Source organism: Streptomyces sp. NPDC058240 (genome assembly GCF_042882135.1).
Classification (GTDB): domain Bacteria; phylum Actinomycetota; class Actinomycetes; order Streptomycetales; family Streptomycetaceae; genus Streptomyces.
Window position 1 is genome coordinate 54,932 of sequence record NZ_JBHVWT010000021.1, and the last position, 53,420, is coordinate 108,351.

At 70.5% G+C, this 53,420-nt stretch carries 44 protein-coding genes and 2 pseudogenes; 21 read left to right on the forward strand and 25 right to left on the reverse strand.

The window, feature by feature from the left end; genetic code table 11:
* Positions 1-352 precede the first annotated feature (352 nt).
* Positions 353-1,222, forward strand: coding sequence for an LLM class F420-dependent oxidoreductase (locus tag ACFVX4_RS27350; RefSeq protein ID WP_389981755.1), 870 nt, complete (start codon positions 353-355; stop codon positions 1,220-1,222).
* Positions 1,223-1,307: 85 nt separating this feature from the next.
* Here the strand turns inward: ACFVX4_RS27350 and ACFVX4_RS27355 are convergent, their stop codons facing one another.
* Positions 1,308-1,811, reverse strand: a complete 504-nt coding sequence (locus ACFVX4_RS27355) for a DinB family protein (protein WP_389981757.1) — start codon at positions 1,809-1,811, stop codon at positions 1,308-1,310.
* Positions 1,812-2,032: 221 nt separating this feature from the next.
* On the opposite strand from ACFVX4_RS27355, the gene ACFVX4_RS27360 reads away from it, so the two are divergent.
* The 3 genes from ACFVX4_RS27360 (at position 2,033) to ACFVX4_RS27370 (ending at position 6,025) form a co-directional block, all read left to right on the forward strand.
* Positions 2,033-2,626, forward strand: coding sequence for a hypothetical protein (locus tag ACFVX4_RS27360; RefSeq protein ID WP_266414932.1), 594 nt, complete (start codon positions 2,033-2,035; stop codon positions 2,624-2,626).
* 297 nt (positions 2,627-2,923) lie between these two features.
* Positions 2,924-5,245, forward strand: a complete 2,322-nt coding sequence (locus tag ACFVX4_RS27365; protein WP_389981759.1) for a Tox-REase-5 domain-containing protein — start codon at positions 2,924-2,926, stop codon at positions 5,243-5,245.
* Between the two features lie 51 nt (positions 5,246-5,296).
* Entirely contained in the window at positions 5,297-6,025 is a 729-nt protein-coding gene (locus ACFVX4_RS27370; RefSeq protein ID WP_389981761.1) for an Imm52 family immunity protein, read from the forward strand.
* Between the two features lie 63 nt (positions 6,026-6,088).
* Here the strand turns inward: ACFVX4_RS27370 and ACFVX4_RS27375 are convergent, their stop codons facing one another.
* The 5 genes from ACFVX4_RS27375 to ACFVX4_RS27395 form a co-directional block, all read right to left on the reverse strand.
* Positions 6,089-6,538, reverse strand: coding sequence for a DUF3592 domain-containing protein (locus ACFVX4_RS27375; protein WP_389981763.1), 450 nt, complete (start codon positions 6,536-6,538; stop codon positions 6,089-6,091).
* Positions 6,539-6,558: 20 nt separating this feature from the next.
* Positions 6,559-7,140 carry a hypothetical protein gene (locus ACFVX4_RS27380; protein ID WP_389981765.1) on the reverse strand — a complete coding sequence of 194 codons (582 nt, stop codon included), beginning with the start codon at positions 7,138-7,140 and terminating at the stop codon, positions 6,559-6,561.
* 46 nt (positions 7,141-7,186) lie between these two features.
* A complete protein-coding gene (locus ACFVX4_RS27385) occupies positions 7,187-9,187 on the reverse strand; it encodes a hypothetical protein (RefSeq protein ID WP_389981767.1) in 2,001 nt (666 codons plus the stop codon).
* A gap of 197 nt (positions 9,188-9,384) precedes the next feature.
* On the reverse strand, positions 9,385-10,815 hold the full coding sequence (locus ACFVX4_RS27390) for an APC family permease (RefSeq protein WP_389981769.1): 1,431 nt from the start codon (positions 10,813-10,815) through the stop codon (positions 9,385-9,387).
* Positions 10,812-11,960: a Zn-dependent alcohol dehydrogenase gene (locus tag ACFVX4_RS27395; RefSeq protein ID WP_389981771.1), complete on the reverse strand. Its 1,149-nt coding sequence runs from the start codon at positions 11,958-11,960 to the stop codon at positions 10,812-10,814. The genes ACFVX4_RS27390 and ACFVX4_RS27395 overlap by 4 nt, the downstream gene beginning before the upstream one ends.
* Before the next feature lie 208 nt (positions 11,961-12,168).
* Here ACFVX4_RS27395 and ACFVX4_RS27400 point away from each other — a divergent pair, with 208 nt between their 5' ends.
* The gene (locus tag ACFVX4_RS27400; RefSeq protein ID WP_389981773.1) at positions 12,169-12,753 is read left to right on the forward strand and encodes a helix-turn-helix domain-containing protein; all 585 of its coding nucleotides are present in this window, start codon (positions 12,169-12,171) and stop codon (positions 12,751-12,753) included.
* 54 nt (positions 12,754-12,807) lie between these two features.
* Here ACFVX4_RS27400 and ACFVX4_RS27405 read toward each other — a convergent pair whose 3' ends face one another.
* Entirely contained in the window at positions 12,808-13,863 is a 1,056-nt protein-coding gene (locus ACFVX4_RS27405) for an Lrp/AsnC family transcriptional regulator (RefSeq protein ID WP_389981775.1), read from the reverse strand.
* An 85-nt stretch (positions 13,864-13,948) separates the two neighbouring features.
* Here ACFVX4_RS27405 and ACFVX4_RS27410 point away from each other — a divergent pair, with 85 nt between their 5' ends.
* Genes ACFVX4_RS27410 through ACFVX4_RS27420 form a run of 3 tightly spaced genes read left to right on the forward strand, consistent with a single transcriptional unit; the run spans position 13,949 to position 18,200 of the window.
* Positions 13,949-15,211, forward strand: a complete 1,263-nt coding sequence (locus ACFVX4_RS27410) for an MFS transporter (RefSeq protein ID WP_389981777.1) — start codon at positions 13,949-13,951, stop codon at positions 15,209-15,211.
* A complete protein-coding gene (locus ACFVX4_RS27415) occupies positions 15,208-16,497 on the forward strand; it encodes an amidohydrolase (RefSeq protein ID WP_389981779.1) in 1,290 nt (429 codons plus the stop codon). Before ACFVX4_RS27410 ends, ACFVX4_RS27415 begins: the two co-directional genes overlap by 4 nt.
* Positions 16,498-16,532: 35 nt before the next feature.
* Positions 16,533-18,200 carry an amidohydrolase gene (locus tag ACFVX4_RS27420; protein WP_389981781.1) on the forward strand — a complete coding sequence of 556 codons (1,668 nt, stop codon included), beginning with the start codon at positions 16,533-16,535 and terminating at the stop codon, positions 18,198-18,200.
* A 61-nt stretch (positions 18,201-18,261) separates the two neighbouring features.
* Here the strand turns inward: ACFVX4_RS27420 and ACFVX4_RS27425 are convergent, their stop codons facing one another.
* Positions 18,262-18,651, reverse strand: coding sequence for a DUF192 domain-containing protein (locus ACFVX4_RS27425; protein WP_389981783.1), 390 nt, complete (start codon positions 18,649-18,651; stop codon positions 18,262-18,264).
* A 97-nt stretch (positions 18,652-18,748) separates the two neighbouring features.
* On the opposite strand from ACFVX4_RS27425, the gene ACFVX4_RS27430 reads away from it, so the two are divergent.
* On the forward strand, positions 18,749-19,570 hold the full coding sequence (locus tag ACFVX4_RS27430; RefSeq protein WP_389981785.1) for a prepilin peptidase: 822 nt from the start codon (positions 18,749-18,751) through the stop codon (positions 19,568-19,570).
* 74 nt (positions 19,571-19,644) lie between these two features.
* Here ACFVX4_RS27430 and ACFVX4_RS27435 read toward each other — a convergent pair whose 3' ends face one another.
* Positions 19,645-19,998 carry a beta/gamma crystallin domain-containing protein gene (locus ACFVX4_RS27435; RefSeq protein WP_389981787.1) on the reverse strand — a complete coding sequence of 118 codons (354 nt, stop codon included), beginning with the start codon at positions 19,996-19,998 and terminating at the stop codon, positions 19,645-19,647.
* 453 nt (positions 19,999-20,451) lie between these two features.
* Here ACFVX4_RS27435 and ACFVX4_RS27440 point away from each other — a divergent pair, with 453 nt between their 5' ends.
* Together ACFVX4_RS27440 and ACFVX4_RS27445 are read left to right on the forward strand one after the other, a co-directional pair.
* Positions 20,452-21,258: a class I SAM-dependent methyltransferase gene (locus ACFVX4_RS27440; RefSeq protein WP_389981789.1), complete on the forward strand. Its 807-nt coding sequence runs from the start codon at positions 20,452-20,454 to the stop codon at positions 21,256-21,258.
* A gap of 232 nt (positions 21,259-21,490) precedes the next feature.
* Positions 21,491-21,949, forward strand: coding sequence for a hypothetical protein (locus ACFVX4_RS27445; protein ID WP_385338438.1), 459 nt, complete (start codon positions 21,491-21,493; stop codon positions 21,947-21,949).
* Positions 21,950-21,990: 41 nt separating this feature from the next.
* Here the strand turns inward: ACFVX4_RS27445 and ACFVX4_RS27450 are convergent, their stop codons facing one another.
* Positions 21,991-23,142 carry a winged helix DNA-binding domain-containing protein gene (locus ACFVX4_RS27450; RefSeq protein WP_389981791.1) on the reverse strand — a complete coding sequence of 384 codons (1,152 nt, stop codon included), beginning with the start codon at positions 23,140-23,142 and terminating at the stop codon, positions 21,991-21,993.
* Between the two features lie 275 nt (positions 23,143-23,417).
* Positions 23,418-24,458 (reverse strand): L-glyceraldehyde 3-phosphate reductase, encoded by a 1,041-nt coding sequence (mgrA, locus tag ACFVX4_RS27455; RefSeq protein WP_389981793.1) that lies wholly within the window; start codon positions 24,456-24,458, stop codon positions 23,418-23,420.
* Between the two features lie 199 nt (positions 24,459-24,657).
* Here mgrA and ACFVX4_RS27460 point away from each other — a divergent pair, with 199 nt between their 5' ends.
* The 4 genes from ACFVX4_RS27460 to ACFVX4_RS27475 all read left to right on the forward strand — a co-directional run bounded on the left by ACFVX4_RS27460 (position 24,658) and on the right by ACFVX4_RS27475 (position 29,824).
* Positions 24,658-25,419 carry an isoprenyl transferase gene (locus tag ACFVX4_RS27460; protein WP_266425462.1) on the forward strand — a complete coding sequence of 254 codons (762 nt, stop codon included), beginning with the start codon at positions 24,658-24,660 and terminating at the stop codon, positions 25,417-25,419.
* A gap of 400 nt (positions 25,420-25,819) precedes the next feature.
* Positions 25,820-27,142 carry a PhoH family protein gene (locus ACFVX4_RS27465; protein WP_389981795.1) on the forward strand — a complete coding sequence of 441 codons (1,323 nt, stop codon included), beginning with the start codon at positions 25,820-25,822 and terminating at the stop codon, positions 27,140-27,142.
* A 389-nt stretch (positions 27,143-27,531) separates the two neighbouring features.
* Positions 27,532-28,245 (forward strand): transglycosylase SLT domain-containing protein, encoded by a 714-nt coding sequence (locus ACFVX4_RS27470; RefSeq protein ID WP_389981797.1) that lies wholly within the window; start codon positions 27,532-27,534, stop codon positions 28,243-28,245.
* Between the two features lie 127 nt (positions 28,246-28,372).
* Positions 28,373-29,824, forward strand: coding sequence for an AI-2E family transporter (locus tag ACFVX4_RS27475; protein ID WP_389981799.1), 1,452 nt, complete (start codon positions 28,373-28,375; stop codon positions 29,822-29,824).
* A gap of 88 nt (positions 29,825-29,912) precedes the next feature.
* Here ACFVX4_RS27475 and ACFVX4_RS27480 read toward each other — a convergent pair whose 3' ends face one another.
* Positions 29,913-30,446 (reverse strand): alkyl hydroperoxide reductase, encoded by a 534-nt coding sequence (locus ACFVX4_RS27480; RefSeq protein WP_072483998.1) that lies wholly within the window; start codon positions 30,444-30,446, stop codon positions 29,913-29,915.
* A gap of 12 nt (positions 30,447-30,458) precedes the next feature.
* Positions 30,459-31,013, reverse strand: coding sequence for a peroxiredoxin (locus ACFVX4_RS27485; RefSeq protein WP_003966619.1), 555 nt, complete (start codon positions 31,011-31,013; stop codon positions 30,459-30,461).
* Positions 31,014-31,144: 131 nt separating this feature from the next.
* Here ACFVX4_RS27485 and ACFVX4_RS27490 point away from each other — a divergent pair, with 131 nt between their 5' ends.
* Positions 31,145-32,113: a hydrogen peroxide-inducible genes activator gene (locus ACFVX4_RS27490; protein ID WP_389981801.1), complete on the forward strand. Its 969-nt coding sequence runs from the start codon at positions 31,145-31,147 to the stop codon at positions 32,111-32,113.
* 46 nt (positions 32,114-32,159) lie between these two features.
* Here ACFVX4_RS27490 and ACFVX4_RS27495 read toward each other — a convergent pair whose 3' ends face one another.
* The 5 genes from ACFVX4_RS27495 to ACFVX4_RS27515 form a co-directional block, all read right to left on the reverse strand.
* Positions 32,160-34,559, reverse strand: coding sequence for an ABC transporter permease (locus ACFVX4_RS27495; RefSeq protein ID WP_389981803.1), 2,400 nt, complete (start codon positions 34,557-34,559; stop codon positions 32,160-32,162).
* Positions 34,556-35,242, reverse strand: coding sequence for an ABC transporter ATP-binding protein (locus ACFVX4_RS27500; protein WP_389981805.1), 687 nt, complete (start codon positions 35,240-35,242; stop codon positions 34,556-34,558). The genes ACFVX4_RS27495 and ACFVX4_RS27500 overlap by 4 nt, the downstream gene beginning before the upstream one ends.
* Complete coding sequence (locus ACFVX4_RS27505) at positions 35,239-35,763, reverse strand: PadR family transcriptional regulator (protein WP_266414866.1); 525 nt, start codon at positions 35,761-35,763, stop codon at positions 35,239-35,241. The genes ACFVX4_RS27500 and ACFVX4_RS27505 overlap by 4 nt, the downstream gene beginning before the upstream one ends.
* A gap of 67 nt (positions 35,764-35,830) precedes the next feature.
* The gene (locus ACFVX4_RS27510; RefSeq protein WP_072483993.1) at positions 35,831-36,076 is read right to left on the reverse strand and encodes a hypothetical protein; all 246 of its coding nucleotides are present in this window, start codon (positions 36,074-36,076) and stop codon (positions 35,831-35,833) included.
* Positions 36,073-37,044, reverse strand: coding sequence for an SPFH domain-containing protein (locus tag ACFVX4_RS27515; protein ID WP_389981808.1), 972 nt, complete (start codon positions 37,042-37,044; stop codon positions 36,073-36,075). Before ACFVX4_RS27515 ends, ACFVX4_RS27510 begins: the two co-directional genes overlap by 4 nt.
* A 222-nt stretch (positions 37,045-37,266) precedes the next feature.
* Here ACFVX4_RS27515 and ACFVX4_RS27520 point away from each other — a divergent pair, with 222 nt between their 5' ends.
* A complete protein-coding gene (locus tag ACFVX4_RS27520; protein WP_389981809.1) occupies positions 37,267-39,504 on the forward strand; it encodes a transglycosylase domain-containing protein in 2,238 nt (745 codons plus the stop codon).
* Between the two features lie 85 nt (positions 39,505-39,589).
* Here ACFVX4_RS27520 and ACFVX4_RS27525 read toward each other — a convergent pair whose 3' ends face one another.
* From ACFVX4_RS27525 to ACFVX4_RS27540, 4 genes are all read right to left on the reverse strand, one after another.
* A complete protein-coding gene (locus ACFVX4_RS27525; RefSeq protein ID WP_389981811.1) occupies positions 39,590-41,059 on the reverse strand; it encodes a catalase in 1,470 nt (489 codons plus the stop codon).
* 146 nt (positions 41,060-41,205) lie between these two features.
* Positions 41,206-43,134 carry a SpoIIE family protein phosphatase gene (locus ACFVX4_RS27530; RefSeq protein WP_389981813.1) on the reverse strand — a complete coding sequence of 643 codons (1,929 nt, stop codon included), beginning with the start codon at positions 43,132-43,134 and terminating at the stop codon, positions 41,206-41,208.
* Between the two features lie 371 nt (positions 43,135-43,505).
* Complete coding sequence (locus ACFVX4_RS27535) at positions 43,506-44,204, reverse strand: DUF402 domain-containing protein (protein WP_389981814.1); 699 nt, start codon at positions 44,202-44,204, stop codon at positions 43,506-43,508.
* A 183-nt stretch (positions 44,205-44,387) separates the two neighbouring features.
* Positions 44,388-45,812: a class II fumarate hydratase gene (locus ACFVX4_RS27540; RefSeq protein WP_389981816.1), complete on the reverse strand. Its 1,425-nt coding sequence runs from the start codon at positions 45,810-45,812 to the stop codon at positions 44,388-44,390.
* A gap of 106 nt (positions 45,813-45,918) precedes the next feature.
* On the opposite strand from ACFVX4_RS27540, the gene ACFVX4_RS27545 reads away from it, so the two are divergent.
* The gene (locus ACFVX4_RS27545) at positions 45,919-47,448 is read left to right on the forward strand and encodes a ricin-type beta-trefoil lectin domain protein (protein ID WP_389981818.1); all 1,530 of its coding nucleotides are present in this window, start codon (positions 45,919-45,921) and stop codon (positions 47,446-47,448) included.
* Positions 47,449-47,523: 75 nt separating this feature from the next.
* Here the strand turns inward: ACFVX4_RS27545 and ACFVX4_RS27550 are convergent, their stop codons facing one another.
* The gene (locus ACFVX4_RS27550) at positions 47,524-48,825 is read right to left on the reverse strand and encodes a M18 family aminopeptidase (protein ID WP_389981820.1); all 1,302 of its coding nucleotides are present in this window, start codon (positions 48,823-48,825) and stop codon (positions 47,524-47,526) included.
* Positions 48,826-49,164: 339 nt separating this feature from the next.
* A pseudogene (locus ACFVX4_RS27555) lies at positions 49,165-49,722 on the reverse strand (MFS transporter); the annotation flags it as partial.
* 14 nt (positions 49,723-49,736) lie between these two features.
* Here ACFVX4_RS27555 and ACFVX4_RS27560 point away from each other — a divergent pair.
* Positions 49,737-49,895, forward strand: a pseudogene (locus ACFVX4_RS27560) (LuxR C-terminal-related transcriptional regulator); the annotation flags it as partial.
* A gap of 94 nt (positions 49,896-49,989) precedes the next feature.
* Here the strand turns inward: ACFVX4_RS27560 and ACFVX4_RS27565 are convergent.
* Positions 49,990-51,657, reverse strand: coding sequence for a fumarate hydratase (locus tag ACFVX4_RS27565; RefSeq protein ID WP_389981822.1), 1,668 nt, complete (start codon positions 51,655-51,657; stop codon positions 49,990-49,992).
* A 193-nt stretch (positions 51,658-51,850) separates the two neighbouring features.
* Between ACFVX4_RS27565 and ACFVX4_RS27570 the strand changes: the two genes are divergently transcribed.
* On the forward strand, positions 51,851-52,513 hold the full coding sequence (locus ACFVX4_RS27570; RefSeq protein ID WP_389981824.1) for a DUF1707 domain-containing protein: 663 nt from the start codon (positions 51,851-51,853) through the stop codon (positions 52,511-52,513).
* 255 nt (positions 52,514-52,768) lie between these two features.
* Positions 52,769-53,152: a WhiB family transcriptional regulator gene (locus tag ACFVX4_RS27575; RefSeq protein WP_389981826.1), complete on the forward strand. Its 384-nt coding sequence runs from the start codon at positions 52,769-52,771 to the stop codon at positions 53,150-53,152.
* Positions 53,153-53,420: the final 268 nt, after the last annotated feature.

Genomic DNA, 53,420 nt, shown 5'->3' on the forward strand with positions numbered 1-53,420 from the left:
GGGGCCGGTGCCGAGGCCGGTGGAAGGTGCGGGCACGGGAGACTCCTGGAGCGCGAGAGAAGCGGGAGAGGGTCGAGAGAGGCGAGGAAGAAGTGGGACGAGAGAGAGGCGAGGAAGAAGTGGGAGGGGAGCGGGAGGAGCGACGGTTGGTCCCTACTTCGCCCGCATCGATCGACACGGGGATGAATGGGGCGTGATCGCGCGGGGAGCTCTGCGCGAAGAGACGGTCCGCCCACCCGGCCGTGGAACACGTCTTTTCGGCACCTCGTCCGACATGCCGATGACCGGCACCTCGCGTAGCGTGACAGCCGACTACGCAAGGTGGTCGAGCGCGTCGGGCGGGAGGCGGGACATGAAGCTCGGTCTGCACTACTGGAACTACTCGACACCGGCCGACCCCGCGCTCATCGCGCCCACGCTCGCGGAGTCGGTGCGGATCGCCGAGCAGGCGGAGATCGCGTCCTTCACCGTGATGGACCACTACTTCCAGATGGAGACCGGGCAGAGCGTCGCCGACGAACCGATGCTGGAGGGCTACACCACGCTCGGCTACGTGGCCGCGGTGAGCCAGCGGATGACGCTCGGCCTGATGGTCACGGGCGTCATGTACCGGCACCCCGGACTCCTGGCGAAGATCGTCACCAGCCTCGATGTGCTTTCGGGCGGCAGAGCCAGGCTGGGCATCGGCGCCTCCTGGTACGAGCGGGAGCAGTACGGGCTCGGAGTGCCGGTGGTCCCGGTCGCCGAGCGGTTCGAACGGCTGGAGGAGGCGATCCGGATCTGCCTCCAGATGTGGAGCGACGACAACGGACCGTTCCGGGGCAGGCACTACCAACTGGCCGAGACGCTGTGCGTGCCCGAGCCGATCGGCGGGCACCCGCCGATCATGATCGGCGGCGGGGGCGAGCAGAAGACCCTGCTCCTGGTCGCCCGCTATGCGGACGCCTGCAATCTGTTCGCCACCGACCAGGAAGAAGTGGCCCACAAGCTCGACGTGCTGCGCGCGCACTGCGACGCGGAGGACCGTGACTACGACGCCATCACCAAGACCGTGATGTACAACGGCCCGGTGCTGGCCAGGCCGGACGCGTTTCTCGCGGAAGCGGAGGCGTACGCGGGCCTGGGCATCAGCGAGATCCAGCTGCTGCCCGACCGGCACCCGGTCAGCTTCACCCACCAGGTCGCCGAGCGCATCGCACCCGCCGTCGCCGCGATCGGATAGCCGACGGGTGCGCTGCGCGCCGCACGGTCCTACGCGCCTGCACGCCTACGCGCCTGCACGCACGCCTGCAGGCACGCCTGCGCGCCTACACGCCGGTGGTGCCGTCGACGATCTCCCGGATCAGGTCGAGGTGGCCGTTGTGCCGGGCGGTCTCCTCGATCAGATGGAGGACGATCCAGCGCAGGTCGGGGTGCGTACCGTCGCCCCGCGGGCGCTCGGCCGAGGTGTCCAGGTCGTGGGAGGCGACCAACTCGCGGTAGCGGGAGGTCCGTTCCTCGTACAGCGACAGCACATCGGTGAGCGGCATGTCCACCGCGATGCGCATCTCGCGGTCGGGGTCCTCGTCGGTCCACGGTCCTTCGTCCTCACCGCCGAGGAACACCACCTCGAACCAGTGGTACTCGACCCAGCTGAGGTGGTTGATCAGCCCGGCGATCGTCATCAGGGGGGAGCCGGGCAGCGGGGCCCGGCGGGCATCGTCCGGCGAGATGCCCTCGCACTTCGCGCGTGCGGTGTCGCGGACGTAGTCGAGGAAGGTGGCCAGCTGGGTGCGCTCGTCCCATGCGGGAGGCGAATCGGTGCGTGTCATCGGCGTACACGATCCGCGTCGGACCGCCTCCTGTCCATCGCATTGTCCAATGGGGCCCGCCCTGGGTCCCTGGGCCCACGCCCCGGCGATCGGGCCTCATTAGGCTCGTGCACGACCAACTGCGAGCCACCTGACCGGCGCCCGGCACGGGCGCTTGCCCGGCATGCCCGCACGCACCTGGAACTGCACGCTCCACCTGTCCTTCATGGGGTGATGTGTCGATGAGTGACGGTTTCTTCTACTCGTACCACCTCGGCTGGAGCCGCCCGGACTCCGAGTCGCTCTTCAGCGATCTCGACGCGGCGGGACTGCGGCTCAGCCACCCGATCACGAGGCGGGTCACGCTCCTCGGACCGGGGCCCGGCCCGCGCGGCACCCCGTCGTGGGTGACCAGGGAGCAGCTCGTACTCCTGGCCGGACTGCAGCGGCTCGACAGCGTCGACTTCCTGTTGTGGGTGAACAGCGGAACCGACGTTCCCGCACGCATCCGCCGGATGCGGGACGGCGTCGTCGCGTTGGAATTCGGCTTCGGCCGGCTGACCCGGGACGAGCAGGAAGTGGCCGCGAGGGCGATCAGGGAGGCGATAGGGCGGGCCTCCGTGCTCTGCATCGGCTTCGTCGTCGACCGCGAGGGCGCCTCCGTGGCAACGGACTGGAGCGGTGTCGTCATCAACGGCACGACGTACTTCGACAGTTGGCCGGACACCCTGGCCGTGCGGCACGAGATCGCCGCGATGCAGCCGCAGTTGGCGGGGGTGGCCTCGTACGACCAGTCGCCCTGGATGCTGTTCGGGAGCGAGGTTCCCGTCCGGTAGCGGCGGGGGCGGCCTGTCGGTTCCGCCGCTCCACTCGGCTCGGCTCGGCTCCGCTCGGCTCGGCTCCGTGACTTTCGTCGGAATCGGCAACTTTGAGCCTTGCATTGGGTCCTGAGGCCCATGCCCCGAAGGGTGCCGGTGTGGTCGGATGCGTGGAGTGGCTGAACTGTGGCCGTACACCGGCAAGCTGGGGGACTCGTCGTGTCTGGCATAGGCAGATTTGCGGTTTCGGGTGGTGCCGGCGGGGGTGTCGCCGGTGGGGGTGTCGCCGTGGGCCGGCAGGGGGGCAGGCAGTCCTTGCCGCGTCCGTTGCAGGCGGTGCTGATCCTCGTACGGCTGCTCTTCGCGGCAGCCGTCGTGGGCGGCATCGGTGTGCTGACGGTGGCATCGGCGGTCAACGAGGTCGACGGCCAGCTGTTCGGGCTGCTGCTGTACGCGGCGCTGCCGAGCGTGTTCGCGTTCGTCCTCTCGCTGTATGTGCGTACCGGCGGCATCTGGATCTGGCGCGGCCTGCTGGCCGTACACGTCTGGCTCACCTTCGGCGCGCTGGCGACCCTCGGCGGGGACGGCGGCGGGCGCGGTGTCACCCAGCTGGTGATGCCGGTCGCCGTCATCGTCCTGCTGTTCCGGTCGAGCGCGCGCGAATGGTTCGAGCTGCCCCTCGAACAGCGGTTGCCGCACCGGCGGTTCAGCATCGCGCGCATGATCAAGTGGCGCCGGGACGACGCCGGTCAGACCGCGATGGAATACCTCGGCATGATCCTGGTGGTCGTGGCCCTCATCGGTGGACTGGTCGTCACGGGGATCGCCGCCCAGCTGACCGGTGGGATGCAGGACGCGATCTGCCGGCTCACCGGGAGCGCCTGCCCCGCGCCCGGCAGCAACGTGGAGGCGGGACACGGCAAGGACACCGGAGGGTCGGCCGCGTCCGGTGGTACGGACTCGGGCGGATCGGTGGCTACGGGCGGTACGGACTCCGGGGGTTCGGGCCCGGCAGGTTCCGGTTCCGGTTCCGGTTCCGGTTCCGGCGGGTCGGACACGGCCGGGGGCTCCAACGCGGCCGGTGGGACCGACACGGCCGGCGGAACCGGCACATCAGGCAGCTCGGAGTCCGGTTCGGGATCCGGCTCGGGATCCGGCTCGGGCGGTTCCGGAAGCTCCGGCGGAGGTGACACCGCCACCCAGGTCGACGACGGCGGCGACGACGTGGACAGCTCCGGGGAGCCGAACGGCGGCGACGGCCAGGACGACGGCGGCGGTGGCGACGAGAAGCCCGGCGAGAGCTGCACCTCGGGCGTCGGCGCCTTCTTCTCCTGCGCCGCGCACCAGACCGGCGGCTTCTTCAAGGGCCTGGTCGGCGACGGGCTGTGGGGCGACATCACCGGCACGATCGGCACGATCTTCCACCCCATCAAGGCGTGGGACGGCCTGAAGGACTACGGCAAGAGCCTCGGCGACAAGTGGAGCCAGGACTCCAAGGGTGCCGGGGACAAGTGGTCCAAGGGCGACTACCTCGGCGCGGTCTGGGACTGGACCAAGGCGTCCGGCGGTACCGGCGGCAAGGTCCTCGACGACATGTTCATCGGCGACGAAGTCCGGGACATGTGGAAGAACGGCAACGAGGGCCAGGCGATCGGCACCGGCCTCTGGAACATCGGCTCGCTGTTCATCCCGGGTTACGGCGAGGGCAAGCTCGTCGGCAAGTTCGGAAAGCTGGGCAAGTTCGGGAAACTCGGCAAGCTGGGCGAAGTCGCCGAGAAGGCCGGAGAGGCCGCGTCCAAGGCGAAGAAGGCCGCCAAGGCGGGCGATGTCACGGCCGCGGAGAAGGCCGCGAAGGAAGCGCAGCAGCACGCCGACGACGCCGCCGAGCAGGCCGGTCTCAAGGGCTGCACCGTCGGGATGGGCGGTCGCGTCCGGGTCCCGTACGGCAGCGGCGCGGGCGTCGGACTGTCCGGCTCGGGCACCGGCCTCGTCGCAGCCCCGCCCGTCTCCGTACCCGTCGGCTTCCTCATGGGGAAGTGCGACGAGGTCGACCCGGAGAAGAAGGCCGCCGCCGACGAGGCGCAGAGGCTGGCCGACGAGGCGAAGAAGGCCGCGGACGCGGCCAAGCGCCGGAAGGCCCTGGAAGCCGCCCAGGATCAGCCGAAGCCGGCCTGGTACAAGGACCTCAAGGACCCGCCGGCCGGGGCCAAGGACGGCGGCGCGGGCAACTGGCAGGAGATCAAGCCCGGCGTCTGGAACTACCCGACCGAGATGGGTGCCCGCTACCAGGAGCAGATCTCCAAGGTGGGCCGCGGGAAGGAGTACCGGGTTCCGCTGGACAAGCTCACGGGGAAGCCGGTCGACTTCGACGGCTGGGACGCCTCGCGGGGCACGTACCTGGAGGCGAAGTACGGGTACAAGGGCAAGGACTACTACAACGCCGACACCGGGACGCTCACGTCGAAGGTCGCCGACCGGTGGGCGGACCAGGCGCGCCGGCAGGTCGACGCGGCACGCGGCAAACCGGTCGAGTGGCATCTCTCCGATCCGGACGTCGCCGAAGCGGCGCGAGAAATGTTCGAGGACCGGGGCATCCCGGTTAAGGTGATCAACACCCCGGGTGATGTGACCGGCTGAGTGCCGGACGGGGTGGCGAACCGAGGCCTGAGGCCCGAGGGAGAACGTGTCGTGCTGAACGTCGTGGTCAACGGCTTCTGGGGCCTTCGCGGGGAATCCGTGCCGGGCGTCGCCGAACGCTGGTCCGGCACGCTCACCGCGCTCAAGGACATCGACGGCCCGACGTTCGACGTGTGGCACGAGGCCGGTGACGACCTCCCGTCCGATCCCGTGCTGGAGCCCTCGGTCCCCGCACTGGCGGAGTACATCGAGCGGAAGAACACGGGCCCCGACCTCGACGTGGTGGGCTACACGGCGTCGCTGTGGGCGCAGAACCCTGCTGCGGCGCGTGTGTCCATGGCGATTCACGCGGGCAGTACCTCGCACTACGCGGTGAACTCCGTCTCGCTCGCCTTCCGGTCGCGCGAGGTGGACGAAACCGCGGAGGTGATCCGGTGCGCTCCGGAGATCCTGCGCCTCCTCGCGGAGAACTGGGAGATCGACGCCGGGCAGGTGTACGACAGGCCCCAGTACCGGGCCGTGGCCGAGCGGTTCGACCTGGCGAACAGCGACCCCCGCTGCGGCCGTGCGGTCTTCCTCTCCGCCGGCCGTGCCGCCCTCGCCCCCGAGGGGCTGCCCGGAACGTACGCCCGCACCGCACACGGCGGGCTGGTCATCGACCTCACCCGTGCCGGTACGGAATCCCCGGACATCGAGACGATCATCGGGGCGAACACGAGGCTGCGGGAGGCCGGGGCGCTGGAGAAGCTCCCGGTGCCGTTCGACCGGGACCGCTTCTGACCCCTGCGGGCCGCGCACCCCCCGGGGGAGGCGCACTGTGCACTCCCCGGGGAGGCACACGCCTCAGAGCCAGCCCCGCATCGCCGCGAACCCCAGCAGCAGCCCCACCGCGAACACCCCGAGCCCGAGCGCGAACACCGCGGGCATCACCGCCGGACCCCACGCCCCGGGCCCGGCCACCGTGGCGTTCTTCGCCGGGTCCGCCGGGTCGTAACTGACCCGGACCGGCGCCCCGACCTCGAAGCCGAACGGGCCCGGGGCATGGTCGGTGAACTCGATGTCGCGGCCGTCCCGGGTGCGGAACGAGAAGACGTACTCGGTGGCGTAACTCCGTTCCATGCCCGGCCCCCGGTCGACCGTCCGGCGGTCCGCGCACCGCCCCTCGGCGCGTTCGCCGTGCCGTACCAGCCGCAGCACCCGGTTCAGACGCAGCGCGGAACGGATCGCGAACGCGCCGAGGAGCAGGCCGAACAGCAGCAGGAACGTGGCCGTGCCGCCGGGCAGGATCTGCATGGACGCGCGCTCCCGATCCGCTACTTGACCGTGATCGAATCGACGAAGGCGTCGAGATCCTTCGGGCTCAGCGAGCCCTTCACCGCATTGATCCGGACCGCGAACGGCACATCCTTCGAATCGACACCCGCCACCACGACCCCCGTCATCCGGGTGCCCTGCGCCGGGGTCCGCTCCTCGCCGTTCGACGTGAACTCGTAGTCGATCCGGCGTGCGTCACGGGCGCTCTCCGCGCCCGCGAGCCGCACCTCCTCGGTCCCCTTGCGGGTTGCCCCGATACCGATGCCCGCGCCCGCCGCGGACGCCGCCTCGGCGGCGCTGTCCACGCCTGTGGCGAAGTCGAGCTGCACGGAGACCATGCCCGTGCGCAGCCCGCCCTCCTCCTTGAGCGCGACGGCCGCGTTGGCCTTGGCCCGGTCGGCCGCGGGCTGTTCCTTGTAGCCCTTGTCCCCGGGGTAGCCGACGGAGAGGCTCTTGGTGTCGAGCTTGCTCCAGCCCTCCGGCAGCGCGGCGGTCTCCCCGCCGCAGCCGGTGAGCAGGGCGAGGCCGATGGAGGCGGCAGCGGTCGCGCCGATCGCCCGGTACATCTTCTTCGTCGTCATCGCCTATCGCCTCTTCGTCGTGCGTGGTCGGTGCTTCCCATACGGGCTACTTCGCGCAGTAGCTGTACGGGAGGTACGAGCGCTTGTCGCCCTGCGGAGCCCCGAGGAACTGCGCGTCCGTCAGTGTCTCCTTCTTGTGCTCGTCGGAGATGGAGAATCCCAGACTCATCCCGAGCGAGACCTCGAAGCCGAACTCCTGGGCGTCCGTCTGACCGTTGTAGTTCATCTTGCTGGACAGGCCGTCCTGGTACATCAGCTGGTCGAAGGGGTCGGTCCCGGTGGGCTTCTCCTGCAGGGAGTGGTCGCCGAACATGTACTCGAACGGGGCGGTGTTGTTGCCGGAGCCGTCCAGCCACTGCTCGGCGATGGCCCGCTTGTCCTCGGTGGCCTTGTCGGTGTCCTTGCCGAAGACGATCGAGTTCGTCTTGACCTCGATGGCGGTGTCGCCGGAGGAGTCGGAGCCGCTGACCTTGCCGCCGCGCTTGTCGCCGTCCTTCTTGCCGTTGTCGCCGCTGATGTCGCCCTTGTCGGTCGTCGAGCCGTTCTCGACGGTCTGGGTCATGTCGATGCGGACGATCTTCCCGGTCTTCTGGTCACGGGTGACGGTGACCGCCCCGGTCCGGCTGTCCTTCGCGGAGGCCGTGCCGCCCAGCGGACCGGCCGAACCGCCGACCTTGCCCTCCAGGTCGAGCTTGGCGGTGTACGTGTACGACTCGTTGCCGTTGACGTCGTCCTTGGTGATGGTCACCTCGGGGGAGAACTTCGCCTTGCCGCCGAGCTTCGCGCCGAGCTTGGCCTCGTCGCCCGCGCTGATGGAGAGTCCGCCGTCCGCGTAGGCGTTGAGACCGACGGTCGAGTAGGAGATCTTCTTGTCCCCGATCTTGCTCTCGACGTCCTTCTTCTTGTCGGCCCACTTCATCCCGGAGTACCAGCCGCCGCCGTAGCCGCCGCTGTACTTGGTGGAGGTCTCCCACATCTTCATTTCCTCGATGTCGTCCCGCATCTTCTTGGCGTCCTCCTCGCTCTTGAAGACCCAGGTGTCACCGTTGGTGATCTTGATGCCGCCGCCGACGTCCACATCGGCCTTGCCCAGCTTGCCGAGTTTGACGCCGGGGGTGCTGGCGGTGGCACCGGCCGAGGCGGCGTCCGTGAACGTCATGTAGACCAGCTTGTCGTTCTCGTCGACCTTGCCGTCCCCGTTCACGTCCGTCTTGGCCTGGCTGACCTTCTGCTGGAAGCCGTACTCGTTGCCCCACTCGAACCAGCCGATCTTGACCTTGTCGCCGACGGTGTCGGAGACGCTGGAGACCTGGCACATCTTGGGCTCGTAGTCGGCGTCCGTCTTCGGCTTCGCGGTGGTTTCCCCGCCGCCGGTGGAGCAGCCGCCACCGCCGCCGCCCATCGAGCTGATCGCGCAGCGGATGCGTTCGCCGATCTGCCCGCCGACACCCGCCATGGCCATCGCGCCGATCAGCGTGACCACGAGGACGACCACCCCGAGGTACTCCATGGCGGTGGCGCCGCCGTCCCGCCAGGAGTACGGGCGGTACGGGGCGGGCTCCGGCTCGTCCGCGCGGTCGTCCAGCAGCCGGTCGACGGCCAGCCCCGCCGCCGCGCCGGTCGCCAGCGCGACCATCGGCATCAACGTGCCCTCGACGTCCACGAGATGCCAGGACACGGCGAGCCCGTAGACGAGCGCGGCCACCGGGACGGTGAGCGAGGCGAGGAGCGTCAGCAGGCGGGACTCGCGGTGCTCGTCGGGCAGGACGCGGGCGGAGGCCAGGACCGTGAGGACGGTCGTGATGACGTTGGGGACGTGCAGCAGGGCCAGCCGCCAGCCGAAGCTGGTCAGCCGCTCGTCGGTGGCCAGCAGCTCGACGAGTCCGCGCGAGACCAGATAACCGGCGGCGATGTAGACCAGGGCGCCGGCGGCCCAGCTGCGGGTCAGGGCGAAGAACACGCCACCGCTCGCGCCGGAACCACCACCCCCCCTCCCCGGCGGTATGTGGCCCGCGCCTCCGCTTCCCCAGCCCCCGCCACCAGTCACGGTTCTTCCTCTCCGACGCCCACTTGCCATGCCTGTGCCCGCAGTTATGCATGCGGGTGTGGACGTGAGCGTACGGATGTACGAGCCGGGTGACCTGGGCCCTTGGCCCCAAAGTCGGGCCCAACGGGCGATGCCCCGCCCCACCGCGAGGAGCGGCGGGGCGGGGCATCGGGGGAGGGGAGAGGGGTGCGGCCGGGTCAGTCCAGGTCGTCCGCGAACGTTCCCGCGCGCTCGGCGACCTCCGGTCTGCGGACCCGCAGCACGGCGAAGCCGACGATGCCGACGACCAGCGCGCCGACGAACACGTACGGCAGCACGTTCAGCGGCCAGGCCGGAGCGGGCCACAGGTTGCGGTAGAAGACGTAGACCATCGCGGCGGCGCCGATCAGCCCCAGGCCCCAGGTGATCAGCAGGCCGCGGGCCCCGATCCGCCGTACGAACAGCGGCGCGGCCAGACACACCAGGGTGTAGCTGAGCATGTAACCGAAGACGCCGATGGTGTCGATGTACGTCGTCGCGTTCAGCGGTTCGGTCCCGGCGCCGACCACGAGCACCGCGGGGAGGGCGACGAACGGGGCGACGGTCCAGATGGCCGCGGACGGGGTCCGGTGGCGGGGGTGGGCGACGCCGAGCCGGGCCGGCATCACACCCTCCTTCGCCATGCCGAACAGCAGCCGGGCGGCGACGGTGATGCAGGCCATCACCACGGCCACGAACGATGCCGCGAAGCCCGCGTGCAGGAAGAACTTGAGGAAGCCGAGGCCGGACAGCTCGGCCAGTTCGTCCATCGGGTCGGTGCTCCTCGCCAGGGCGTCCGCCCCGCCGAACCCGGCGACCTGCGCGTAGGTGGCGAACATGTACAGCACACCGGCCAGCACCGCACTGCCCATCACCGAGCGGGGAATCGCCTTGTACGGGTCGGTGGCCTCGGCGCCCAGTGAAGCGGCGCCCTCGAACCCGACGAAGCCGAGCACACCCAGCACCACGGCGAAGACGACACCGTCGAGGGTGGAGCCGCTGAGGCTCAGCTGCTCGGTGTCGATGATGTTCCCGCTCTTGAAGAAGGCCGGGACCAGCACGACGACGATGAGGACGATCGACACGACCTCCAGCACGGAGGCGACCCGCGCCGCGGTCCGCACACTGGCGATCGTCAGCCGGATCGCGACGGCGGCCAGCAGCACATCGAGCAGGATCTGGCCGGGGATGCCGGTGAAGAGCCCGATGCCGATCTGGTCGAGGGCGCGCGCCGTGTAGTAACCGGCACCGGCGAGCGAGCCCGAGCCGATGCACACCGCACCGATGAGCAGCGCCCAGCCGGTCACGAACGAGCCGGGCGCCCCGAGCGAGAGCCGGGAGAAGGCGTACAGCGAACCGACCCCGGCGCGCCTGCGGGCGAAGACGCAGATGCAGTACGCGATGGCGAGCACGGCGGCCATGGCCAGGAAGAAGGAGAACCAGGCGCCGTTGCCCGCGGACGCCGCCATGCTGGCGGGGGCGAAGGCGATGACGGCGCTGGGCGCGACGTTCGCGACGCTCTGCGCGCCGACCTCGAACGTGGAGACGGAGCGGTGGGCCAGGCCGTCGGCCGGCTTTCCGGCGGTGGTCTGCTTTCCGGCGGTGCTCATGTCCGGTCCTCCATCATCAGCAGCTGACGCAGGGCGTGGCCGGCGGCGAGGTCGGCCAGTGCGTCGCCCGCCTCGTCCAGCGGACGCCGTGCCGAGATCATCGATTCCACGTCGAGCTCGCCCGACACCACGAGGTCCACCAGGGCCGGGATGTCCCGGCCGGCGTCGACCGAGCCGTAGTTGGAGCCGAGGATGCGCTGGTCGGCCTCGGCGAGCGCGAGCGGGTCGAAGCGCGCGGTGCGGCCGGTCGGCGGGAGGCCGACGATGACGGCGGCGCCGCCCTGGCCGAGCGCCGCGATGGACTGCTCGGTGGTCTCGATCTTGCCGATGGCGTCGAACACGTAGTCCAGGCCTTCGGGGACCAGGGCACGCAGGGCCTCGACGACATCGCCGTCACGGGCGTCGACCGCGTCCGTCGCGCCGAGCCGGCGGGCCAGCTCCAGCTTCTCCGGGACGACGTCGACGGCGACGATGCGGCCGGCCCGCGCCAGCCTGGCACCCTGCACGCAGGACAGTCCCACGCCGCCGCAGCCGATCACGGCGACGGTGGCCCCGGCCTCGACGCCCGCCGTGTTGCGGACCGCGCCGACACCGGTGGCGATGGCGCAGCCGACCAGGGCGATGACGTCGAGGGGCGCGTCCTCGCGCACCTTGATCGCGCCGGAGGCGGGGACCACGACGCGCTCGGCGAACGAGGAGACGCCCAGGTAGTGGTGGGCCTTCTCGCCGTCGATGGAGAGCCGGCTGGTGCCGTCGTACAGCACCCCGCCGGGCGCCACGACCTCCGCGACCAGGCTGCACGCGGCCGGGCGCCCGGAGACGCAGAAGCGGCAGGTGCCGCAGGACGGGACCCAGGACAGGACGACATGGTCGCCGACCGCCAGGCCGGTGACGCCCGCGCCGAGCGCGGTGACCACGCCGGAGCCCTCGTGCCCCATCACGACCGGGGTGGGGTGGTCCCACTCGCCGCGGATGACATGGAGGTCGGAGTGGCAGACACCGGCCGCCGCCACGGCGACCTCGACCTCGCCGGGGCCGGGCGGGGCCAGGGTGATGTCGGTGACGGTCACCTCCTGGCCCGGGGAGCGGAAGACGACGCCGCGCACGGTGCGCGCGGTGCTCTCTTGGAAGGACGGGGAGCTCATCGGCTTACTCCTCGGGTGGTGCGGCACGGTCGGGGAAGGGCGGCACGATCGGCGACGGGCGGCACAGCGGCCTGCCGGAGCGTCTTGTTTAGTGCCATTAAACTTTCGTCAAGTTTTACAGCACTAAACTCGATGGGTAAAGACCCTTCTGACCTGCGTCTCCCCCCGGCCACCGACCGTGACGTCTCCGACAGGTAGCGTGTCCGCCATGCCCGAAGCCCCTGACAGCCACATGTCCACGATCGGTCCGCGACTGCGTGAGCTCCGCCTGGCACAGGGGCTGACACTCGCTCAGGTCGCCGAGGCGGCAGGTGTGACCAAGGGGTTCGTCAGCCTGGCCGAGCGCGGCAAGACCTCGGTCTCCGTCCCGACCCTGATCCGCATCTGCGAGGCCCTGGGCACCGGCATCGCCACGCTCTTCGACTATCCGGACCAGGACGTCGTCAAGGGCGGCCTGGGCGCCAAGCTGGAGATGGGCGGGCACGGCATCGAGGAGTTCCTCCTCACGCCCGCCGAGGAACGGCACGTCCAGGTCATGCGGACGATCCTGCGGCCCGGCGGCGGCTCCGGCGGCGCGTACAGCCTGGAGGCCGAGACCGTCTTCGCCTACCTGGTCCGCGGCACGCTGCGGCTCAGCGTGGACGGCGAGCCCAGGTTCCTGGAGGCCGGCGACTCGACGACGTTCTCCGCACGGGCCGCGCACGCCTGGGACAACCCCGGCGAGGACGAGGCCGAGGTCCTCTGGTCGATCGCGCCCGCCCTGCCGCTCTCCCGCACCAAGCTCCGGCCCTAGGCCCTGTCGTCAAACTGCCGTCTGCCGTGGGCGCGAGCATGTGTGTGAACCCGATCAGGGCCGGGGCAGATCCAGCGGAATGCGACGGGTCGCGCGGCCCTGGGTGTCCAGGAGCCAGCCCATGCGCTTGGGGGAATGCAGCGCCACCGTGCGGTCCTTGACCTCCAGCATCGGGAAGCGTTCCGCCAGCAGCATCTCGAACGGGCCGATGGCGTTCAGACCATGGAGCCAGACGATGACCAGGAGGTTGTGCGGTCCGCTGACCGAGACGCACATACGGACCTGCTCCATGCGGGCCAGCGTGTTTCCGGTGTGTTCGAGGTGGGCGTGCGGGACGGCGGCCCGGTAGATCACCATGGTCGACAGACCGGCCAGGGGGTGGGCGATGTCGCAGCGGAAATTGAGGTCGCCGTGGTGGATCAGGCGCTGGAGCCGGCGCCGGGCGGCGTGCTCGCTCATCCCCGTCGCGGCGCCGAGCTCGGTGTAACCGAGCCGCCCGTTGGCGCCGAGGGCGGTCATCAACGCCTGATCCTCGGGGGACGGCCGGTCGTGCATGTCCGTGCTGTACGTGGCCTGCCGTGCGGGACGCGGAGCCGGGAGCGTGGCACGCCCCGCCGGTTCCATGGCCCGGAGCCGCCAGTCGCCGCCTTCGCCGTAGAGCGTGATCCCGAGCCGGGTACGGGTGGAGCGCAGCCCCGGCAGGCCGCCGATGGTGCGGTGGACCGACCGGCCGAGCGTGGGCAGGTCGGTGGCGACGACGGACACGAAGAGATCGAAGTCCCCGGCCGTCTCGTCGATGCTGAAGACCCAGGGCAGTTCGGCCAGGGCGGCACTGACCGTTTCGAGGGAGCTGGGCCGGCAACGCACCTCGACATAGGCGACCGTGGCCGATTTCGGTGCGTCGTAGGCGGTGATCCACGCCAGCCGGTTGGCGCGCAGACGCTCCCAGCGGCGGGCCGCGGTCGTCGCGTCCACGCCGAGCGCCCCGCCGATGCGGGTCCACGGTGCACGGGGCGCGGCCTGGAGCGCGTCGACGAGGGCGAGATCCAGTTCGGAGAACCGTGTGTCGGAATCCGGCGCATCCGGTGATCCGACGACGCTTTCCTGCATTTTCGGTCCTCCCTCGCGCACAGGCCGGATCGTAAGGGCACTTCCCGGCCGACACCCAGTATCGGCCACTGTAGAGAGGAGTGCCGTGCCTGCTCTGCGCCCGCGAATCCCGCGCCCCGAGACCGCGAACCGCACGGTCAGGACGACGGTGGTGCTGCTGTTCGCCGCCTGGCTGGTCGACTACACCGACCGGCTCGTGATCAACCTCGTACTGCCGTCCATCGGTGAGGACTTCGACCTCAACCGGGGACAGCAGGGCCTGATCGTCTCCGCCTTCTTCCTCGCCTACGCGGCCTGCCAGATCCCCGGCGGCATGCTCGCCGACCGCTTCGGCGGCAAGCGGGTCACCTGCTGGGCCCTGCTGGTCTGGTCCCTGTTCACGGCACTGACCGGCCTCGCGTGGTCCTTCGCCGCCCTGCTCGTGCTGCGCTTCGCCTTCGGAGCGGCCGAAGGGATCTTTCCGTCCGCCGGGACGAAGGTGCTGGTCGAGCGGACCATGCCCGAGGAGCGGATGGGTGCCAACGGGCTGATCATGAGCTCGAACGCCCTCGCCGCGGTGGTGACACCGCTCGCCGTCGCACCGCTGATCAGCGTCTTCGGCTGGCGGTCCGCCTTCTTCTCGACGGCGGCGCTCGGCGTCCTCGTCCTGGCGGCGATACGGATGCGGCTGCCGGATCCCCTGCCCCGTACGGAGCCGGACGCCGGGGCGCGAGACCGCCGGGGCGTCCGTGACCTGCTGCGCATGGGCGTGCTCTGGCGCTTCGCGCTGATGATGTTCGGCTACTGCGTCATCGTGTGGGGCCTCAACACCTGGGTTCCGTCCTATCTCAGCGAAGAGCGCGGTATCTCCCTGACCTCGGCCGGAGCCCTCGTCGCGATTCCGGCACTGGGGGCAGCCGCGGCCACGATCGTCGGCGGCCGTCTGGCGGACCGTTTCGAGGGCCACCACCGGAAGGTGATCGTGCCCGGGATGACGGTCGCCGCGCTCGCGCTGCTCCTGATGGCCTTCTCGGCCTCGATCGTCGGCTTCATCGTCTTCGGGACGCTCGCCGTCTTCGCCGCTTCGCTCTGCTACATGCCGATCTTCGCGGTGCCCCTGCGCAGCCTCGCTCCCGAACACGCCGGAGTGGGCAGCGCGGTGATCGTCTTCGGCGGACAGGTCGCCGGCATGGTCGCCCCGCCCGTCATGGGTGTGCTCGCCGACACCTTCTCCTTCCAGGTCGCCTTCGCCTTCCTCGTGCTGGGCGCGGTCATCGCCGCGGTCATGGCCGTCGCCACCCCTCAGGACACCACGTCCTTCCTCGCTTCCTCCGCACGCCGTACCCCTCTCGCAATGGAGCACTCATGACTGCCTCGGTCACCTCGCTGCTGTCCGGACTGAACGGCGAACTGCCCGGCCTGCGCGACCTGTACAAGGATCTGCACGCCAATCCGGAACTCTCCTTCCAGGAGGTCCGTACGGCGGGAATCGTCGCAGCCCGGCTGCGGGAACAGGGCTGGGACGTCACCGAAGGGGTGGGCGGAACCGGCGTCGTCGGTGTCCTCACCGCGGGCGACGGCCCGGTGGTGCTGCTCCGCGCCGACATGGACGCGCTGCCCGTGAAGGAGGAGACCGGACTTCCGTACGCCTCCACGCGGACTGGGGTGGACGCGGAGGGCAACGAGGTCCCGGTGATGCACGCCTGCGGCCACGACATGCATGTCACCTGCCTGCTCGGCGCCACCGTACTGCTGGCCGCCAACCGGCACGCCTGGCGCGGCACCGTCGTCGCGGTGTTCCAGCCCGCCGAGGAGATCGGCGGGGCCCCGGCCATGATCGACGACGGCTTTCTGGAGCGCTTCCCGCGCGCCGAGGTCTGCCTGGGCCAGCATGTGGGGCCCGTCCCCGCGGGTTTCGCCGCCACCCGGCCCGGTCCGGTGATGGCCGCGTCCGACAGTGTGCGGGTGCGGCTGTTCGGGCGGGGCGGGCACGGGTCGACGCCCGAGGCGACCGTGGATCCCGTCGTGATGGCCGCCGCGATCGTGATGCGGCTGCAGACGGTGGTCTCCCGCGAAGTGGGGGCGGCGCAGCAGGCGGTGGTGACCGTGGGCTCGATCCACAGCGGCACCAAGGAGAACATCATCCCGGACACCGCCGACCTCAGGATCAACATCCGCAGTACGACTCCCGCCGTACGGGAACGGGTCCTGGAGGCCGTCAAGCGGATCGTCCGCGCCGAGGCCGCCGCCTCCGGCGCCCCGAAGGAACCCGAGATCACGGACTTCAACGCCTTCCCGGTGACCGTCAACGACCACGAGGCCACCGCCACCGTCCAGGCCGCGCTCACCCGGGCCCTGGGAGAGCGGCGGGTCTTCACCCTGCCCCACACACTCACCGGCAGCGAGGACTTCGGCGTCTTCGGCACCGCGCTCCAGGTGCCCTCGGTCTTCTGGTATTTCGGCGGCGCCGACCCGGCCGCGTTCAAGGACATCGACCCCGACGCCCTGTTGGAGAACGGAATCCCGCCGGAGATCCCCGGCAACCACTCGCCGCTGTTCGCACCGGTCATCGACCCGACCGTCGAAGTCGGCGTGACATCGCTGCTGGTGGCCGCCGCGCAGTGGCTGACGGCCGGATCCGACACCGCTCGATAGCCGCTGCGCACGGCAGAACGAAGGAGGAGAGAACCATGAAGCAAGCAGCCCCCGAACTGATCTTCGTCGGCGGTCCGGTACTCACCATGGACCCCGAACACCCCCGGGCCGAGGCCCTCGCCGCACGGGCGGGCGTGATCACCGCTGTCGGAGGGAGGGACGAGGTGCTGGCCCTGCGCGGTCCCGGCACCCGGGTCGTGGACCTGGCGGGGCAGGCGCTCCTGCCGGGATTCGTCGAGGCCCACGGCCACCCGACGACGATGGCCCTGGCCATCGCCCCGCCCGCGGTGGACGTGCGCCCGTTCACCGTGCCGACCGGCGAGGCCGTCCACGCCCGGATACGGGAGGCCGTGGCCGCGGCGCCCGGCGAGCCCGTGGCCGTGTACGGGATCGATCTGCTGCTCCAGCGCGACCTTCCGCTCCCCACGCGGGAGTTGCTCGACGAACTGTGCCCGGACGCCCCGCTCGTGGTGTTCACCGCCAGCGGCCATGCCGCCTACGCCAACACCGCCGCCCTGCGCGCCGCGCGGATCACCCGGGGCACCCCCGACCCGGCCGGGGCCCGCTTCGTCCGCGACTCCGACGGCGAACCCACCGGCGAGGCCCAGGAGGGCGCCGCCGTCGAGGCGTTCATGTGGGTCGTGGCGGGCGACCGGCTCCAGCCGGCGAAGCTCGCCGCCGCGCTGGAATGGTCGTACGCCGAGCACGCCCGGGTCGGCATCACCACCGCCGCCGACCTGGCGACCGAGCCGGGCCTGCTCGCCGCTCTGCGGGCCGCCGCCGAACACCCCCGGGCGGCCCTGCGCGTCCGCTCGTACCTCATCGGCACCCCCGAACTGGCCGCCGACCCCGAACGGCGCTTCCCCGGACACGCCCCGGCTGCCGAACTGTTCGGCATCTCCGGCATGAAGCTGTGGGCCGAGGGCACCGCATGGCAGGGCACCATCGCCACCAGCTTCCCGTTCCAGGACAACGAAGCCACTCGCCGCATCGGCCTGGACCCCTGCGCCCACGCACCCATGAACTACAGCCCCGATCAACTCGCCGAGCTGGCCTCCGCGTTCACCGCGCAGGGCTACCCGATGGCCTGCCACGTCCATGGCGACGTCACCTTCGACGCCGTGCTCGACGCGTACGCCGAGGCCGGCGCCGACGACCCGGAGCGGCTGCGGGCCATGCGGCCGCGCATGGAGCACTGCGGCGCGGTCACCCCCGACCAGTACCGCCGCGCCGCCGCCATGGGCGCCACCGTCAGTCTCTTCATGGACCACATCCGCTGGTGGGGCGATGTCCTCGCGGACGATCTGTTCACTCCCCGGGTCGCCGAGCAGTGGATGGCCGTGCGCTCGGCCTGGGACGCCGGACACCGCGTCTCCCTGCACAACGACGGCATGTGCTCACCCACCGACCCGCTCGCCTCCGTCGCCACCGCCCTCACCCGCCGCACCCCGGCCAGCGGCCGCGTCCACGGCACCGCCGAGCGCCTGACCATCGACGAGGCGCTGCGCGCGGTGACCACCAACCCGGCGTGGCAACTGCACCTGGAGGACGAGATCGGCATGCTGCGCCCCGGGATGCGGGCCGACCTGGCGGTCCTGACCCAGGATCCGTACGCCGTACCGGCCGAGCGCTACGAACAGTTCCAGGAGGAGGTCGCCGTCTCCGCCACCTACCTCGGCGGCCGCCCCACCTGGACGGCGTGAACGAGGTGGCGTACGTGTGAGAGCGGACCGGCTGCCCGGTACGTGAGGGCAGCCGGGCCGATCATTTCCGGTCGATCTCGCTCTGGACGATCGACACCCGGGCCCCCGGCCGGATTCCCCACTTCTCCATCGCCCCGGCCTCCGCCTCGATCACATGCCGGGCCCGCAGCCGGGGCAGGCCCAGCCGACCGGGCTTCATCGTGTGGACCGCCACGACCCTGAACTTCCGGTCCAGATACGCCACATCGATGGTGAACCGCATCCGGAAGCTGTGCACACTCCCGCACGGGGTGATCAGCAGGGCGCCGTCGATCCCGTCCTGCCCGAGCAGCCCGCGACTCCGGGCCCGGTACGAGGCCGCGATCCGCAGCGGTATCTCCTCCTCCTGCCCTCCCTGTGCATCGGTGACCGTCAACGTGCCCTTGCCATTGCGCCATTGAGCCATGGCCATGAAGGTAGCGCCAGGTGACGGCCGCTGGGTCCGGAACGGTACGCAGTGGGCCCCAGGACCCATGACCCGTGCCCGGCACCGGCTTAGGGTCGGCTCCGTGGACGCCATGCTGACAGTGCTCGCCGCACTCTGGGGCGCAGCGGCCGGACTGCTGGTCCCGCGCGCCGCCTACCGGTTCTCCGTCGAACCGGAGGACCCCTGGCGCGACGCCTGCCCCGAGGGCCACGCCCTGACCGGGGCCGCCCGCGGCTGGCTCGGCTCCACCCGGTGCGCGCAGTGCGTGGCGGTGCCGGTACCCACCGCCCCGGCACCCACCACCCCGGGCGACGGGCCGGGAGACCGGATCGACGGGACGGACGGCACGCCGCGCGCAACGCGTTACGCCCCCGGCGTCCTCGTCCCCGTCGTCACCGCACTCTCCTGCGCCGTCCTCGCGGCGGCCACCGGGCTCCGCCCCGAACTGGCCGTCTGGCTGCTGCTGGCACCCGTCGCCGTACTCCTGGCGACCATCGACCGCCGCGTCCACCGGCTGCCCGACCGGCTGACACTGCCCGCCGCCGGGGCCGTCGCCGTACTCCTCGGCGCCGCCGCGCTGCTCCCCGAACACGCCGGGTCCTGGCTGTCCGCCCTGCTCGGCGGCGCCGCCCTCGGCGGCTTCTACTTCCTGCTCTTCCTCATCAACCCGAACGGAATGGGCTTCGGGGACGTCAAGCTCGCGCTGTCGCTGGGCATGGCCCTCGGCTGGTACGGCTGGGCCGTGGTGTTCGCCGGAGGCTTCGCCGGATTCCTGCTCGGTGCGGTGTACGGGTTCGGGCTGATGATCCTGAAGCGGGCCGGGCGCAAGACCGGCATCCCGTTCGGCCCGTTCATGATCACGGGCGCGCTGCTGGGCATGCTGCTCGGCGCGCTCGCCGCCTGACCCCGCCGTAGCCCCGGCCACGCCCGGAAGAGCGTGGCCGGGACGGTCATTCCCCGCAACCGGACGTCAACTCGTCACACGATCTGGATGGCGACGACCTTCGGCGGCTGGTTCGGGAAGGTGATGTCGTGCCAGCGCTCGATCTTCACCGAGTCACCGTTGGCGTCGTAGTAGATCAGGTCGTTGTTGCCCGTGGAGATCCGGTCGATCCACCACCCGCCGAAGTCGGTCTTCCCGCCGTTCGCGTAGCAGTCGACGCTCTCACGGCCCTCGAAGTGCGACCAGATCTTCAGGAAGTTCTCCCCACCGACACATTGGACGTGGTCGATGGCGAAGGCATCACCACTCGGCATGCTGATGGTGAGCGCGGCAGTCGTGGCGAGCGCCACGGCCACCGAACGCGCGGCCCTCTTGGTTTTCGAGATCACGGATTCCCCTTCACACGAAGGCCGGCGCGCCGGCCGGCCCTGTCGGCGATGTTGCGTCATGACGGAACGGTGCTTCGTCGAGCCGACAACGGGACACGACCCGCCAGGCAGCCCTGAGACCCCGTCGGGCAGCTCGAACGATGCTGGCGCCACGCTATAGGCGAAAAGAGGCAATACCGGCCGCAGTCGGGGAAAACGCATCAAATAGGTGATAACCCGAGGTGAGGCCGTGGCGTACGGTCGAGCAGGCAACGGCCCGGACCCCGCCGGCCCCGCCCCACCCGCCGCTCCGGCAGGGTGCCGATGGGCCCGGCGGACGGTGGAGCCGACGCGCACGTCCCACTCGGGGCGACTGCGAACCTCATTGCGAAACGATCGGTCGGGGCGTCCGTCAACGGGCGGACGCCCCTAATGAGGTCGCGCCGCCCGGCGCCCGGCTGACACCATTCCCGTATGTCCGGAGCATCCGAAGAAGCGGCCGCCGAAGCGGAACGCGCACGATTCGAAGCCCTCGTCCTGGAGGCGGCCACCGCCTCCGTCGACGGCTGGGACTTCTCCTGGCTCGACGGCCGGGCCGCCGAGCAGCGCCCCTCCTGGGGCTATGCCCGTGCCATGGCGGACCGCATGCGACGGGCCGGGGCCGCGCTCGACATCCAGACCGGCGGCGGCGAGGTCCTCGCCTCCGTACCGAAGCTGCCGCCGCTCGCCGTCGCCACCGAGTCCTGGCCGCCGAACATCGCCCGTGCCACCGCGCTCCTGCACCCGCTCGGCGTGGCCGTGGTCGCCGATCCGGACGAGCCGCCGCTGCCGTTCGGCGACAACGCCTTCGACCTGGTGGTCAGCCGGCATCCGGTGACGACCTGGTGGGCGGAGATCGCGCGGGTGCTCGCCCCCGGCGGCACGTACTTCTCGCAACAGGTCGGCCCGGCCAGCGTCTTCGAGCTCGTCGAGTTCTTCCTCGGCCCGCAGCCCCCCGAGGTGCGCGGCTCCCGCGACCCCGAACAGGCGCGGGCGGCGGCCGAGGCGGTGGGCCTGGACGTCGTCGATCTGAGGGCGGAGACCCTGCGCACCGAGTTCTTCGACATCGGCGCCGTCGTCCACTTCCTGCGCAAGGTGATCTGGATGGTGCCGGGCTTCACCGTCGAGGAGTACCGGCCGCGACTGGCCGAGCTGCACCACCTGATCGAGGCCGAGGGGCCGTTCGTCGCCCACACCACCCGATTCCTGATCGAGGCCCGTAAACCGGATGCCCGGCCCTGAGAGGCTGTCGGGTGACCTCGGACCGGGCGGCCACGCCCTGGCACGCACGCTTCCCGCGTTGTCGTCGGTCGACGACGCTCCGCGTCGCCTCCCTCCTCGCCTTGGAACCGCACGCACCGGACCGCGTCCGCTTTTCCGATCCGAGGTCACCCGACAGCCTCTGAGTCGCACCCGCCGCTCACGGCCGGAGGATGCGACCCTGGGCAGTGAACTCCTGGGGAAGGATTTGGCCATGAGGGTGGGGAACGAAGAGGAAACGCCGCGGGTCCCGCGGCAGGGGAGGGCCGACTGGCTCAGGGGCGCGCGGATCATCGGAGTGCTCGGTGTCTTCTACCGCCCGGAGGGGCGGCTGGGGGAGCCGGAGGCCGTCGAATTCCTGCTGGCCGACGGCCAGTCGCTGCTTCTGACCTGCGCCTCCGACGGGACCCTGCGGGTCGGGCCCGGGGCCTGGCCGCGGCTGCCCGGCTGGTGCGTACCGTCGGGGCAGTGGGAGTTCGCCACCGTGTCGAGCCTGCCGCAGCCGCCCGACGGCGGCTGGACGGTCACCCGCACCGAGGAACGCGGGGACGAGAACGGCCAGGTGTGCGAGGCCGTCATCCGCTGCGAGGGCGGAAGCTTCGTGGTCATCGGCGGAGACACCGTGGCGATCCGCTTCACCCGGGGCCACCGGGGCGCACCGGCGACCACCTGAGCGCCGCCCCGCGGCCACCGTCACGTACCCCTGCGCATGCTCTACGCGTGCGCCCCCACCGTCACCTTGCCCACCGTCAGCTCCGCGTTCCCCTCCAGCACCTCACCGACCCGTGCCACCTCCGCCTCCAGCTCCCGCAGCTGCCCGGCCGTCAGGGGCGCCAGCGGCTCCACGGTGACCGTGATCCGGCGGCCCGAACGCCGCTGGTGCCACACCCCGGCGGCCGTGCCGTCGACCAGCAGCACCGGGAAGTTCCCCGCCTGGCCGCCCGCCAGCGCCCGCGTGTACGCCGCACCGGGGAAGAGCCGCTCGCGCGGCTGGGACGCGATGAGGAAGGCGTCGAAGTAGGGGAGCAGCCGCACCCCGCGGACCGGCTCCGCCGGGAAGCCGGTGTCGCCCGCCACCACCCAGGCCGGCCCGCCCTCGTACGTCACCTGCTCGATCTCCCCGCGCGCGGCCGTCCCCGCGAACAGCTCCGCCGACCAGGCGGGAGACAGCGCCAGCCACTTCGCGAAGTGCGCGGGCGTGGCGGGTCCGTACGCGTGCAGATAGCGGCGTACGAGACCGGCGAGGGCCTCGGGTCCGTCGAGCGGTACGACGCCGGGGCGGGTGTAGGCGACCTTGCGGCCGCGATCCGGTGCGAAGCACAGCACGCCGCGGTGGCCCGCCAGATGCATCACCTGCCGCCAGCGCGGCCACATCCCCTGGAACGCGGGCATCACCAGGTCCCCCGCCCACGCCCCGGCCCGCTCCACCACCGCCTCGGAGAGCTCGTCGACGGTCAGCTCGGCCCCGGTCAGCGCCTCCTCGATCGCGGCGAGCACCGCCTCGACCTGCTCCGGTGTCATCCGGGCGTCCTTGGCGAACGGGTTGCGCCCGGTCGGCAGCGCGGACAACGCACCGGTCCACAGGGGGAGTTCGGACATCGGCAGCAGATGGACGGTGCCGCGCGGCCCGAAGGTCTTGACCAGGGTGCGGTCCTTCCACAGCGCATCGCGCACCTCGGCACGGGTCAGGCCCGTCGTCCGCAGCCCGACGGAGAGCTCGGCGGCCGAGAGCACCTGGGCATGCGCGGCCGGCAGCGTACCGACCACGTCGGCGGGGCCGAGGCGACCGGGGACGGTGAGCCCCTGGCGCGCCATCCGGCGGGCGTTCGCGGCGGTCCAGGTCACGGATGCGGTTCGGGTCGTCATGACGGGGAAGCTAGCCGCCCTTCAGGACAGTTCCTGTCCTGTATCGCGGCCCGAAGGCGTTCGGCGCTGCCCCGGACGTCAACCGGACGATGTGCGCACAACGGAGTCCGGTGAATTCGGAGAGTGATTGTGGAGTGGCGTGGCGCGCAGCATCACTTACGAAGGGTTATGGTGGAAACCCCCCCTCGGGCCGGTCCGTATCCCCCCCCACGGACCGGCCCGTTTTTTCGGCCCGCGACGCCGGCCGCGTACCGGCCCCGCGGAACCGCCCGCCGTCAGCCCCGTCCGGCCCAGATGTTGGTGCCCTCGGTGTCCACGGCGAAGGTGTCGATCTCCTTCAACTCCTCGGCGGACAGCGGCTGTCCGCCGAGCGCCGCGACGTTCTCCTCCAGCTGCTTCACGCTCGACGCGCCGATCAGGGCCGACGTCATACGGCTGTCGCGCAGCACCCAGCAGAGCGCCAGCTGGGCCAGTGACTGGCCGCGCCGGCGGGCGATGTCGTTCAGCCCGTTCAGCCGGCGGACCACCTCGTCCGAGAGCAGACCGGGATCCAGGGACTTGCCCTGGGTGGCGCGGGACCCCTCCGGGATGCCCGCCAGGTACTTGCCGGTGAGCAGGCCCTGGGCGAGCGGCACGAAGGAGATGCAGCCCATGCCGGCCGTCTCCAGGGTGTCGAGCAGGTCGCCGTCCTCGATCCAGCGGTTGATCATCGAGTAGGACGGCTGGTGGATCAGCGCCGGTACGCCCATCTCCTTGAGCAGCCCGGCCGCCTCGGCGGTCTGCTCCGCGTTGTACGAGGACACACCCACGTACAGCGCCTTGCCCTGCTGGACGGCGGAGGCCAGTGCCCCCATCGTCTCCTCCAGCGGGGTCTCCGGGTCGAAGCGGTGGGAGTAGAAGATGTCGACGTAATCCAGCCCCATCCGGTTCAGCGAGGCGTCGAGCGACGACAGCAGGTACTTGCGGGAACCCCATTCGCCGTAAGGGCCGGGGTGCATCTCGTAGCCGGCCTTGGTGGAGATGATCAGCTCGTCCCGGTACGGGGCGAAGTCCTGGCGGAACAGCTTGCCGAAGTTGAGCTCGGCGGAGCCGGGCGGCGGCCCGTAGTTGTTGGCAAGATCGAAGTGGGTCACACCGAGGTCGAAGGCACGGCGCAGGATCGCCCGCTGGGAGTCCAGCGTGCGGTCGTCGCCGAAGTTGTGCCAGAGGCCGAGGGAGACGGCGGGAAGCTTGAGACCGCTGCGGCCGGTGCGGCGGTACTCCATCGAGTCGTAGCGCGATCCGGCGGCCCGGTAATAGAGAGGAGAATCAGTCACGTTTCTCTCCTTATCACGGACTTGTGACAGGCCGGGTTGGGCCGGTGCGCCGCCTGCGCAGTAATGTGGCGGCTTCGGGGACTGCCACGGCACGGCGGGGCGATGGACTCTGTGACCGGTGCGGCGATCCCCAGGGGGACGACCCCGGACCCCGGGCTAGGGGGCGGGCGGGCCCGCACGGAACCGAGAGGTGAACTCAGTGAACTTGCGCGACCTGGTGTACGGGCTCTACGCGCGCCGGGTGGAGGCCCGCCTCGACCACACCCAGGTGCCCAAGCACATCGGTGTCATCCTCGACGGCAACCGGCGCTGGGCGAAGGCGTCCGGCGGCACGGCCGCGCAGGGGCACCAGGCCGGCGCGGACAAGATCAAGGAACTTCTCGGCTGGTGCAGCGAGACGGATGTGGAAGTCGTCACGCTCTGGCTGCTCTCCACGGACAACTTCGACCGCCCCGAGTCCGAGCTGACCCCGCTCCTCGGGATCATCGAGAACACCGTGCGCGACCTCGCGTCGGACGGCCGCTGGCGGGTCCACCACGTCGGCACGCTCGACCTGCTGCCCGCACACACCCAGACGGTGCTCAAGGAGGCCGAACAGGCCACGATCGGTGTCGACGGAATACTGGTCAATGTCGCCGTCGGCTACGGCGGGCGCCAGGAGATCGCCGACGCGGTCCGCTCGCTGCTGCTGGACCACTCCGCCAAGGGGACGTCGTTCGAGGACCTGGCGGAGATCGTCTCCACCGACCTGATCTCCGAGCACCTCTACACCCGGGGCCAGCCCGACCCGGACCTGGTCATCCGCACCAGCGGCGAGCAGCGGCTGTCCGGTTTCATGCTCTGGCAGACCGCGCACTCCGAGTACTACTTCTGCGAGGTCTTCTGGCCGGCCTTCCGCAAGGTCGACTTCCTCCGCGCGCTGCGTGACTACGCCGCCCGGGGCCGCCGCTACGGCGGCTGACCCTCCGCGGACTCCCCGGGGTCCGTCCGCCACCTCCAGCCCGTCCGGCGTTCGAGGACGGAACCGTGCGGGTGGCGAGCCCGAACCCACGTGCCCCGGGGCACCAATCCCAGCTCACCCGCCTGCCCCGGGGCGGCATGGCTTCGCGTGTTCGAGGGAATACCCCTGACAGGTCGACGTCCGGTCACAAACCAGGCGGACGTCGTGTCCAAGTGAGCGGCATGGAGTCCGCTCGCCCGGGAGGCCCTTTGCACACGAAGGACCGTACGAACAACGCGGCCGACGCGGAGGGCCGGTACCCGGCCCGCGCATCGGGGCCCAAGCCCGGTCCGTCCTCTCCCATTGGGATGCTCCGCGACGCCGTCGCACCCCAACCTCGTCCGAGGGGGTACGTCCTTCCGTGGTGACCAGCACAAAGCGCCGCATGCCCGACAGGCGCACCTATGTTCTCGACACCAGCGTCCTGCTGGCCGATCCGAACGCCATGGCCCGGTTCGACGAGCACGAAGTCGTGCTCCCGATCGTCGTGGTCACGGAACTGGAGGCCAAACGGCACCACCCGGAGCTCGGCTACTTCGCCCGGCAGGCCCTGCGCCTGCTGGACGACTTCCGGGTCCGGTACGGCCGGCTCGACGCCCCGATCCCGCTCGGGGATCTGGGCGGGACGCTGCGCGTCGAACTCAACCATTCCGACCCCGGCGTACTGCCAGCCGGCTACCGGTTGGGGGACAACGACTCACGGATCCTCGCGGTCGCGCGCAACCTCCAGGCCGAGGGGTACGACGTCACGGTCGTCTCCAAGGACCTGCCCCTGCGCATCAAGGCGTCCTCGGTCGGCCTCCTCGCGGAGGAGTACCGCGCCGAACTCGCCATCACCGACTCCGGCTGGACGGGCATGTCGGAGCTCTCCCTCGCCGGTGAGCAGGTCGATCTGCTCTACGGGGAGGAGACGGTCTACGTACCCGAAGCCGCCGAACTGCCCGTGCACACCGGACTGGTCCTCCAGTCCGAGCGCGGCAAGGCGCTCGGCCGGGTCACCGCCGAGGGCAATGTGCGCCTGGTGCGCGGCGACCGGGAGGCCTTCGGCATCCACGGCCGCAGCGCCGAACAGCGCATCGCCCTCGATCTCCTCCTCGACCAGGACGTCGGCATCGTGTCGCTGGGCGGCCGGGCCGGCACCGGCAAGTCGGCGCTGGCGCTCTGCGCCGGGCTCGAAGCCGTCCTGGAGCGCAGGCAGCACCAGAAGGTGATGGTCTTCCGCCCGCTGTACGCGGTCGGCGGGCAGGAGCTGGGCTATCTCCCCGGCACCGAGGCCGAGAAGATGAGCCCCTGGGCGCAGGCCGTCTTCGACACGCTCTCGGCGGTCGCCGGGCGCGAGATCCTCGAGGAGGTGCTGGGGCGCGGGATGCTGGAGATCCTGCCGCTCACCCATATCCGGGGCCGCTCGCTCCACGACGCCTTCGTGATCGTCGACGAGGCACAGTCGCTCGAACGGAACGTACTGCTGACCGTGTTGTCCCGGATCGGGGCGAATTCCCGGGTGGTGCTCACGCACGACGTGGCCCAGCGGGACAACCTCAGGGTCGGCCGGTACGACGGAGTCGTCGCCGTGGTCGAGAAACTGAAGGGCCATCCGCTCTTCGCGCATGTCACCCTCAGCCGCTCCGAGCGCTCGCAGATCGCCGCACTGGTGACCGAAATGCTGGAGGAAGGCCAGATCTGATACGGGATGCGACAGTTGGTGCCGCCCGGCGAGCGAAGCAGCTTAGCCGGGCGGCATCGTGTTGCGGCGCCATTTCCGAAAATCACTTGCTCCAAACGAGGTGTGAGCTTTCACACGCAACAGAGAATTGCTTCCCGGTGTGACGTTCCGGCAGAGTCTTGCTTCCGTCAGGCCCCGCATACGGCACACCGCACCCCCAGAGGTGCCACGCACCACACAACTCAACAATCGCCGTCCGTATGCCGCCCGCGAGCACCACGCGGCGCTCCCTCCGGGGAGTCGCCCACCGGGCCCGTGCCTCCCGTGACCCAAGCAGTAGGGAGGCCAGCGCCAGGGGCACGATTGCGTCCGCGAGGTCACCTAAGCGGGCGATGCTGGAAGGACACCGTGTGAGCCGGATCTCGGTCCGGGGGTTCGCCGTGGCATCCGCCACCGCCGTAACCACCGTTGGCGCCGTCGTTGGCGTTGCCTCGGGCAGCACTCCTGCTGTCGACGACAACAACTTCGAGGCGACCGCAGCCGACACCACGCTGCTCGCAGACATCCCCGCGGGCCAGCAGGCCCAGGTGCAGACCGCCTCGCTGACCCAGCAGGCCGATGCCCAGGCTTCCGCCGCCGACGCGGCGGCGAAGAAGTCCGTGGAGGAAGCGGCCCGCATCCAGGCCGCCAAGGACGCCAAGTCGAAGAAGGCGGCGGCCGAGGACAAGCTGGAGCAGGAGCGCAAGGAGAAGAAGGAAAAGGAAGCGGCCGAGCGCGCCAGCCGCTCCTCGGTCCGCAGCGCTTCCGCGTTCGCCCAGCAGGGCTCGTACACCGTGGCCGAGATCCAGGCGATGGCGCGTCAGATGGTGCCCGCCGACCAGTTCCAGTGCTTCAGCAACATCGTGAACGTCGAGTCGAGCTGGAACTACCGGGCGGTCAACGAGAGTTCCGGTGCCTACGGCCTCGTCCAGGCGCTGCCCGGCTCGAAGATGTCGACCGCCGGCGCCGACTGGCAGACCAACCCGGCCACCCAGATCAAGTGGGGCCTCAGCTACATGAACAGCGGCCGCTACGGAAGCCCGTGCGGTGCCTGGGCCTTCTGGCAGGCCAACCACTGGTACTAGAACCTCCCGAGGTTCCGGTCTCAACCGTGCAGAGCCCCTTGCCGTCCTACGGTGAGGGGCTTCGCGCGTGTACGGTCGGCTCGGTGGTGGAGCGGTGGGGAGAGAAGACGGGGGAAGAGGAACGATCATGTCGAAACTTCCGGGGTGGCTCGGCCGGCTGGGCGCCGAGCTGACCGAACTGGGCGATCGGCTGGAGCAGCGCAGGGACGAGGCCGCGGGGGACGCGTCCGCGCGGACCGAACTGCCGGTGCCCGCCTCCGTCGTGCCCGCCGGAGCCGAGCCGTCCGGAGACGTACCGTCCGCAGCCGTGCCGCACGAGGAGGCCCGGCGCGATGCCGTGGCCGACCATGTGCCGCCGCCGCCCTCGTACGCCCCCTCCGTCGCCGCCCGGCCCGATCCGGTCGCGGCGATCCCCTGGGGGATGCGGGTCGCGGCCGAGGCGGGCTGGCGGCTGCTCGTCCTGGCGGGCACCCTCTGGGTGCTGATGCGGGTCATCAGCGCCGTGCAACTGGTGGTCCTGGCCTTCGTCGCCGCGCTGCTCGTCACCGCGATGCTGCAGCCGACCGTTGCCCGGCTGAGGCGCTACGGGCTGCCGCGCGGTCTGGCCACCGCCGTCACGGCGATCCTGGGCTTCGTCATCATGGGCCTGGTCGGCTGGTTCGTGGTCTGGCAGGTCATGGACAACCTCGACACCCTCTCCGACAAGGTGCGGGACGGTATCGACGAGTTGAAGCACTGGCTGCTCGACAGCCCCTTCCATGTCACCGAGCAGCAGATCAACGATGTCGCGAAGAACCTCAGCGACACCATCGGCACCAACACCGAGCAGATCACCTCCGCCGGACTCCAGGGCGTCACCGTGATGGCGGAGGTCCTCACCGGGATACTGCTGGCGATGTTCTCGACGCTCTTCCTGCTGTACGACGGGCGGCGCATCTGGCACTGGGTGCTGAAGCTGGTGCCGGCCCAGGCGCGGCCGGGTGTCGCGGGCGCCGGGCCGCGCGCCTGGCGGACGCTGACCGCCTATGTGCGGGGCACCGTCATAGTGGCGCTGATCGACGCGATCTTCATCGGGCTCGGGATCTTCTTCCTCGATGTGCCGATGGCGGTGCCGCTGGCCGTCTTCATCTTCCTCTTCGCCTTCATCCCGCTGGTCGGCGCCGTGATCTCCGGGGCGCTGGCGGTGGTCGTCGCGCTGGTCACCGAGGGCGTGTTCACCGCCCTGATGGTGCTGGCGGTGGTGCTCGCCGTGCAGCAGATCGAGGGCCATGTGCTGCAGCCGTTCATCCTGGGACGCGCGGTGCGGGTGCATCCGCTCGCCGTCGTCCTCTCGGTCGCCGCGGGCGGCATGATCGCCGGCATCGGCGGCGCGGTCGTCGCGGTGCCGCTGGTCGCGGTCACCAACACGGTGGTCGGCTATCTACGGGCGTACGGGCAGGAGCAGGCGCTGCGCTACGCGCCGTCCCCGCGCGGGGCGACCGCGGTCGATGTCGCTCCGACACCCGCGCCGGGATCGCCGCCCGAGGACATCGACTACGGCGACGACGGCGGCGGCACGAAGAACGGGCCCGGCAAGTAGGCCCACGGGCGGCAGACGGAAGAGAGAAGGGCCCCGGGGACGGTCGGTCGTCCCTGGGGCCCTTCTCGTACAAGGGGTACTGCTGGTCCTACTCGGCGAGCACGGCCTCGGCATCGAGGGTCACGCCGACCGCCTGGATCACCGAGGCGATCTTGACGGCTTCCTGAATGGTCTCACGGTCCACGCCGGCCTTGCGCAGCACCTGCTCGTGGGAGTCCAGGCACTGGCCGCAGCCGTTGATCGCGGAGACGGCGAGCGACCACAGCTCGAAGTCGATCTTCTCCACGCCGGGCTTGCCGATGACGTTCATCCGCAGACCCGCCCGGAGCGTCCCGTACTCGGGGTCCGACAGCAGGTGCCGGGTCCGGTAGAAGACGTTGTTCATCGCCATGATGGCGGCGGCCGACTTCGCGGCGGTGTACGCCTCCGCGGAGAGGTTGGCCTTCGCCTCCGGCTCCAGCTCGCGCAGCACCTTCGGCGAGCGCGAGGCGATCGCGCAGGCGAGGACGGTGCCCCAGAGCTGCTGCTGCGGCAGCTCGCTGTTCCCGATGACCGAACCGAGGTTCAGCTTCAGGTCCTTGGCGAAGTCCGGAACGGCGGCCTTCAGTTCGTCGAGTGCCATGTCGCTGTCAGCTCACTCGCCCGAGAGGAGGGCGACCGGGTCGAGGGTGTTCTCGCCCTTGGTCCAGTTGCACGGGCACAGCTCGTCGGTCTGCAGGGCGTCCAGGACCCGCAGGACCTCCTTGGGGTTACGGCCCACGGAACCGGCGGTCACCATCGTGAACTGGATCTCGTTGTTCTGGTCGACGATGAAGACGGCGCGCTGGGCGAAGCCGTCCTCGCCCTCGATGCCGAGGTCACGCATGAGCTCGTGCTTCGAGTCGGCCAGCATCGGGAAGGGCAGGTCGGTCAGGTCCGGGTGGTCCTTGCGCCAGGCGTGGTGCACGAACTCGGAGTCACCGGAGAAACCGAGGATCTGGGCGTCACGGTCGGCGAACTCTTCGTTCAGCTTGCCGAAGGCGGCGATCTCGGTGGGGCACACGAAGGTGAAGTCCTTCGGCCACGCGAAGACGATCTTCCACTTGCCCTCGTAGGTCTTGTGGTTGATCTGCTCGAACTCCTTGCCGCTCTCCAGCGAAACACAAGCAGTCAGGTCGAACTCGGGGAACTTGTCACCGACAGTGAGCACGCGCTCTCCTTGTAGCGTTGGAATTCCCTTTTGGGGGATTTCCTGAGGGTTGGACGGAGTCCACCTTGGCACAGAGTGCATTGATCACGGAAATAGCTACACTCGGCCGTGATGATCGGAGGTGCCTATCAGTGGCGCAGAGCAATCAGGGCAGTCGGCCCAAACAGCCCAGCCTGTCGCAGCTGCGCGCCTTCGTGGCCGTCGCCGAGTATCTGCACTTCCGGGACGCGGCGGCAGCAATCGGGATGAGTCAGCCGGCGCTCTCCGGAGCGGTGTCGGCGCTGGAGGAGGCGCTGGGTGTACAGCTCATCGAGCGTACGACGCGCAAGGTGCTGCTGTCGCCGGCCGGCGAGCGGCTCGCGGTGCGGGCCCGCGCGGTGCTGGAGGCCGTCGGTGAGCTGATGGAGGAGGCCGAGGCGGTCCGGGCGCCGTTCACCGGGGTGCTCAGGCTCGGTGTGATCCCGACCGTGGCCCCGTATCTGCTGCCGACCGTGCTGCGGCTGGTCCACGAGCGCTACCCGGAGCTCGACCTCCAGGTGCACGAGGAGCAGACCTCCTCGCTGCTGGAGGGGCTGGCTGCGGGAAGACTCGATCTGCTGCTGCTCGCCGTGCCGCTCGGGGTGCCGGGGGTGACCGAACTCCCGCTCTTCGACGAGGACTTCGTGCTGGTGATGGAGAAGGACCACTGGCTGGGCGGGCGTGCCGACATTCCGCGCGAGGCGCTGCGCGAGCTGCCGCTGCTGCTGCTCGACGAGGGGCACTGCCTGCGCGATCAGGCCCTGGACATCTGCCGGGAGGCGGGGCGCACGGAAGGGGCGCCGGTCACCACGACCGCGGCCGGGCTCTCCACGCTGGTCCAGCTGGTCGCCGGCGGGCTCGGTGTGACGCTGCTGCCGCGGACCGCGGTGAGGGTCGAGACCGGCCGCAACGACGCGCTGGCCACCGGGTACTTCGCGGAGCCGGCGCCGTCGAGGCGGGTGGCGCTGGGGATGCGGACGGGGGCGGCGCGGCACGAGGAGTTCGAGGAGTTCGCGGCGGCGCTGCGGGAGGCGATGGCGGTGCTGCCGATCCGGGTGACGACCGGTACGCGGAGCGACTGAAGGGGTGCGGTCCCGAGGGACCGCACCCCTTGCTCCGTCCGCTCCGTCACTCGGTACGCAGGCCGTCCGGGCGCATCATGCGCCACAGCGGTGGCAGCGACACCAGCGTGACCAGCAGGATCAGCGCCGCGCCCGCGCCGGTCATCGGCAGGAACAGCCACCAGTCGGTGACCTTCTTGTCGAGCATGGCGATCAGTGCCGCGCCCAGACCGAGTCCGCCCGCCACGGCCACCGCCAGCCCGATGAGCACCGGCACGGCGGTCTGCCAGAGCACCGACCAGGCGAGGGTGGACCGCCGGGTGCCGAAGGCGACCAGCACCGACAGCAGGCGCTTGCGTTCGCGCAGCTGCTCCAGCTGCGAGACCAGCATCGCGGCGGCGATCAGCAGCAGCGTCGCGGTCGCACCGACCTGGAGGCCGCGCTGCACGCTCGCGTACTTCTCGTCACGGGCCACCGACTTGAGGGACGCCACCCGCATCCCGGGATCGATCCGGGCCGCGGTGTTCCGTACGTACTCCGCGACGTCCTCGACGCTCTCGTCGACCCGGATCTGCGTCTGGGTCGTCGCGCCCGGCAGCTTGCTCGGGTCGACCGCACCGGTGGTGGCCATGATTCCCCAGGAGCCCTCGCCCAGCGGATCGTGGCGGGCAACGACCGTCCGGGAGTCGGCGGGCAGCGTCCACCGCATCGGTTTCCGGCCGGCGCCCGGGTCGATCTCGACCTCCTTGCCCTTGCGGGCCGTCTGGTCCACCCAGTCGGACATCTCCTTGTCGTTCCTGGGGTGGACCACAAAGGTGTCGCCATCCGCGCAGGAGCCGATCCGGGCCAGTTCGCGCAGGGTTCCGCAGTCGCCGACGATGAGACTGGTGGTCGGCTGGACCTCGTCCTCGGTGTACTTGCCGGGCCGGGTGACGTACGCCTCGACCTTGCCGATGACGGCCGTCACTCCCTTGGTGGCCTTGAACTCCTGGATGGTCCGGGTGGCCGCCTCCGGGTCGACCTTCTCGGAGAACGTGTAGAACTGGGCCCGCGAGGGGTCCTGCCCGGTCAACCTGTTGAACTCGTCGCCCACCGCGGCGAACAGCATCTGCAGCGCCACCGCGCCCGCGACCGCGACGGTGATTCCGCTGACCGCGCGGGAGGCCGCGCTGCTGCTCAGCTGGAGCCTGCGGGTGGCCAGCTGCCAGGGCACCGGACCGCCGTGCAGCCGGTTCACGCATGCCTCGACCAGCCACGGCAGCAGCAGCGCGAGCCCGACCAGGACCAGCACGGCACCACCCGCGATCGGGTACGGGTTGACCGTGGCGTACGGCTCGACCTTGTCGCTCAGCAGGAGCACCACCAGGCCCGCGACCGGCACCAGCAGCCGCCACCAGAACCGGCGCCTGCGGCTGCGGCCGCCCCGTACGACGCCGAGCGGTTCGATCACCACCGAGCGCAGGGCGGCCAGCGTGACCAGCACCGCCGCCGCCGGAACGGAGACGGCGACCAGTGCCGTCAGCGCGGCGGAGGGCACCAGGTCGGACGGGAAGACGCTCACGTTCCAGATCTCGATGTGACCGACGAAGCCACGCCCCACCAGGAAGAGCACCGCACCGATCAGCAGGCCGAGGACCGCCCCGAACAGGGCCTCGCCCGCCGCGATCCGGCGGGTCATCCGGATGTCCGTGCCGACCAGGCGCAGCGCGGCGAGTCGGCGGTCGCGGCGGTCGCCGCCGAACCGCACCGCCGTCGCGATGAAGATCGCGACCGGCACCAGCAACACCACGCAGATCATGATGATCAGCACGATCAGGATGGGCGGCATCTCCTTGCCGCCGTCCGGGTTGCCGTAGCCGGCGATCCGGTGACCGCCGTCGGCGGACGTCAGGGTGTCGCTGCCCGCGTAGTAGAGCAGGTCCCCGGGCGAGACCAGGCCGGAGTCGGCGATCGTGCCGGTGATCCGGTACGGCACCCGCTCCTTGAGCAGGCGGCCCTCCGGGGAGTCCAGCAGCTTCTTCAGCGCGGGGGAGACCGTCATCTCGTCCGCGCGGGGGAAGCGTGCGACGCCCGGCGGAACGGCCGGGTGGGTGCCGTCCGCGCGCATCAGATAGCCGCTGACGGTGCGGCCGTGGTACTCGGTCTCCCTGTTGATCCGGAGTACCGAGGTGTCGGACTTCTCGGCCTGTGCGTCGGGTCCGCCGGGGATGCGGTTCTCGACGCGGGCCTGGTCGCGCGCGGAACGCTCCGCGAGCAGATGCGGTACGGAGGCGGCGGTCAGGAGCAGTGCCACACCGAGGCCGACGCCGACGGCGGTCAGTACGGTGCGGACCCAGCCCTCGCGCCCACCGCCGGCGGCGAACCGGATGCCGAGACCGAGGTCGCGGAGCCAGGCGGCGATGCCGGTGGGCCCGGCGGGCCGGAGCGGGGCCGCGGCCGGTGCCTTCTTGCGGTCGAGCAGGGTCATACGGCGTGCTCCAGGTCGCGGGTCCGGCCGTCGCGCACGGTGACGTCGCGGTCGGAGTACGCGGCGACCCGCGCCTCGTGGGTCACCAGGACCACGGCGACGTTGGTGGACCGGGCCGCCTCGGTGAGCAGCTCCATGACCCGTTCGCCGTTGAGGGAGTCCAGGGCGCCGGTCGGCTCGTCCGCGAAGATCACCTTCGGGGAGGCGGCCAGCGCGCGGGCCACGGCGACGCGCTGGCCCTGGCCGCCGGAGACCTCGCCGGGGCGCTTGGCGGTCACGTCGTCGACCTCCAGCCGCTCCATCCAGTGGCGGGCGGTGCGCTCGGCCTCCTTGCGCTTGACGCCGGCCAGGCGGAGCGGCAGGGCGATGTTCTCCACGCAGGTCAGCTCCGGGACGAGTTGGCCGAACTGGAAGACGAAGCCGAACTCGGTGCGGCGCAGGGCGCTGCGCTCGGCGTCCGACATGGCGGAGAGCTCACGGCCCGCGTAGGTGATCGTGCCCCGGTCGGGGGTGACGATTCCGGCGAGGCAGTGCAGCAGGGTCGACTTGCCGGAGCCGGAGGGGCCCATCACGGCGACGACCTCGCCGGGGTGGATGGAGAACGACGCGCCGTCGAGCGCGGGCGTCTGGCCGTACGCCTTGTGCAGGCGGTCGGCGCTGAGCAGGGAGCCGGGGGGAATCATGCGCCCACCTCCACGGCGAGGCGGTCGAGCCGGGCGGCGGTCAGTTCCAGCCAGCGCAGATCGGCTTCGAGGTGGAAGAGCGCGTGGTCGCAGATCAGCTGGTCGGCGAGGTCGCCCTTGCGCTTGCGGTCGGTGAGGATACGCATCAGGCGCAGATGCTCGGTGCGCTGGGTGTCCAGCAGGGCCGCGGCGCTGCGGCCGGTGAGCAGGGCCAGGACGACCTTGGTGTAGAGCGTCGACTGGAGGTACGGCTCGGGCTTCTCCGGCTGAGCGAGCCAGGTGCCGACATCGGTGATCCCGGCCTCGGTGATGGCGTACCGCTTGCGTTCGGGGCCGCCGCCGCTCTCGACGCCGTCGACCTCGACGAGGCCGTTCTTCAGCAGCCGGGACATGGTCGAGTAGACCTGGCCGTAGTGCAGGGGGCGGTCGTGGCCGAATTTCTCGTCGAACGCGCGCTTCAGGTCGTAGCCGTGGCGGGGGCCGGACTCCAGGAGTCCGAGCAGGGTGTGGCCGATAGACATGCCGAGCACTGTACACGGCGTGTATACCCCCGGTGTATACCCGGGTTCCGCCCCCGGATCCCGGCGCTCAGTCGCCGGACGGCCCCGACGCGTCCTTCGGGGGCCGGCCCCGGCGGGGGATCGGACGCGCCGTGCCCGGCAGGCGGCCCGCCTCCGCCAGCGCCCTGCGCAGCAGGAACTCGATCTGCGCGTTCGCGCTGCGCAGCTCGTCGGAGGCCCAGCGGGCCAGCGCGTCGTGCACCGCCGGATCCAGCCGCAGCAGCATCTGCTTGCGCTGCGGCGGGGTCCGGCGTGCCGGGGTCTGTTCGGTCACTGGTAAAGAGTGCCCGTGTTCAGGACCGGCTGCGCCGCGCGGTCACCGCACAGCACCACCATCAGATTGCTGACCATGGACGCCTTGCGCTCCGCGTCGAGTTCGACGATGTCCTGCTCGGCGATCCGGGTGAGCGCCATCTCGACCATGCCGACCGCGCCCTCGACGATCTGCTGCCGGGCCGCGACCACGGCGCCGGCCTGCTGGCGCTGGAGCATCGCGGAGGCGATCTCCGGGGCGTACGCGAGATGGCTGAAGCGCGATTCGATGATCCGTACACCGGCGGCCTGCACCCGGGCGGTGAGCTCCACGGCCAGCTTCTCGGTGATCTCCTCCGCGTTGCCGCGCAGCGAGAGGCCGCCCTCCTCGTGGGCGTCGTACGGGTACTCGATCGCGATGTGCCGGACGGCCGCCTCGGTCTGGGTGGCGACGAACTCCAGGAAGTCGTCGACCTCGAAGAGCGCCTGCGCGGTGTCCTCGACCTTCCAGACGACGATCGCGGCGAGCTCGATCGGGTTGCCGTAGGCGTCGTTGACCTTGAGGACCGCGGTCTCGTGGTTGCGGACCCGGGTGGAGATCTTCCGGCTGCTGGTGAGCGGGTTGATCCAGCGCAGTCCGTCGGTGCGGATCGTACCGACGTACCGGCCGAAGAGCTGTATCACCCGGGCCTCGCCCGGTGCGACCATCTTCACACCCGTCATGCAGAAGAACGAGGCGATGACGAGCAGGACCCCGAAGATGCAGACCGGGATGCCCAGGCCGTTGTTCCCGTTCGAGCCGATGACGCCGCCGATGATCGCGAGGCCGATGCCGGCGATCACCCCGAGCACGGTCAGCAGCAGGCCGAGGCCGCCGGGGATGCTGTGCGCCGTCACCTCCCTCACCTGCGGTTCGGGCATCTGCGGGGCGTCGGGCGTGAGGTCGGCGGCAAGGGTGGCCACATCGTGCGGATTGTCGTGGTCGGGCATGGGATCCCCCGTTTCGAAAGACTGACTCGGTGCTAGCAATGTGATTACACATTACCTGTGTTCGCAACCTTGGGCACCCTTCATGAGTCGGTTCCCTTGAGAACGGGTGCTGATTGTCACGTCCGGAAAAGACCGCATCGCTTGCTTTTTGTCCTCGCCGACGGTGTTAGCTGGCTGGGCTTAGCTGATCTGGTCGAGCAGAGAAACGGGAGCAACACAGCGATGGGTCGAGCGGATGCGCGACGAGCCCAGCGGCGCGGAGCGCGGCGGGCCGCGAAGAGCGGCGGCATACGCAGACTCTTCACCTGGAAGAAGATGCTGGGCGCCTTCTTCGGGCTCTGCCTGCTGGTCATGGGCGCCTTCGTCGCGCTCTACATGTACGTGGACATCCCGAAGGCCAACGCCCTGGCCGAGCGGCAGAGCAACGTCTACCAGTACAGCGACGGGTCACTGCTGACCCGGACCGGCAACGGTGTCAACCGCCAGATCGTCGACCTGGCCGAGGTGCCCAAGGAGGTGCAGCACACCTTCGTCGCCGCCGAGAACAAGTCCTTCTACGACGACAAGGGTGTCGACCTGAAGGGCACCGCGCGCGGCCTGATCAACACTCTCAGCGGCAAGGGCAAGCAGGGTGGCTCGACCATCACCCAGCAGTACGTCAAGAACTACTACCTGACGCAGGACCCGACGATCAGCCGGAAGCTCAAGGAACTGGTGATCTCGCTCAAGATCGAGAACAAGAAGGGCAAGGACTACATCCTCGCCGGGTACATCAACACCAGCTACTACGGGCGGGGCGCGAGCGGCATCCAGGCCGCGGCACAGGCCTACTACGGGGTCGACGCCAAGGACCTCAACGTCTCCCAGGGTGCCTACCTGGCCTCCGTGCTCCAGGCCCCCAGCCAGTACGACTGGCAGTCCGCGACGGAGACCGGCAAGAAACTGGTCAAGGAGCGCTGGGGCTACACGCTCGACAACATGGTCGAGATGCACTGGCTCGACAAGGCCGAGCGCGACAAGCTCACGTTCCCGTACCCGGACAAGCCCAAGCCCGCCAAGGGCATGGAGGGCCAGACCGGTTACCTCGTCGAGGCGGCCAACAAGGAGCTGGAGAAGCAGGGCATCACCGCGGAGATGCGGCAGGCCGGCGGCTGGACCTTCACGCTCAACATCGACAAGAAGCGGCAGAAGGAGCTGGAGAAGTCCGTCGACCGCCAGCTGGAGTCCAAGCTGGACCGCAAGAACAACAAGGTCGACGCGACCGTCCAGGCCGGTGCCACCTCGGTGAGCCCGAAGACCGGCGCCGTCGTCGCGATGTACGGCGGTGTGGACTACGTCAAGCACTACTACTCCAACGCCACCCGCCGGGACTACCAGCCCGCCTCCACCTTCAAGCCGCTGGTGCTCGCCTCCGCGCTGGAGAACGGGTCGAAGACCCAGGACGGCGACCTGATCGGTGTCAACACCCGCTACGACGGCACCAGCAAGCGGCCCGTGGTGGGCAGCGACACCCCGTTCGCCCCGGAGAACGAGGACAACCAGAGCTACGGCAACGTCACCGTGCAGAAGGCGATGAACGCGTCGATCAACTCGGTCTTCGCGCAGATGGTCGTCGACGTCGGCCCGCCCGCGGTGAAGAAGACCGCGCTGGCCCTCGGCGTACCGGACGAGAACTTCCCCGAGCGCCCCGCCATCACGCTCGGCACGATGAACGCCTCGACCTGGGACATGGCGGGCGCGTACGCCACGCTCGACAACCACGGCAAGAAGGTCACCCCGTTCATCGTGAAGTCGGCCAAGCACCGCGATCGGACGGTCGAGCCGGTCGAGGGCATCGGCAGCCAGGCGATCAGCCGCAAGTCCGCCGACACCGTGACCTCCGTCCTGACCGGCGTGGTGGACAGCGGCTCCGGCCGGGCGGCCAACACCTCGGCGTACGAGGCGGCGGGCAAGACGGGTACGTCGGAGAACAACAAGTCGGCCTGGTTCGCCGCCTACACCCCGGAGCTCACCACGGTCGTCGCGCTCTTCGGTGAATCGCCCAAGGACGGCGGCGGCCAGGTCAGCCTGACCGGCACGGCCAACTCCGGCCGGGCCAACGGTGGCGGCTTCCCGGCGCAGATCTGGGCGGACTACACCCTCGGTGCGCTGGGCGGCGGCTCCAGTGCCCAGTTCGACCTGGAGGACGTCGAGCGCGGCGAGGTCACCGTACCGAGCACGCCGCCGGCGAGCCCCTCGCAGTCGGCGAGCACCGACACGACTCCGTCCCAGTCGCCGGACGCGCCCTCGCAGAGCCCGAGCGACAAGCCCAGCCAGTCGCAGAGCCAGTCGCCCGACGTGCCGCCGAGCCAGTCGCCGGACGTGCCGCCGCCGAGCCAGTCCCCGGGCCGGCCGGGCGATGGACTGAGCTCCGGGCGCCCCGGCCAGAACAGCGCCGACAAGAACCCGCTCGGCCAGTGAGCGGATGACGGAGCGGTGAACGCACGGGTCAGGGGCGGTGCCGGCCGGCACCGCCCCTGACCCGTGTCTTCCGCGTACGGCGGTGTCAGCCGCCGTTGACCTTCTTGGCGATCCGGTCGCCGAGGTCCTTGTCCACGTTGCGCCAGTACTGCAGCGCCCGCTCCAGGACCGGGGCGCTCACACCGTCCAGCAGATGGCCGGAAATGTTGCCCACCAACCGCTCGCGCGCCGCGTCGTCCAGGACCTTGCGCACCATCGTGCCCGCCTGGCCCCAGTCGTCGTCCTCGCGGTGCAGCTTGTACGCCTCGTGGACCATCTCGCCCGCCGTCGCCCAGCCCGCCGGGTCACCGTAGCGCGCGGTGTCCGCGGCCGGGCCGCCGTAGGAGTTCGGCGCGTAGACCGCTCCCGTACGGCTCGGCTCGTACCGCATCGGGCCGTCCTTCGCGTACGAGTTCCGGCCGAACCGCGGACGGTTCGGGGGCAGCTGCGCGTAGTTCGGGCCGATCCGGTACCGGTGGGTGTCCGGGTACGAGAAGAGCCGGCCGAGGAGCATCTTGTCGGGCGACGGACCGATGCCGGGCACCAGGTTCGACGGCTCGAAGGACGCCTGCTCGATGTGGACGAAGAAGTCCTCCGGGTTCTCGTTCAGCGTCATCCGGCCGACTTCGATCTCCGGGTAGTCGGCGTGCGGCCACACCTTCGTGAGGTCGAACGGGTTGAAGCGGTAGTCCGGCGCGTCGTCGAACGGCATGACCTGGACGTACAGCGTCCAGCTCGGGTGGTCACCGCGCTTGATCGCCTCGAACAGGTCGCGGCGGTGGACGTCGCCGTCCACACCGGCCATCCGGTCGGCCTCGTCCTGCGGGTAGAAGCCGATGCCCTGGTCGGTCTTGAAGCGGTACTTCACCCAGAACCGCTCGCCGCCCGCGTTCACCCACATATAGGTGTGCGAGCTGTAGCCGTTCATGTGGCGGTACGTCTTCGGGATGCCCCGGTCGCCCATCAGCCACGTCACCATGTGCGCGGACTCGGGGGACAGGGTCCAGAAGTCCCACTGCATGTCGTGGTCGCGCACCGCACTGTCCGGGCGGCGCTTCTGCGAGCGGATGAAGTCCTGGAACTTCATCGGGTCACGTACGAAGAAGACCGGCGTGTTGTTGCCGACCATGTCGTAGTTGCCGTGCTCGGTGTAGAACTTCAGGGCGAATCCGCGGGGGTCCCGCCAGGTGTCCGGGGAGCCCTGCTCGCCGGCGACCGTGGAGAAGCGGGCGAGCATGGCGGTCTGCTTGCCCGGCTGGAACAGATCGGCCTTGGTGAACTGGCTGACGTCATTGGTCACCTTGAAGGTGCCGTACGCGCCGGAGCCCTTGGCGTGGACCACTCGCTCGGGGACCCGTTCACGGTTGAACTGGGCCATCTTCTCGATGAGGTAGTGGTCCTGGAGCAGGATCGGTCCGTCGGCTCCGACAGTGAGCGAGTGTTCATCGCTCTCCACCGGGATTCCGGCGTTGTTCGTGGTGTAGGGGGTGTTCCTGGTCTTTGACTCCTCGGACACGAGCGTCCTCCCGTCGGTGGGGTTTTCGGTCAGGTCGTCTCGTTCACGACTGAAGTCAAACCCGCCGACAGGAGGTCGGCAACATTTCGCTACCCTGTGTGCAGGGCTCTGCCCTGTGCCCGTTCCGGACTCTCCGCCCGGCCCTTCTACTGGCCCCGGGTCGGCATCTCGAACCAGACCACCTTGCCGGTCGAAAGACGCGTCGCCCCCCACCGCCGGGCCAGTCGGTTCACCAGGAACAGGCCGCGACCGCCCTCGTCCATGTCACGCGCCCGGCGCTGCCGAGGCAGCTGCGGGGAGTCGTCGCCGACCTCGCAGCGCAGGATGTCGGTGCGCAGCAGCCGCAGCGTCACCGGCCGCTCCGCATAGCGCACCGCATTGGTCACCACCTCGCTGATCAGCAGCTCCACCGAGTCGGAGAGATCGTCGAGACCCCAGCGGCCGAGCGCGCGGCGGGCCAGCCTGCGGGCCCGGCCCGGAGCGGTCTCCTCCGGTTCAAGGTGCCAGTACGCGACATCGCTCGGCGCGATCCCGTCGAACCGGGCGGCGAGCAGCGCGATGTCGTCGTCCCGGTCGCCCGGACCGAGCATGTCCAGGACGTCGTCGCAGAGCGCCTCCAGCGGCGGCGAGTGGTCCGGGCCGGTCAGCCGGGCGGTGGCGGCGAGCCGTTCGCGCAGCTGCTCGATGCCGGTCCAGACGTCCCGGAGCCGGGACTCCACCAGGCCGTCGGTGTACAGCAGCAGCGTGGCGCCCGCGGGCGCGTCCAGCTCGACGGCCTCGAAGTCCACCCCGCCGACGCCGATCGGGGCGCCGGGCGGCACCCGCAGCACCTCCGCACGGCCGCCGAGATGGAGCAGGACGGGCGGCGGATGCCCGGCGTTGGCGATGGTGATCCGGTGCGCGACCGGGTCGTACACCGCGTACAGGCAGGTCGCCATGCGGTCGCTGCCGAGCCGCTGCGCCTGCTCGTCGAGGTGGTGCAGCACCTCCTGCGGCGGCAGGTCCAGCCCGGCGAGGGTCTGCGCGGTGGTGCGCAGCTGGCCCATGATCGCCGCGGACGTCATGGAGTGGCCCATGACATCGCCGACGACCAGGGCGACCCGGCTCCCGGGCAGCGGGATCGCGTCGTACCAGTCGCCGCCGACCCGGGCCGTCTCGGCGGCCGGCAGATAGCGGGAGGCGAGCCGGACGCCGGTCGGCTGCGGCAGCGAGTCGGGCAGCATGGTGCGCTGGAGCTCGTCGGCGATGTACGCCTCGCGTCCGTACAGCACGGCCTTGTCGATGCCGAGCGCGGTGTGCGTCGCCAGCTGGGCCGCGACCAGCAGGTCGTTGGACTCGAAGGACGGCCGTTCCGTGCCGCGCAGGAAGACGGCGGCGCCGATGACCCGCCGCCGTCCGCGCAGCGGGGCGAGGATCGCACGGTGCCCGGTGGGCACGGTCCGGCCGGCGCCGAGCAGCTCGGGCAGCGCGGCGCGGGCCGCCGCGGAGTCCCCGAAGACCGGCCGCACCCCGCGCAGCACCTCGGCCAGCGCGCCACCCGAACGGACCTCGCACAGTTCGGCCGCGGGCGTCAGATCGCCGTGCGGATCGATGACGGGCAGCCGCAGGCGCTCGGTCTCCGGCGAGCCCTCCGTCTCCTCCTCGGCCAGCCGCAGCCGGTCGGACCGGCGCAGCCGCAGCACGAAGGGGGAGACCGGCCGCTCGTCGCCGACCGGGAGCGGGTCGCGGAGGTAGACCAGTATGGCGTCGGAGAACGTCGGCACGCTGGCCCGGCACAGGCCCAGCACGATCTCGTCCAGGTCTATGCCGCGGGCGATCCGCCGGGTGGCGGCCCCGACGAAACGCAGCCGGTCGCCCTCGCGACGGGCCGCGGCCTGGGGGTCGAGTCCTGCGGGGCCGGTGCCCGCCGCGGGAGCCGGGCCGGGTCCCGACCCCGGCGCGGCGGCCGGGTTGGGGATCGCGGCGGCGGCAGGGGAAGCGGCCGACGCGGCGTCCTGCTGCCGAGGCCGGGTGCGTTCCTGCGACCGGGCGGCGAGAGGCTGCCGGCCTTCGTGGGAGGTGGGATGCTCCGTCACGCGTGGGGTTCCGTCCGTCCGGGCCGGTTGTATGAGGCAGTCACCTCGTGGGGCGTTACTGTGCCCCGGCAAGAGCGGCGATAACAACGGCTGTCACCGGATGCCCCGGAACGAGGGGCTGAAACCGGATGTCTGCAGGCTGGTTCGGTGACAACGTTTCCGGCGACGGGGCGGGCAACAGCGAGCACGTCTCCACCCCCTCGTAGTGGTTCATACGATTCATACGACTGATGTGGCTCATACAGCTCATACAGTGCGTGGTGCTCGTGCGTTGACTTGTGGTCAGGTCCGGTGCCGCGCCTCCCGGTTGGGGTGGAGCGGCGCTCCGGAGGACGATCCTACGTTTGTCCCCCTGGGGTGCATCAAGGGTCTCACGACGGCATATACGAGGGGGTGCGGTCCCAGTCATCCGGAAGCGCGGGAACCCGCCATTGTGGATCGGGCCGCCAGTCCTCCCAGCCGTCCCGGAACGGAGCGCCCCAGTCCTGGATCAGTTCGACGGCCGCACGGCCCGCCTCCCGCACCCGCTGCGCGGTCCGCGGGGCCATCAGACCGGCCTGCTGTGCCATGGCGAATTCGTCCTCGTCGCGCCAGACCCAGCTGCGGTCCGGGTAGACGGAGATGTCGAGAAAGTGATCCTCGGAATCGACGCCGCCCTGCCAGCGGGTGTGCGGTTCCTCCAGATTCACGTACCAGCTGCGGAACTGCCAGACGGGCTCCCAGAAGAGCCAGACCGACCAGGGATCGCCGGGCCGGGCGAGTTTCAGCACGCCGTTTCCCAGCCAGGTGGAGCGGGCGGTGGTGCGCGGGGCGGTGTAGCGGGTGGCGAGCGGCTCGGCGTGCACGTCCTCGCCGTTCGCCAGCACCGGCTTCACGCACTCGGTGCCCGGCGCCACCCACACCGCGAGCAGCTCGTCGGTGTCCTGGACGACGGTGACGGGGCGGCAGATGTGGAACGGGTCCGGGGCGCGCTCCGGCGCCCCGGACCCGTTCGGCGCGCCGTTGCGGCGGTAGCGCCACAGGATCTGATCACCCGGCGCCCAGTGCTCGATGTCTCCCTTGCCTGCCATGGACGGATCTTAGAGCCTGTCGGGTGACCGCGGATCGGATGGCGGACGCGGTCTGGTGCGTGCGATTCCAAGGCGGAGGAGGGAGCCAACGCGGGAAGCGTGCGTGCCAGGGCGTGGCCGCCCGGTCGGAGGTCACCCGACAGGCTCTTGGAGGGGGCCGGGGCGCCGTGGCTGCGGCGCAGGTCACGGGTGAGTCATGCGCAGCACGTCGAGGGCCTCGTCGAGCTGTTCCACGGTGAGGTCGCCGCGCTCGACGTACCCCGAGTCCAGCACCACCTCGCGAATGGTCCGGCGCTGCGCGAGGGACTTCTTGGCGACCTTCGCCGCCTCCTCGTAGCCGATGTACTTGTTCAGCGGGGTGACGACGGACGGCGAGGACTCGGCGTACTCCCTGGCCCGTTCCACGTTCGCCGTGATCCCGTCGACCGTGCGGTCCGCGAGCAGCCGGGAGACGTTGGCCAGCAGCCGCACCGACTCCAGCAGGTTCTTGGCGATGACCGGAAGCATCACGTTCAGCTCGAAGTTGCCCGCCGCGCCCGCCACGGCGACCGTCGTGTCGTTCCCCGTCACCTGGGCGGCGACCATCAGCACGGCCTCGGGAACGACCGGGTTCACCTTCCCCGGCATGATCGACGAGCCCGGCTGGAGGTCGGGGAGGCTGATCTCCGCCAGCCCGGTGCGCGGCCCGGACGCCATCCAGCGCAGATCGTTGGAGATCTTGGTGAGCGAGACGGCGATGGTACGGAGCTGGCCCGAGGTCTCCACCAGCCCGTCCCGCGCGCCCTGCGCCTCGAAGTGGTCCCGGGCCTCGGTCAGCGGCAGCCCGGTGGCGCGGGCGACCTCGGCGATGACGGCGGCGGAGAAGCCGGGCGGCGTGTTGATGCCGGTGCCGACGGCCGTGCCGCCCAGGGGCAGTTCGGCGAGGCGGGGGAGGGAGGCGCGCAGCCGCTCGACGCCGTACCTGATCTGTGCCGCGTAGCCGCCGAACTCCTGGCCGAGGGTGACGGGCGTGGCGTCCATCAGATGCGTACGCCCCGACTTCACGACCGTCGCGAACTCGGCGGACTTGCGCTCCAGGGCGGCCGTCAGATGTTCCAGCGCCGGGATCAGGTCGCCGGTGACGGCCGCCGTCGCGGCGATGTGGATGGAGGACGGGAAGACGTCGTTGGACGACTGCGAGGCGTTGACGTGGTCGTTCGGATGGACCTCGCGGCCCAGGCGCTCGGTGGCGAGCGTGGCCACCACCTCGTTGGTGTTCATATTGGACGAGGTGCCCGAGCCGGTCTGGAAGACGTCGACCGGGAAGTGGTCGTCCCAGTGCCCCTCGGCGACCTCGGCGGCGGCCTCCTGGATGGCCGCGGCGACCTCCGGGTCCAGCACCTTCAGCTCGGCGTTCACCTTGGCGGCGGCGGCCTTGATCCTGGCCAGGGCCTCGATGTGGGCCCGTTCCAGGCGCTGCCCGGAGACCGGGAAGTTCTCCACCGCGCGCTGCGTCTGGGCCCGCCACTTGGCGTCCGCGGGCACCCGCACCTCGCCCATCGAATCGTGCTCGATGCGGAAATCCGTGCCGCCCGCCGGGGTCTGCGCACCGGCCTGTGACTCGTCCATCTCGTTCAACCTCCTGAAAAAGTTGAGCACTTGTCTTGTTCTGTCTATTCCCAAGTCGCCTACCGACCAGTAAATACCGGGGGTAACCACAACCCGGGGAGGCGCAATGAGGCGCACCAGGCACAGACTTCGCTGTACGGTCGCGGCCGCCGCGGCCATGGCGGCGGCACTCGGCGGCATGGCGGCCGCCGCCGGACCGGCCGGCGCGGCGGGCCGGTCCGGTTCCAGCACTATCGCATCCACCCCCCTGTCGCCCGAACTGGAGGCCATCCGCGCCGCCGAGGCCACCCGGCTGTACGGCGACCCGGCCGAGCGCCCGCTCGCCGAGCGCAAGACCGGGCTGATCTCGCTCGGCGACAGCGAGATCTCCGGCGAGGGCGTCGGCACGTACGAGGCCGGCACCAACGGCCCCGACAACTGGTGCCACCGCTCGCCCGACTCGGCCATCCACCGCACCGGCATCCCGGCGGACGTCACGTACAACGTCTCCTGCTCCGGCGCGTACACCGGCAACATCGTGATCGGCGGCTCGAAGCAGTACGCCGACGAGCTCGTGCAGAGCGACAACCTCGCCATCAAGGCCCGCAACACCCGCATCAAGATGATCGTGCTCGTCGCGGGTGCCAACGACGACCTCCAGTTCGGCCCGGTCATGACGGACTGTGTCACGCGCTGGGTGCTCTCCCAGGGCACCTGCCAGCCGAAGTACGAGGGCGGCTGGCAGGCGCGCGTCGACGGACTCGTCCCCAAGGTCGAGAAGACGGTGCGCGACCTGAAGACCGTCATGTCCGGGGCCGGCTACGGCGACAGCGACTACAAGCTCGTGGTCATGGGCTACCCGAGCCCCATCGGCCCGGACTTCTACGACAACCCGGACTTCCCCGGGAAACTTCCCGGCGGCTGTGCCGGATACGACTCCGACGCGGCCTGGGGCCGCAACACCGCCGTGCCCGCCTTCGAGCGCGGCATGCGCAAGGCCGCCGCCGACACCGGAGCCGTCTACCTCGACAACTCCCGGCTCTTCCACGGCCACGAGGTCTGCAGCGAGTCCACCTGGGCCCGCGGCCTCTACATCGACCTCGGGCACTTCCCGCCGGACTCCAACTCCCTGCGGCAGTCCTTCCACCCGAACGAGAGAGGCCACGGCGCCTTCGCGTCCTGCCTGACCCAGATCTACAACTCGAACCTGCGCGAGGCGAGCTGCGCCGACCCGGCGAGCACCGGAAAGCCGGTCCTGCAGGCCGGGGCGTGGGACGACCTCTTCAAGCCCCTGAAGAACGAGGCCACGGGCACCTGCGTGGACGCCCCCGGCTCGGTGACCCGCAATGACACGAAGATCGGCGGCTGGGACTGCCACGGTGGCCGCAACCAGGGCTGGTGGTACGACTCCGGCACCAAGACCCTCCGTACGGCGCTGAGCCACGACCGGTGCCTGGACGTGCCGGGCGCCGACTACAAGGCGGGCGCCACGCTCATCGTGTACAACTGCTCGGGCGCGGCCAACCAGCAGTTCGTGAGCCAGTCGGGCACCCTGCGCCCGGCGGCCTCGACCGGGCTGTGCCTGACGCTGGCCGGGGCGAAGGAGCCGCTGAAGCTCCAGAGCTGCGACGGCGGCGCGCAGCAGCGGTTCGCGTAGCGGGGCCGTTCCACCAGCGCGTGGAGGGGCGGGGCGGCCGAGGCCGTCCCGCCCCTGCGGGCCGGTCGGCGCAGGTCAGCCGGACGTCACGAACGCGCCCAGCACGGCGGCCAGATGGCCGGGGTCGTTTGCCCCGCACAGCTCGCGGGCCGAGTGCATGGACAGCCCCGGCACCCCCACGTCGACCGTCGGCACACCCAGCCGGGCCCCGGTGATCGGGCCGATCGACGTGCCGCACGGCATCGCGTTGTTGGAGACGAAGGGCTGCCACGGCACCCCCGCCCGCTCGCACGCCGACGCGAACACCGCCATGCCGGTGCTGTCGGTGGCGTACCGCTGGTTGACGTTGACCTTGAGCGCGGGGCCGCCGTTCGGCAGCGGACGGTGATCCGGGTCGTGCCGCTCCGCGTAGTTGGGGTGCACCGCGTGGGCCATGTCGGCGGAGACGCAGAAGGCACCGGACAGGGCCCGGGACCAGTCCTCCGGACTGCCGCCGCGCGCGGTGACCGAGCGGCTCAGGACCCGTTCCAGCAGCGGGCCCTGCGCACCCGTCTCCGAACCGCTGCCGACCTCCTCGTGGTCGAAGGCGGCCAGGACCGGGATGTACGCGGGCCTCTCGGCCGCGGTCGCCGCACCCGTCAGGGCCGTGACGCCCGCGTGCACGGACACCAGGTTGTCCAGCCGCGCCGACACCACGAACTCCCGGTCCGCGCCCAGGTATCCGGGCGGTTGGATGTCGTGCAGCATCAGGTCCCAGCCGAGCACCTCGTCCGGGTCCGCCTCGGCGGCCGCCGCGACCCGGCGCAGCAGCGCGCCCTCCTCGTGGGCGCCGAGCGCCCACACCGGAGCGAGGTGGCGCTGCCGGTCGAGCGCGAGCCCTTCGTTGACCGTACGGTCCAGATGGATGGCCAACTGGGGCACCCGCAAAAGGGGTTCGTCGATCTGGACGAGCCGGGAGCCGGTTCCGCCGCCCGGGGTACGCAGCGCGAGCCGCCCGGAGATGCCGAGATCGCGGTCGAGCCAGGTGTTCAGCGGAACGCCGCCGTAGATCTCCACACCGATCTGCCGCCAGCCCGCGGAGGCGGTGTCGGGAGCGGGCTTGACCCGCAGATTCGGCGAATCGGTGTGGGCGCCGACGATCCGGAAGGGGGTGTGCGCCGGGGCGCCCTCGGGGACGTACCAGGCGATCAGCGCACCACCACGGGTGACGAAGCTGCCGCCGGTCGTGCCCGTCCAGTCGTCCGTGCCCCGCAGTTCACGGAAGCCGGCCTTCTCCAGGCGCTGGGCGGCACTGGCCACCGCGTGGTACGGGGAAGGGCTGGTGCTGATGAAGGACAGCAGGTCGTGGCTGTGGCTGCGGTGGGGAAGCGGCGTCATTCGGCGTCCGCCTTTCCGGTGTTCGACGGTGAGGGTGGAGGAACCCGCGCCGGGCCGCTGGGTGCGGTGCGGGCGGTGTTCGAGGCGGGGGTGACGGAGCGCCTCGGGAACGTCCGACAACCCACCAAAGCGGCCCCGTACGGCGCAAGTCCGTCGCGCGGCACGCTGCGCGAAAGCGGCGGTGCCCGACCGGCCGCGCCGATGACGGGCCAGGGTCTCTCGTTTGGATCACGCCGGGCTCGCGTGCCCCGGTGCCGCGAGCGTGCGGGACGGCGCGCCGGGTACCAGGCCCCTCGGCGACCGCCGCAAGATTGGCTGAATAACGTCGTAGGGGAATCGTCACCGCACCGGCCCACCGCGATCGGCGGCGGGGACGCCGGTCCGCCCGCGCGTCCGGGTCACCCTGATGAGGAACACCACGGCGACCACGACGGCCACCCCGTGCGACCAGCCGACCACGGTCAGCGGGCTGTACCTGTCGAGTGCCGCGGCGACCAGGATCATGCCGACGCCGAACCCGAGGTTCTCGACGGTCGCGGAGAGCCCGAAGGCATGACCGCGCAGATCGGCGGGGAGCGTCTGCAGATGGGAGGTGTACGAGACCTCCGTGAGCCCGTCCGCCGCCCCGGCCACCAGTGCGATCACGGCGGTCGTCGCCCAGGGGAACCCGGCGAACGCCAGGATGAAGGCCCCGGACATCAGACAGGTGCCGTACCCGAAGCCCGGCGCGCCCACCGTCCGCCCGGTGCGTCTGACGCACCGCTGGATCACCTGCTGCGCGGCGACGTTCCCGAGCGCCCACAGGCACCAGAACGCGCTGACGAACACGGCGGGGTGCGCGGCGTCGAGTGCGGCGGAGTGGACCGGCAGCGCGGCGTTGTGGGAGGACGAACCGAAGCGCCTGCAGGATGGTCGTGGGCGGCGAGACGGACGAGTCGATCGCCCGGCGGCTCGGCATGAGCCGCCGCAGCGTCGCCGAGCACGTGCGCAGGGTCTCCGACCAACTGGGCAGCAACAGCCGGGCCCAACTCGGCTGTCTGGTCGCGACGTCGGGCCTGCTGGAGGCATGAGAACGGCCCCGCACGGGCGTCTCGGCCGCATCTCCCCGGCCGGAACGCCCCCGCGGGGCCGTGACGTCATGCGTGCCCCGTGCGGGGCGGCGGGTCAGGCGAGACCCGGGCCCCGCACCGGAATGCTGGTGAACGTCGGTGCCGGGGCGGGCTCGGTGAAGAAGTCGTTGCCCTTGTCGTCGACGACGACGAACGCGGGGAAGTCCTCGACCTCGATCTTCCAGACCGCCTCCATGCCGAGCTCCTCGTACTCGACGACCTCGACCTTCTTGATGCAGTCCTGCGCGAGCCGCGCGGCAGGGCCGCCGATCGAGCCGAGGTAGAAACCGCCGTGCGCGTCGCACGCGTCGGTGACCTGCTTGGACCGGTTGCCCTTGGCGAGCATCACCTTGGAGCCGCCCGCCGCCTGGAACTGCGCGACATAGCTGTCCATGCGGCCGGCCGTCGTCGGACCGAAGGAGCCGGAGGCGTACCCCTCGGGCGTCTTCGCCGGGCCCGCGTAGTAGACCGGGTGGTCCTTCAGGTACTGGGGCATCTGTTCGCCCGCGTCCAGCCGCTCCTTGATCTTGGCGTGCGCGATGTCGCGGGCCACGACCAGCGGGCCGGTCAGCGAGAGCCGGGTCTTGACCGGGTACTTGGTCAGCTCGGCGAGGATGTCGTCCATCGGCCGGTTGAGGTCGATCCGTACGACATCCCCCGCCTCGTCGAGGTGCTCGTCGGTGGTGTCCGGGAGGAAGCGGGCCGGGTCCTTCTCCAGCTGCTCCAGGAAGACGCCCTCGGCGGTGATCTTCGCGGTGGCCTGGCGGTCCGCCGAGCAGGACACGGCGATGGCCACGGGCAGCGAGGCGCCGTGGCGGGGGAGGCGGACGACGCGCACGTCGTGGCAGAAGTACTTGCCGCCGAACTGGGCGCCGATGCCGATCTTCTGCGTCAGCTCGAAGACCTTCTCCTCCAGCTCCTTGTCCCGGAAGCCGTGGCCGGTGGGCGAGCCCTCGGCGGGCAGCTCGTCCAGGTAGTGCGCGGAGGCGTACTTCGCGGTCTTGAGCGCGAACTCGGCCGACGTGCCGCCGACGACGATCGCCAGGTGGTACGGCGGGCAGGCGGCCGTACCCAGCGAACGGATCTTCTCCTCCAGGAACTTCATCATGGAGGCCTCGTTCAGCACGGCCTTCGTCTCCTGGAAGAGGAACGACTTGTTGGCCGAGCCGCCGCCCTTCGCCATGAAGAGGAACTTGTACGCGCCGCCGTCGGTGGCGTACAGCTCGACCTGGGCGGGCAGGTTCGAGCCGGTGTTCTTCTCCTCCCACATGGTGAGCGGAGCCATCTGCGAATAGCGGAGGTTGAGCTTGGTGTAGGCGTCGAAGATGCCGTGCGACAGCGCCTCTTCGTCACCGCCCTCGGTGAGGACGTTCTGCCCGCGCTTGCCCATCACGATCGCGGTGCCGGTGTCCTGGCACATCGGCAGCACGCCCGCCGCGGCGATGTTCGCGTTCTTCAGCAGGTCGAGCGCGACGAACTTGTCGTTCGACGACGCCTCGGGGTCGTCCACGATCCGCCGCAGCTGCGCCAGGTGGGCGGGGCGCAGATAGTGCGAGATGTCGTGCATGGCCTCGGCGGCCAGGGTGCGCAGCGCCTCCGGAGCGACCTTGAGGAACGTACGACCGTCGGCCTCGAAGGTGGAGACACCCTCGGAGGTCACCAGACGGTACGGCGTGGTGTCCTCTCCCAGGGGGAGCAGATCGGAGTACGCAAACTCTGGCATTACGGCCATTCCTCACTCGGCAGACGGCGGCTGACCTCCCTTGGGCAGCGCACCCACCAGGGTAGAACGCCGCACGGGTGCCGAAGTTGTGAGGTAGGGCTCAGTTCGGCCGCCCCGGGGCCGGGGGTGGCCGACACGGCGGAGGCGGGGCAGGGGCTAGTCGCGATCTATCGCGTTTGGGTACGCTGGGTCGGTGGACCTCGAAAAGCAGCCCCAGCAGCCAGCGGCACCGGCGGAGCCGGCCGGCATCCGCGCCTCCGACGCGGACCGCGACCGGATCGCGGACATCCTGCGGGAAGCCATGGCCGAGGGCCGGCTGACCGCCGAGGAGCACGCCGAGCGGGTCGACGCGGTCTACCGCGCCAAGACCGTCGGCGAGCTGGAACCGCTGGTACGGGATCTGCCCGCGCCGCCGGGCGCCGCCCGCTCGGCCGCCGCCCCCGGCGCCTACGGCCACGAGGGCCCCACGGGCCCCGCCGACAACCTGGTGGCGATCTTCAGCAGTTCGACCCGCAAGGGTCGCTGGCGGGTCGGCGGCCGTACGAACGCCTTCGCGCTCTTCGGCAGCGTGGAGGTCGATCTGACCGAGGCGCTTTTCGGTCAGAGACTCACGGTCATCAACGCGACTTCCATCTTCGGGAGTGTCGACGTCAAGGTCCCCGAGAACATCTCGCTGCGCGGCAGCGGCACGGGTGTCTTCGGTAATTTCGAAGTTGCCACCCTGGAATCCGCGGACCCCGAAGCACCAGTGGTCGTCGTCAACGGATATTCCGTGTTCGGCAGCGTCGAGGCGAAGCCCAAGCGCGGGAAGTTCATCGCGGATCTCCAGGACCGGCTGCGCAAATACCTCGGATAGGGGCGGCGCGCTCTCTCCGCCGGGACCCCGGGCGGTACCGGGAACTACTGAGAACCGCCGCGAACCGCCGAGAACTCACGAAAGCTCCCGCGAACCCCTGCGGCCCCTGCTAACCCCTTCGAAAACAAGCCAATTTCCTGGTCGGCCGCAATTCCGCACCCTGGACCGGGTGCCACTCAGTGCATGGGCGCGCGCACAACGGGTAGGGAATGCTGCATCGTCTCTCGCTCGCGAAGCCGTCGTCAGGAGTAGACCGTGCTGCAACTGCCGCATCAGCCCCTGCAGGTCGCCGCCGTCCCTTCCCAGCGCACTCCCGCGCGGGAGGACCAGGCCGGCCCCTGGCATTCGGAGGCGGTGTGCCGCCGGGACGAAGCCGGGCTGTTCTTCGCCCCGTCGAAGGAGCCGACTGCTGCCAGACTCGCGCGCGAGGAGTCCGCGAAGCGGGTCTGCGCGCGCTGTCCCGTGATGATCGAATGCCAGGAGCACGCGCTCATGCAACCGGAGCCGTACGGGGTGTGGGGCGGTCTCACCGCCGCCGAACGCCGTGTGGTGCTCGCCCGTCGCAGGCGGCGCGAGATGGAGCTCAAGGCCTCGTCCGCGTCCTCCGGCGCGACGGGCCGCATCGCCGCGGCGGGCTGACCGGGGACCCGGCCGGCCCGGGTGCGTACGGCCCCGCATTCGTGCGCGCACTGCCTCGACGGCGGCTACGCGAAGAGGCGCCCCCACCGCACATGGGGGGCGCCTCTTCGCGTTCTGCTTCCGGGACCGGTTCCGGGACCGGGACCGGATTTTTCCGCTTCCGGACCTACTTCGCGCGGTCGAAGTCGATCGCGCTGTAGGCGCGCAGCTTCGAGAGCCGGTGCGTGGAGTCGATCTTCCGGATGGTGCCGGACTTGGACCGCATGAC

Coding starts and splice junctions, on each gene's coding strand:
- ACFVX4_RS27350 (WP_389981755.1), top strand. CDS start 353: ATGAAGCTCGGTCTGCACTACTGGAACTACTCGACACCGGCCGACCCC.
- ACFVX4_RS27355 (WP_389981757.1), bottom strand. CDS start 1,811: ATGACACGCACCGATTCGCCTCCCGCATGGGACGAGCGCACCCAGCTG.
- ACFVX4_RS27360 (WP_266414932.1), top strand. CDS start 2,033: ATGAGTGACGGTTTCTTCTACTCGTACCACCTCGGCTGGAGCCGCCCG.
- ACFVX4_RS27375 (WP_389981763.1), bottom strand. CDS start 6,538: ATGCAGATCCTGCCCGGCGGCACGGCCACGTTCCTGCTGCTGTTCGGC.
- ACFVX4_RS27380 (WP_389981765.1), bottom strand. CDS start 7,140: ATGACGACGAAGAAGATGTACCGGGCGATCGGCGCGACCGCTGCCGCC.
- ACFVX4_RS27390 (WP_389981769.1), bottom strand. CDS start 10,815: ATGAGCACCGCCGGAAAGCAGACCACCGCCGGAAAGCCGGCCGACGGC.
- ACFVX4_RS27395 (WP_389981771.1), bottom strand. CDS start 11,960: ATGAGCTCCCCGTCCTTCCAAGAGAGCACCGCGCGCACCGTGCGCGGC.
- ACFVX4_RS27400 (WP_389981773.1), top strand. CDS start 12,169: ATGCCCGAAGCCCCTGACAGCCACATGTCCACGATCGGTCCGCGACTG.
- ACFVX4_RS27405 (WP_389981775.1), bottom strand. CDS start 13,863: ATGCAGGAAAGCGTCGTCGGATCACCGGATGCGCCGGATTCCGACACA.
- ACFVX4_RS27415 (WP_389981779.1), top strand. CDS start 15,208: ATGACTGCCTCGGTCACCTCGCTGCTGTCCGGACTGAACGGCGAACTG.
- ACFVX4_RS27420 (WP_389981781.1), top strand. CDS start 16,533: ATGAAGCAAGCAGCCCCCGAACTGATCTTCGTCGGCGGTCCGGTACTC.
- ACFVX4_RS27425 (WP_389981783.1), bottom strand. CDS start 18,651: ATGGCCATGGCTCAATGGCGCAATGGCAAGGGCACGTTGACGGTCACC.
- ACFVX4_RS27440 (WP_389981789.1), top strand. CDS start 20,452: ATGTCCGGAGCATCCGAAGAAGCGGCCGCCGAAGCGGAACGCGCACGA.
- ACFVX4_RS27445 (WP_385338438.1), top strand. CDS start 21,491: ATGAGGGTGGGGAACGAAGAGGAAACGCCGCGGGTCCCGCGGCAGGGG.
- ACFVX4_RS27450 (WP_389981791.1), bottom strand. CDS start 23,142: ATGACGACCCGAACCGCATCCGTGACCTGGACCGCCGCGAACGCCCGC.
- ACFVX4_RS27475 (WP_389981799.1), top strand. CDS start 28,373: ATGTCGAAACTTCCGGGGTGGCTCGGCCGGCTGGGCGCCGAGCTGACC.
- ACFVX4_RS27480 (WP_072483998.1), bottom strand. CDS start 30,446: ATGGCACTCGACGAACTGAAGGCCGCCGTTCCGGACTTCGCCAAGGAC.
- ACFVX4_RS27495 (WP_389981803.1), bottom strand. CDS start 34,559: ATGACCCTGCTCGACCGCAAGAAGGCACCGGCCGCGGCCCCGCTCCGG.
- ACFVX4_RS27500 (WP_389981805.1), bottom strand. CDS start 35,242: ATGATTCCCCCCGGCTCCCTGCTCAGCGCCGACCGCCTGCACAAGGCG.
- ACFVX4_RS27505 (WP_266414866.1), bottom strand. CDS start 35,763: ATGTCTATCGGCCACACCCTGCTCGGACTCCTGGAGTCCGGCCCCCGC.
- ACFVX4_RS27515 (WP_389981808.1), bottom strand. CDS start 37,044: ATGCCCGACCACGACAATCCGCACGATGTGGCCACCCTTGCCGCCGAC.
- ACFVX4_RS27520 (WP_389981809.1), top strand. CDS start 37,267: ATGGGTCGAGCGGATGCGCGACGAGCCCAGCGGCGCGGAGCGCGGCGG.
- ACFVX4_RS27535 (WP_389981814.1), bottom strand. CDS start 44,204: ATGGCAGGCAAGGGAGACATCGAGCACTGGGCGCCGGGTGATCAGATC.
- ACFVX4_RS27540 (WP_389981816.1), bottom strand. CDS start 45,812: ATGGACGAGTCACAGGCCGGTGCGCAGACCCCGGCGGGCGGCACGGAT.
- ACFVX4_RS27545 (WP_389981818.1), top strand. CDS start 45,919: ATGAGGCGCACCAGGCACAGACTTCGCTGTACGGTCGCGGCCGCCGCG.
- ACFVX4_RS27550 (WP_389981820.1), bottom strand. CDS start 48,825: ATGACGCCGCTTCCCCACCGCAGCCACAGCCACGACCTGCTGTCCTTC.
- ACFVX4_RS27565 (WP_389981822.1), bottom strand. CDS start 51,657: ATGCCAGAGTTTGCGTACTCCGATCTGCTCCCCCTGGGAGAGGACACC.